The organism is Sphingobacterium sp. 18053 (assembly GCF_902706145.1).
In the GTDB taxonomy this organism is placed as follows: Bacteria; Bacteroidota; Bacteroidia; order Sphingobacteriales; family Sphingobacteriaceae; genus Sphingobacterium; species Sphingobacterium paramultivorum.
The window spans coordinates 115,344-173,014 of the sequence record NZ_CACSJW010000012.1 but is presented as its reverse complement, the minus strand read 5'-3'; the positions used below and the strand labels follow the sequence as shown (position 1 = coordinate 173,014).

The 57,671-nt window shown below is 40.3% G+C and carries 36 protein-coding genes (2 of these 36 cut by a window edge); 22 read left to right on the top strand and 14 right to left on the bottom strand.

All coding sequences use genetic code 11. From position 1 onward, the window contains the following. Positions 1–94, bottom strand: the beginning of a protein-coding gene (locus tag GVK91_RS25110) for a PLP-dependent aminotransferase family protein (protein WP_159731911.1). 1,340 nt of this gene lie to the left of the window's left edge; only the first 94 of its 1,434 coding nucleotides appear in the window; the start codon lies at positions 92–94; its stop codon lies beyond the left edge, outside the window. Between the two features lie 219 nt (positions 95–313). Between GVK91_RS25110 and GVK91_RS25105 the strand changes: the two genes are divergently transcribed. Then, the gene (locus GVK91_RS25105) at positions 314–1,471 is read left to right on the top strand and encodes an aspartate aminotransferase family protein (protein ID WP_159731908.1); all 1,158 of its coding nucleotides are present in this window, start codon (positions 314–316) and stop codon (positions 1,469–1,471) included. Positions 1,472–1,606: 135 nt separating this feature from the next. Next, a complete protein-coding gene (locus tag GVK91_RS25100; RefSeq protein WP_088160369.1) occupies positions 1,607–2,020 on the top strand; it encodes an NUDIX domain-containing protein in 414 nt (137 codons plus the stop codon). A 14-nt stretch (positions 2,021–2,034) separates the two neighbouring features. Here GVK91_RS25100 and GVK91_RS25095 read toward each other — a convergent pair whose 3' ends face one another. Together GVK91_RS25095 and GVK91_RS25090 are read right to left on the bottom strand one after the other, a co-directional pair. Continuing rightward, the gene (locus GVK91_RS25095; protein WP_153847911.1) at positions 2,035–2,562 is read right to left on the bottom strand and encodes a hypothetical protein; all 528 of its coding nucleotides are present in this window, start codon (positions 2,560–2,562) and stop codon (positions 2,035–2,037) included. A gap of 112 nt (positions 2,563–2,674) precedes the next feature. Further along, positions 2,675–5,848 (bottom strand): AsmA-like C-terminal region-containing protein, encoded by a 3,174-nt coding sequence (locus GVK91_RS25090; RefSeq protein ID WP_159731906.1) that lies wholly within the window; start codon positions 5,846–5,848, stop codon positions 2,675–2,677. A gap of 129 nt (positions 5,849–5,977) precedes the next feature. On the opposite strand from GVK91_RS25090, the gene GVK91_RS25085 reads away from it, so the two are divergent. The 7 genes from GVK91_RS25085 (at position 5,978) to GVK91_RS25055 (ending at position 20,718) form a co-directional block, all read left to right on the top strand. Further along, positions 5,978–7,372 (top strand): sensor histidine kinase, encoded by a 1,395-nt coding sequence (locus tag GVK91_RS25085; RefSeq protein ID WP_153847913.1) that lies wholly within the window; start codon positions 5,978–5,980, stop codon positions 7,370–7,372. A gap of 382 nt (positions 7,373–7,754) precedes the next feature. Then, positions 7,755–10,358 carry a zinc-dependent metalloprotease gene (locus tag GVK91_RS25080; protein WP_194932929.1) on the top strand — a complete coding sequence of 868 codons (2,604 nt, stop codon included), beginning with the start codon at positions 7,755–7,757 and terminating at the stop codon, positions 10,356–10,358. 19 nt (positions 10,359–10,377) lie between these two features. Further along, positions 10,378–13,716, top strand: a complete 3,339-nt coding sequence (locus tag GVK91_RS25075) for a SusC/RagA family TonB-linked outer membrane protein (protein ID WP_153847914.1) — start codon at positions 10,378–10,380, stop codon at positions 13,714–13,716. A gap of 20 nt (positions 13,717–13,736) precedes the next feature. Continuing rightward, a complete protein-coding gene (locus GVK91_RS25070; RefSeq protein ID WP_159731904.1) occupies positions 13,737–15,056 on the top strand; it encodes a RagB/SusD family nutrient uptake outer membrane protein in 1,320 nt (439 codons plus the stop codon). A gap of 74 nt (positions 15,057–15,130) precedes the next feature. Beyond that, positions 15,131–15,856 carry a LytTR family DNA-binding domain-containing protein gene (locus tag GVK91_RS25065; protein WP_153847916.1) on the top strand — a complete coding sequence of 242 codons (726 nt, stop codon included), beginning with the start codon at positions 15,131–15,133 and terminating at the stop codon, positions 15,854–15,856. A gap of 230 nt (positions 15,857–16,086) precedes the next feature. Then, positions 16,087–19,197, top strand: a complete 3,111-nt coding sequence (locus GVK91_RS25060; protein WP_159731902.1) for a TonB-dependent receptor — start codon at positions 16,087–16,089, stop codon at positions 19,195–19,197. Between the two features lie 36 nt (positions 19,198–19,233). Then, positions 19,234–20,718: a RagB/SusD family nutrient uptake outer membrane protein gene (locus GVK91_RS25055; protein ID WP_159731900.1), complete on the top strand. Its 1,485-nt coding sequence runs from the start codon at positions 19,234–19,236 to the stop codon at positions 20,716–20,718. A gap of 340 nt (positions 20,719–21,058) precedes the next feature. On the opposite strand, the gene GVK91_RS25050 is transcribed toward GVK91_RS25055, so the two are convergent. Together GVK91_RS25050 and GVK91_RS25045 are read right to left on the bottom strand one after the other, a co-directional pair. Further along, complete coding sequence (locus GVK91_RS25050; protein WP_159731898.1) at positions 21,059–22,240, bottom strand: PepSY domain-containing protein; 1,182 nt, start codon at positions 22,238–22,240, stop codon at positions 21,059–21,061. A gap of 1 nt (position 22,241) precedes the next feature. Continuing rightward, the gene (locus tag GVK91_RS25045; protein ID WP_159731896.1) at positions 22,242–24,572 is read right to left on the bottom strand and encodes a TonB-dependent receptor; all 2,331 of its coding nucleotides are present in this window, start codon (positions 24,570–24,572) and stop codon (positions 22,242–22,244) included. Positions 24,573–24,861: 289 nt separating this feature from the next. On the opposite strand from GVK91_RS25045, the gene GVK91_RS25040 reads away from it, so the two are divergent. Further along, complete coding sequence (locus GVK91_RS25040; RefSeq protein ID WP_159731894.1) at positions 24,862–25,737, top strand: glycerophosphodiester phosphodiesterase family protein; 876 nt, start codon at positions 24,862–24,864, stop codon at positions 25,735–25,737. A gap of 10 nt (positions 25,738–25,747) precedes the next feature. Here the strand turns inward: GVK91_RS25040 and GVK91_RS25035 are convergent, their stop codons facing one another. The 3 genes from GVK91_RS25035 to GVK91_RS25025 all read right to left on the bottom strand — a co-directional run bounded on the left by GVK91_RS25035 (position 25,748) and on the right by GVK91_RS25025 (position 30,911). After that, complete coding sequence (locus GVK91_RS25035; RefSeq protein ID WP_159731892.1) at positions 25,748–26,173, bottom strand: tetratricopeptide repeat protein; 426 nt, start codon at positions 26,171–26,173, stop codon at positions 25,748–25,750. Positions 26,174–26,273: 100 nt separating this feature from the next. Next, the gene (locus GVK91_RS25030) at positions 26,274–27,713 is read right to left on the bottom strand and encodes a SusD/RagB family nutrient-binding outer membrane lipoprotein (protein WP_159731890.1); all 1,440 of its coding nucleotides are present in this window, start codon (positions 27,711–27,713) and stop codon (positions 26,274–26,276) included. Positions 27,714–27,791: 78 nt separating this feature from the next. Further along, positions 27,792–30,911 carry a SusC/RagA family TonB-linked outer membrane protein gene (locus GVK91_RS25025; RefSeq protein WP_200845698.1) on the bottom strand — a complete coding sequence of 1,040 codons (3,120 nt, stop codon included), beginning with the start codon at positions 30,909–30,911 and terminating at the stop codon, positions 27,792–27,794. Between the two features lie 425 nt (positions 30,912–31,336). Between GVK91_RS25025 and GVK91_RS25020 the strand changes: the two genes are divergently transcribed. After that, the gene (locus GVK91_RS25020; RefSeq protein ID WP_159731888.1) at positions 31,337–31,948 is read left to right on the top strand and encodes a zinc-ribbon domain-containing protein; all 612 of its coding nucleotides are present in this window, start codon (positions 31,337–31,339) and stop codon (positions 31,946–31,948) included. A gap of 48 nt (positions 31,949–31,996) precedes the next feature. Here the strand turns inward: GVK91_RS25020 and GVK91_RS25015 are convergent, their stop codons facing one another. Both GVK91_RS25015 and GVK91_RS25010 read right to left on the bottom strand, forming a co-directional pair. After that, positions 31,997–34,684 carry a carboxypeptidase-like regulatory domain-containing protein gene (locus GVK91_RS25015; protein ID WP_159731886.1) on the bottom strand — a complete coding sequence of 896 codons (2,688 nt, stop codon included), beginning with the start codon at positions 34,682–34,684 and terminating at the stop codon, positions 31,997–31,999. Between the two features lie 292 nt (positions 34,685–34,976). Then, complete coding sequence (locus GVK91_RS25010; protein ID WP_159731884.1) at positions 34,977–36,509, bottom strand: sulfatase; 1,533 nt, start codon at positions 36,507–36,509, stop codon at positions 34,977–34,979. Between the two features lie 228 nt (positions 36,510–36,737). Here GVK91_RS25010 and GVK91_RS25005 point away from each other — a divergent pair, with 228 nt between their 5' ends. Next, a complete protein-coding gene (locus GVK91_RS25005; protein WP_159731882.1) occupies positions 36,738–37,910 on the top strand; it encodes a glycoside hydrolase family 27 protein in 1,173 nt (390 codons plus the stop codon). Between the two features lie 119 nt (positions 37,911–38,029). Here GVK91_RS25005 and GVK91_RS25000 read toward each other — a convergent pair whose 3' ends face one another. Beyond that, on the bottom strand, positions 38,030–38,758 hold the full coding sequence (locus tag GVK91_RS25000) for a FadR/GntR family transcriptional regulator (protein ID WP_120335314.1): 729 nt from the start codon (positions 38,756–38,758) through the stop codon (positions 38,030–38,032). Positions 38,759–38,905: 147 nt separating this feature from the next. Here GVK91_RS25000 and GVK91_RS24995 point away from each other — a divergent pair, with 147 nt between their 5' ends. The 10 genes from GVK91_RS24995 to GVK91_RS24950 all read left to right on the top strand — a co-directional run bounded on the left by GVK91_RS24995 (position 38,906) and on the right by GVK91_RS24950 (position 55,301). Next, a complete protein-coding gene (locus tag GVK91_RS24995; RefSeq protein ID WP_235032991.1) occupies positions 38,906–42,205 on the top strand; it encodes a TonB-dependent receptor in 3,300 nt (1,099 codons plus the stop codon). A gap of 18 nt (positions 42,206–42,223) precedes the next feature. Continuing rightward, positions 42,224–43,759, top strand: a complete 1,536-nt coding sequence (gene nanU / locus GVK91_RS24990) for a SusD family outer membrane lipoprotein NanU (protein WP_159731880.1) — start codon at positions 42,224–42,226, stop codon at positions 43,757–43,759. Between the two features lie 41 nt (positions 43,760–43,800). Further along, entirely contained in the window at positions 43,801–44,721 is a 921-nt protein-coding gene (locus tag GVK91_RS24985) for a dihydrodipicolinate synthase family protein (protein ID WP_159731878.1), read from the top strand. An 89-nt stretch (positions 44,722–44,810) separates the two neighbouring features. After that, positions 44,811–45,950 (top strand): hypothetical protein, encoded by a 1,140-nt coding sequence (locus GVK91_RS24980; RefSeq protein WP_159731876.1) that lies wholly within the window; start codon positions 44,811–44,813, stop codon positions 45,948–45,950. A 51-nt stretch (positions 45,951–46,001) separates the two neighbouring features. Beyond that, positions 46,002–47,237 (top strand): MFS transporter, encoded by a 1,236-nt coding sequence (locus GVK91_RS24975; RefSeq protein ID WP_153846514.1) that lies wholly within the window; start codon positions 46,002–46,004, stop codon positions 47,235–47,237. A gap of 34 nt (positions 47,238–47,271) precedes the next feature. Further along, the gene (locus GVK91_RS24970; protein ID WP_159731874.1) at positions 47,272–49,377 is read left to right on the top strand and encodes a GDSL-type esterase/lipase family protein; all 2,106 of its coding nucleotides are present in this window, start codon (positions 47,272–47,274) and stop codon (positions 49,375–49,377) included. Between the two features lie 51 nt (positions 49,378–49,428). Next, positions 49,429–50,649, top strand: coding sequence for an AGE family epimerase/isomerase (locus GVK91_RS24965; protein WP_159731872.1), 1,221 nt, complete (start codon positions 49,429–49,431; stop codon positions 50,647–50,649). Between the two features lies 1 nt (position 50,650). Then, complete coding sequence (locus GVK91_RS24960; protein WP_159731870.1) at positions 50,651–52,633, top strand: family 20 glycosylhydrolase; 1,983 nt, start codon at positions 50,651–50,653, stop codon at positions 52,631–52,633. A gap of 72 nt (positions 52,634–52,705) precedes the next feature. Further along, positions 52,706–53,863 (top strand): exo-alpha-sialidase, encoded by a 1,158-nt coding sequence (locus tag GVK91_RS24955; protein ID WP_159731868.1) that lies wholly within the window; start codon positions 52,706–52,708, stop codon positions 53,861–53,863. A gap of 169 nt (positions 53,864–54,032) precedes the next feature. Then, the gene (locus GVK91_RS24950; RefSeq protein ID WP_159731866.1) at positions 54,033–55,301 is read left to right on the top strand and encodes a family 16 glycosylhydrolase; all 1,269 of its coding nucleotides are present in this window, start codon (positions 54,033–54,035) and stop codon (positions 55,299–55,301) included. Between the two features lie 178 nt (positions 55,302–55,479). On the opposite strand, the gene GVK91_RS24945 is transcribed toward GVK91_RS24950, so the two are convergent. The 3 genes in view from GVK91_RS24945 to GVK91_RS24935 are tightly spaced (at most 49 nt apart) and all read right to left on the bottom strand, a layout consistent with a single transcriptional unit that may run on beyond the window. Continuing rightward, positions 55,480–56,799, bottom strand: coding sequence for a serine hydrolase (locus tag GVK91_RS24945; RefSeq protein WP_159731864.1), 1,320 nt, complete (start codon positions 56,797–56,799; stop codon positions 55,480–55,482). Continuing rightward, positions 56,796–57,353, bottom strand: coding sequence for a hypothetical protein (locus GVK91_RS24940; protein WP_159731862.1), 558 nt, complete (start codon positions 57,351–57,353; stop codon positions 56,796–56,798). The genes GVK91_RS24945 and GVK91_RS24940 overlap by 4 nt, the downstream gene beginning before the upstream one ends. 49 nt (positions 57,354–57,402) lie before the next feature. After that, positions 57,403–57,671 carry the 3' portion of a PadR family transcriptional regulator gene (locus GVK91_RS24935; protein ID WP_159731860.1) on the bottom strand. Its footprint extends 76 nt past the window's final position, so only the last 269 of its 345 coding nucleotides appear in the window; its start codon lies off the right edge, out of view; its stop codon occupies positions 57,403–57,405.

Below are 57,671 nucleotides of genomic sequence, written 5' to 3'. Positions count from 1 at the left end.
GAATATCAGCAGCAATGTTATCCGCTATTTGGATGTAAATCGCTTTTGAAGAGGATCTGTCAATATCTATCGTTAAATTCCAAGGTCTAAGCATGAGGCTGTTGTATCGGGTAATTGTTCAAATATACAATTGTTCTGCAGGATTAAAATACATTCGATAGATGGCGCATGAGCAGTGCTGCGCTATTCTATTTAAGATGAGTTATTTTGTTTATTGCCTGTGTCGGCTGGACTAGTAATAAATAACCATCTTGGACTAGGAATGAAAGGGGATTTAAGTGGATTTTTGAGTTTTACTAATTCTAAGTCATTCATGAAACCATTTCCCGTTTTTGAGAAAGTTGATATTGCGATCGAACGAGCCCTTGGTTGCTTTGTCTATGATAAACAGCAGCAGGCCTATCTAGATCTCTATGGTGGTCATGCCGTTATTTCTGTTGGGCATAGTCATCCGCATGTTGTTGAGCAAACTATACAACAGATGAACAAGATCGGATTTTATTCAAATGCAGTTACAAACGATCTTCAGGATCGTTTGGCCGAACGCTTAGGCAGTGCCTGTGGTTATCCGACGTATGCTATTTTTTACAGTAATTCGGGAGCTGAAGCAAATGAAAATGCACTGAAGTTAGCTTCGTTCCATACGGGAAGGAGGAAAGTATTGGCGATGTCCAATGCGTTTCATGGGAGAACCTCAGCTGCGGTTGCGGCAACGGATATCCAGTCAATTCGTGCACCATTGAATGAAAGTGAACAATTTGTCTTTACACCTTTCAATGAGATCTCCAGTTTGAAAAAACAATTGGAAACGGAAGAATATTGTGCGGTCATTATTGAACCTATTCAAGGTGTCGGGGGAATTCATCGGGCAAGTACTAGTTTCTTACAGGAAGTAAGAGCAATTTGCACGAAAACTGGGACCATGCTTATTTTGGATGAAATTCAATGCGGGTATGGGCGCACGGGACTTTTCTTTGCACATCAGCATGCTGGGATAGAAGCCGATCTAATTACGGTGGCCAAAGGGATTGCAAATGGGCTGCCGATGGGGGCAACAATTATTTCGCCTAAGATAAAGCCGGTCATAGGGCAATTGGGTACTACTTTTGGTGGTAGTCATGTGATCTGCGCGGCAGCTCTGGCTGTACTTGATGTAATTCAAAAGGAGCAATTGATTGATAATGCCGCAGCTGTAGGTGAATTTTTGTTGACAGAATTAAGAAAAATTCATGGCGTGAGTGAAGTTAGGGGGCAAGGTTTGATGATTGGCGTAGAGTTTGAAAACGATATTCGACATCTGCGGGATGTACTTCTGTTTTCTGAAAAGATTTTTACAGGATATGCAGGACGCTATACCCTCCGTCTATTACCGCCGCTGTGTTTTACCATAAATCATGCGGAGACTTTTTTGAAGAGCCTACGGAAGCTTGTGCTCAAAGAGAAACTAGCCTATGATGTTTCGGGATATTGATTAGCCTCTCTATTGATTTTGTGCAAAGTTTTAATGAAGGATTCTCCAAATTAGCTGTCGCGCTTTGATAAATGTCGTAAAAGAAGTAATTTCACATCTAGCGTATTTAATCAGTAATAGCTTATAATACATTTCATGACAACAACAAAATGTTTGCCTACAGCGGGTTTAGTGAGTATTAAGGAAGATAAATTATTATTAGCGTATAGCAACAATAGAAAGGCATGGTATCTGCCGGGTGGAAAGATTGATGCGGGGGAGGAAGCTCTGCAGTCCCTTCGTCGCGAGATTTTAGAGGAGCTAAATATCAATCTGGATCCGGATAAAATATCCTATTATTGCCATGTTACAGCCCCGGCATACGGGCTTGTGCCGGAGGTTATCATGGAACAAGATTGTTTTCTGTATCCATTAACAGAGCAGATCGAACCCAGTAATGAGATTGGCGCCGTTCGTTATTTTTCACACCAAGAGTACCAGGAAGAACCTATCCAGGTCATTGGCGTTTTGCATGTGTTTGACAAGTTGAAGGCTGACGGATTGATTTAAAAACCCTGTCGCTACTAGATTCCGTAGCCTTCATTGAGACAGCTTATACCTTTTGTGTCTTTTAAAGGAATAATTTTCTGGCTTTTGGTATCCATGCGCCATGCCTTGACGATTTTGTCGAAATATTCTTTGCTTTCATCGACCCGGCTAATGGCTATAATTTCACTGTTTGGTTTGTCACCTTGCTTGCAGTTGCATAAGCTGAGCTGCTCGTTGGACTTCAGTTTTTGGATATTGATGGTATCCAAAATCTTGTATTTGACTTTACCTTTGCTATCATCGGGTAACAATTCCTCTAAAATACAAACACCATTTTTGGCATTTGTAAAATAGCCGGCAGCAAAGCGATAGTCCCCATGTGCATTCTTGTCGGTTTCAATAAGTGCGCCAGTTGCGTAGGTATAAGATTTTAATTCAGCAATTTCATTGATCTCACGGAATACTTTCCCATATAAGGGATTTTTCTGGTCGTTAACGGTATTGAAACTGGACCAACTGCAGATGGATAGAACCGCAATGGGTATAATTAGTATGTATCTCATAGTTTTCAACAATTAAAAACGTTATTAAGTTAACAAATATTTCTGTTAACTTAATAACGTTTTTAATTCAGCACTATTGTGTCGACTGAATTTACTAAAACTAATTGAGCGTTTACTTAGCCTGTGTTTCTTGCACTTTTTGAGATTCTTTATATACTTTACTGTCCTCGTCATCCATGTCCATGTCGAGATCCTCTTCTTTGTATTTTCCCATTTTTAAGTGAAAGTTATCTGGAGTGCCCGTAATTCGCATAGGTATCCCAAAGATTCCAAAAGGAGGTAAGCCCAGTCTAAAACCTAGGTTCATACGTCCGTCTAAGGTCACTTGACCTTCAAAGCGAGGCCTGAATCCCATCATTCTCATTTTCGTGCGTTCGATGGTCATCACATTATTTTTGATATGGGATTTAATAACAACTTTTTTTACTTCGCCATCCTTCAATTTTTCTTTGGAAGTAGATTGACTAATTCCATTGAGTAATTTGAAGCCTCTGAACTTAATCTGATTTAGCGTTAAGGATCCCTCGCCGACGATAGAAGGCATTACTGGTTGCATATTGCCATTCAATAGGCCACCCAATTTGTAATCCAACGAAACAAGACCATAAGCATTTTTGGCAGAGCTAACCATTTCTCTGAACATCGGTATCTCTTTGTAAGCGCGTTGAATATCAAAGCTGTCGGCTTTCACAGCATAATCAAAACTTGCTCTACGTGGATTTATGGGACGGTAACTTCCGTTCATATCTACTTTCAGTCCCGCGAGTTCAAAGTTTGTCTTATTCAGTGTCATCTTACCTTCTTTTACCTGTAGGTCCCCTTTGAAATCTTTGATATTCATTTTGTTATATGATATGGCGTTGACAAGCCCTAAGACCTGAACGTCCAAATTTTTGGGGAGAAGAACCACACCGCTTTCGGAGGAGCTTGCTGTTGTAGACGAACTAGGGGCGGCAAAAACCATAAAATCATCCACATTGATTTTCTTGCTGCTGAGTGTAAATTGACCTTTTAGCGGTGCTTGACTACTTGTTGCATAATTAATAATATTGTTGAGGTATCCTTTGATGGAAATATTATTCTTAGCATAGGCAACCAGGAATTTATCGAAATTCATTTTCTCCTGATTAAAACTGAAGTTCCCACTTCTAATTGCAATAGGCTGTGGAAGCATGTCGGACTGAACTTGGATATTTCCAATACTTAACCGGCCGCTATTTTGGAGTCGGTTATAATGACCATTGGTGGCATCGCTCTGTAAGCCTTTTAAACTGAAATCTGTATAGATAAAGCCATCGACATTGGTGCCATCCAATGCAAAGAGTTTATAAATAGGGCCGAGATTGAGCTTACCCTTGGACTGTATGTTGTATTTAATGTTATTGAAGTTCTTGAGGTCTGCATTCAAGAAAAAAGGTTCACCTGCAAATGTAAATGATACCGGTAGAATTTTGATATTCAGATCTCGAAGTGAACCTTTTTCGCTATTGACAAAAGCTTCGACCTGAATATTTTCCATCGGGATAGGATAATCATTTGACTTGATTAACCCATTCTTCATCACGATGGACGTATTGGTTTCGGGAAAAATGTTTCGTTTGAGATCCACATAACCTTTTGCTATGAGGTTGACATCCACCAATCCCGCCAATTCGACTTGTTTAATTGGGTAGAAATTTTTGATATCTGCTAAATTAAATGATGCCTTTAAATCCGAATTGACTGCAATTTTATTAAAATCTGTTATTGAAATAAATCCTTTTATATAGTTGTTAAGTGCCTGAACAGAAATGTCATGGATTGCTATTGATGCACTTTTTAACTGGCCATCGGGATCCTTTGCTTCCAGACGATAAGCAATTTTGTCCAATCCTTGTGGGAGGTTAGCCAATTTGAATTTACCATCTACGAGTGTATTTTTGATATCAAAAGTAGGAATGGATGCGACGTATTCCTGTTCGCGTTTTTGAAGTCCTACCTTACGAATAGCTTTGGCGTATGTTCCGTCGATTTTCGCGTCAAGATTCCATTTCCCACCGAAAGAAAAATCGGGAAACTGTAGCGAGGCATGGAGTTTATCGAGATTAAGATCACTTTTTATGTTGGCATGCACGGTTACAGGGTGTAGTCCAGCTATTTTACCCTGTGCATTGAAAAAGCCTGAAGCAACTTTAAAGTCAAATTGTTTAAGATCAATTTGTAGCGAGTCTGGATTCAGTGCCGGCAAGTCTATCCGTAATTTTGCGTTCCAGTCTGTTAGCGGATTGGTGGATTGTTTATACGCGAGAAAGCCATTGTTGACCATGAGCCCAAGTGAAAGATTAGGCATTTTGTTGTTGTCGACAATATAATCACCTTCTAGATTAACAAAAACCTCAGATGTACCTTTCACGGAGAGGTCCTTGATCCAAGAAGCGTAGCTATTTGGGACTAATGAAAGTAATTCGGCCAGGGTACTTTCCTGTGATTTTAATTTAAAATCAAGGTGATATCCATGGGATATAAATGACAGGAGCCCTCTGAATCGAACCGGTAGCTGGTTAATCTTGATATCGTTTCGTTCAAATACGAATGACAAGTTGTTGGTATTGATACGTGTAAGTAAATTGGCATCAATTGATTTTCGGTCCACATATAGTTCGTTGTCAAAAGAGAAGGAGAAAGATGCAATTTTTGCCCGTGTATTTAAGTCAAATATATTTGACATGAGATCCCCTTTGCCTTCATATTCCAAATCCTTTGCTTCTATCTTAAGCGGAATAGAGCGGTCTTCGTAATGTAGATTGGTTTTTTCCAGTTTAATCAGTTGGAAGGCTAAAGCACTGCTTTCGGAATTGTCTTGTGTTTTTGTGGAATCAGCGGGGCTAGATTTATAAATATTGTAATTGGCATTACCCAGGGAGTCTACCAGGATGTTGATCTTTCCGCTGTTCACGATAAATTTATCGATGACAATTTTGGATTTGAGCAGGCTCATCAAATCCACACCAAAACTTACTTTCTTTGCGGCAATTAGTGTATCGTTCTTAAAAGGTTCGGCACCTTTTAATAAGACATCATCCATCGACGCTGTCAGCAGTGGAAACTGGTCAAAGAAGGTTAATCTCACTTTAGCGTAGTTTAACTCGCCCTTGATATGTTCGTTTACCAGTGATTTGACCTTGCTATTGACTTCATTTTCGAATATATAAGGGATGGATAATATGCTGATAACGAGTAAGACTATGATGCTTGCAAAAACGATAGCGATACGTTTCACAACCTTTATAAATGTAGCTTTTGACACTTTGTAATTTTTTGTGGTTACAAAAGTCAGAAAATTATTATTAATCTCAGTTATATGATGCATTTATTTTGAAAAGAGCTTGGATTATGTCGTTTTTCATTGACAAAAGGCTGGGTTAGAGCCTTTCTTATGAACTTGTTTGCTAAAGCTTTGAAAATTTTGATGTATTTTTGCGCCGTGAAATTTCGATTTAAAAATGCCGAACAGAAAAATAGTATTATCCTGATTGTCTGTTTGTTGTTGTTGCTGCTGGTAGGAGGGGGATTGCTCGGTGTTATCCATCATAAAGTTGATCGTCTTAAGAAAAGAATATTGATCGATTTTGCGGATGAGAATATGTTTCTTGTCAAAAAGCAATTGGAATTGCTACAGCAGGATCTGTACCTTTCTGAAAAAAAAATATTGGAACAACCCACTTTTGATCCAAAGGAAAGTGGTGATTCCTTATTGGTCATTATCCCGGTTGGTCAACCTGATTATATGAGCCATAGGATGCTAACATTGTTACGGACACGAACAATAAATCATCGGTTATATCATATCTATATGGATATCGAAAAGCTGAATGCTTATTTTGCAAAGCTCAATTTCGGAAGGCGGGCTTATTTTGAGATCTATGATGACCGCGGCATCTGTGTGTATTCTCCCGATAATCGAAAGTGGGGAAAGAGAAATACTGCCGCTGTGTCAAAACAGGGGCAAATTGTTCAGTCAGATTTTCTGCAGCTGGACGTGATGGTTAATTCCTATCCCTGTAACATTCTGTTTGTTGGTGGCGAAATCAAGGTGTATGTTCTCTTGTTGAGTATCGAAGAGGAAATTCAGGAATTGTTGACCTATAGTATCTTGCTCGGTGTAGGGTTGATGTTGGTGGCGATGGTATTGATCTATTTTAATGTTATGGAGCGACGCAAGATTCAGCAATTGAAATTGCTGGCCCTGAAGCAGGAAAATGAATATACGCAGATGCGTCTTGTACAATTGCGACAACAGATCAATCCACATTTTCTCTTCAATACATTTGGGTCGCTTCAGTACCTGATCGGAAAAGACGATGAACTGGCTAAGTCTTTTATTGGAAAGATGACCAAGGTTTATCGTAAAATGTTGCGTACAGATGAGGCAGAATGGTCTACACTAGGGGAGGAACTGGAATTGGCCAAAGCCTATTTCTTTTTGCAGCAGGTGCGGTTCGGCGCGGCATTGCAGGATATGGATATAAATATTCCAAGAGAATTATTAGAACAGAAAATTCCACGTTTGGGTTTGCAAATGCTGATTGAGAATGCGATAAAGCATACACGCATTTCGAAAGAGAATCCGCTTACTATTCGTTTAATCTATATACCCGAAACCAACCTGCTGGAGGTTAGCAACAACTGGCAGCCCAGACAGGGAGCAGAGCTTGAAGGTGAGGGGTACGGGCTCAATTATTTGTCATCCATCTATAGTTACTATGCCATGGCAGGTTTTCATTTCGGGATAGCGTCGGGGCAATTTATTGTGCGATTACCACTCGCATAATGCTGTATATGAATAATGAAATTGGAGGTGTCTGCGTATTCATGTTTTTATAGTGCGTGTTCATCACTCTGAACTACGTGTTCATCCCTTTATGTATTATTCTGTACAATATTTTTAACAAATTTGGCTCTTAATCCAGCGGTTTTAGTTTGTGATTAGCCTAATCTTATCCCATAAAATGCCAAGGTCTTTATAAAGTGCAACTTATGATTGACCTCCATGGAATAGATGCAATTACTTTCTGATTCAAAATCCGGAGCTAAAACAGGCTTAGGATCAACAATGGATTTTCGGTTGATGTTACGTCGTCACCAGTGAAAAACAAATAGAATGCCACGAGCTCATTTATGCCTTTGAAAGCGAGCTCAAAAATAATTATTTGATGAAAAACACTTATACTAAGCTAGCCATTGGTCTTTTATTTTCGGCGGGTCTAATGCAATCTTGTTCATTATTGCAAACAGTAGGTTTAAGAAAAAAAGAGACGGTTACTTCTGCCAAAGATTCTACGGCCAAGAAAGATTCTACAGCTGCATACGACAAATTGTTGAAAGATGCGCGTGTGGATAGCGGAATGTTTACTGTGATCCGTAAAGAAAACAACTACTACTTTGAAATTCCATTGAAAAAGATGGGGCAAGATATATTGTTGATCCAAAAGCTATCTTCTGTTCCGTTGGCCTTGAATGAGGCTGGGGTAAACAAAGGGATGAATTATGAAAATAAGGTCATTCGTTTTACCCATCGTAAGGAGAAAAAAGAAGTGTGGGTTTCGGAGATTAAACCGCAGGTCGAAGTACCTAAGGGTGATGCGATTGCGGCTTCAGTTTATGATAACTACCGTCCTTCTTATATCGAATCTTTTAAGATTGAAAGCTATTCAAAAGATTCAAGTGCCGTGGTGATCAAAGTCAATAAAGTATTTGACGGTTCAGAAAAAAGCTTTACGGATGTGTTTACGTCTTTGGGTTTGGGAACTTCACCTAAAACGAGTATATCTACCGTTGAAGACATTAAATCCTATGCGAATAATATCGTTGTGAAGTCTGTATTCTCTACCAAGGTGACTGAAGGTAATGAATCTGTACCGGTTTCTTTAGAAATTACAAGTAACCTTTACGAATTGCCTGAAAATCCTATGGTTGCGCGGTTTGCAGATCCAAGAGTAGGTTTCTTTACTTCACCACGTTGGTATTTTAATGATAAACAACAGGAACTGGATAAGAAAAATCTGGTCAATCGCTGGCGCTTAGAGCCGCGTGACGAAGATAAAGCGCGGTATCTGAAAGGGGAGTTGGTCGAACCAAAGAAACCGATTGTCTTTTATTTAGATCCGGCGACACCAAAACAGTGGCGACAAGCCATCATCGATGGAGTTCATGATTGGCAGGTTGCCTTTGAAGCTGCTGGTTTCAAAAATGCAATTCTGGCCAAACAACAGCCGGATAGTGTCAAATTTGATCCCGATGATGCCAATGTATCCTCGATCGTTTATGCAGCATCTGCTCAGGCTAACGCCATGGGACCTTCAGTGGTCGATCCGCGCTCGGGGGAGATCCTTGAAGCCGATGTGATCTGGTGGCACAACGTCATGACGATTTTAAATAGCTGGATGCGTATACAAACAGGTATAGTAGATACATCGGTACGATCCAATGTGTTTTCGGATGAAAAAATGGCACATGCCATTCGCTTTGTTTCTTCCCATGAAATTGGCCATACTTTGGGTCTTATGCATAACATGGGCTCCTCGGCAAGTTTTCCTGTTGATTCATTGCGTAGCAAAAGCTTCACCGCCAAAATGGGGGGGACTGCTCCTTCAATTATGGATTACGCTCGTTTCAATTATGTGGCACAACCCGAAGATGGTGTGGAACAGATTACTCCCGTGATCGGTGCTTACGACAAGTATGCCATTGGCTGGGCTTACCGTTGGTATGGCAAAACGCAACCTTGGGATGAAATTCCTTTGTTGAGAAAGGAAATTGACAGCCATGTACATGATCCTATTTACCATTACGGTGAACAGCAAGATTCTAAAAATATCGTTGATCCGCGGGCTCAATCGGAAGATCTTGGTGACGACGCGATGAAAGCTGGTGAATATGGCATGCTGAATCTGCGTCGTATGATGCCTAATATTATCAACTGGACCACTAATGTAGGTGATGATTACTACCGTGCCGGTAAATTATATATGGGTGTAGTCGGACAATGGTACGCGTATGCTGACCATGTCTTAAATAATATCGGGGGTATATACCTGGAAAATGCTGTTTTGGGCGATCAAAAAGATGCCTATAGTCCAGTACCAAAAGACAAACAAGTGCGTGCTTTGGAATATCTCAAGAAGAATGTTTTTTACATGCCCGAGTGGTTGTTCGTCCCAGAGCTGATGGCAAAAACTTTTCCATTGAAAGATTCTCCAATAGGACCATTTGAGTATGCTCCTTATAACCTACAACGTGAGTTTCAGTATGCCATGTTGTATAAACTGGTCAACGATGAACGTTTGCTGCGTATGGTTGAGATGGAAAATCTTTTTGGAAGTAGAAAAGCATGGAGTGCACCTGAGTTTCTAACTTCTGTACGTCAGACGATCTTTGCTAAAACCATCAGTGGACAATCGTTGGACCTTAAAACACGGATGCTACAACAAAACTATGTGGATGTTCTGATGGTATCTACCAATAAATCCATGGAGAAATTAAATGCGAAGAAGCTGGCAGGCATTGAGCAACTGGTTGAAGCGACACAACCTGATCTATGTTTACATCCACAACATGCATCCTCTTCACAAGCTGGACTTCGGAATGTACATGTCACTGGCATGATACGTACTTCCGATATGTTGACCTATAAACGTGCTGAACTATATGAGATTTACCAGTTGTTGAAACAAAAGCAGCGGACAGGTGACGCGACTACAAAATCGCATTACATGGATCTTTTACTACGTATTGCAAATACCTTAGAATTAAACTAATATATTAACATCTACCAAAATGAATAAGTTTTTAATACCGTTGACCTTCATGTGTGTGCACGTTGCGCATGCGCAGGAATCCAGGGAACTGAAAGGAAAGGTTTTGGATGCGGTCACGTTAAAACCGGTCGTGGGGGCGACGGTTGTCGTTGAAAGTTCGGCAGTAGCAGAAGATATCGGTGTACCTAATCAGGTGCAGCAGTCGGCATTGGGTTCATTGACCGATGCGGCTGGTGAATTTCGCTTAAAAGTGCCTAGTAATTTAAAATATGTAACGATTAGCTATGTCGGGTACCAGCGTATTCAGGTGCCGGTATTCCAGGATCATAAAACAATCTTGCTGCAGCCAAGTGGTGAATCCTTGGATGAGGTGATCGTAACAGGTTATACGGATATCAAAAAGCGTAAGAATACGACGGCTTACAATAAAATCAATGTAGCAGACATCAAACAGACGGGGGTTGCATCGATCGATGAAATGCTTGCTGGTCAGGTAGCAGGTTTGCAGTTGAGCAATTTTAATGGTGGACCAAATAGTGCACCACAGATCCGTATCCGTGGTACAGTATCACTGAATGGTACACAGGATCCACTATGGGTTATTGACGGATTGCCAATTGAAGGGGCAGAACTACCCAATCGAATTGATAAAGACAATTTGAATAGTCTGAACAATCTTCCGATTGCGGGTATCAATCCCGATGATATCGCCGATATTACCGTTTTAAAAGATGCTGCAGCGACTTCAATCTATGGTGCACGGGCGGCAAATGGCGTGATTGTGATTACCACAAAAAGGGGGAAATCTGGGCCTGCAAAATTGCAGGTGTCAGCAAACACCTTTGTGACGCAACGCCCGGACTTCAGTAACCTCAACCTGATGGATGCCAATGAAAAAGTGGACTTTGAACTATTGATGGCCGACCGAACCGATTTAAATTATCGTACGGATAAGGGGGCGGTTATGCGTATCCTAAACAAAGCAAATGCATTGGATGCTTACCGTTCGGGTGGTTTAGCCGCTTTGTCACCAGAAGTGCAGCAGTCGATAAGTCAATTGCGCGCACAACAGACGGATTGGGGGAAAGAATTATACCGTCAGGCGGTCAACCAGCAGTATTCAGCATCAATTTCAGGCGGTAATGACGGACATCGCTATTATTTGTCCAGTGGTTTTTATGATGAAAAAGGAGCTACAAAAGGAGCTGATCTTCGCCGTTATTCGCTTACCTTAAACAACGACTTTACAATCAACGATCGATTTAAGGCCGGTATTAATTTATTAGGATCGGTTTCAAATAGACAAAATCCAATCCAAGATGATGATGCCTTTACCAATCCCAGCAATTATATGCGTTTGGTTAACCCTTATTTGGCGGTCCGTGACCAGTTCGGTAAATACAATTATGATCCGGATATTGAAGGTTATGAAAAAGATACCTATATTCCTTTCAACGCTATAGAAGAAAGGGAAAATACCAAATATACATTAACGAATAAAGCGCTGAAAGCGATCGGTTATCTGGAATATACCATCCTACCTCAATTATCATTACGCTCCGAATTTGGTTTGCAGTTTGATGAAAATAGTATGGAGAAGTTTGCAGATCAGGAAAGTTATAACACCCGTAAACTGCGGGCTGCGACGCGCTATTATGACTCTGTGACTAAAACATATAAATATTTCTTGCCTACTGGAGGTAAGATCGAAAATTCCAATAACAGTATTTTCCAATATAACTGGAAAACATACTTAAAGTATAACAAAACTTGGAATGACAGACATGAGTTGGAATTGATGGGGGGAACCGAGTTGCGTCGAAGCACAAATAAAGCGGTATCAACCAGAGGATTTGGTTACAATCCGGCGACTTTGACTACCCAGAGCATTGTTTTTCCAAATAGTAACTATCAAACAGATTCAAGATTTCTTCAGTACAAAAAGGGATTTATTGAGAACTCATATGCGTCATTTTATGGGAATGCAACTTATACCTTTGACCGTAAGTACAACGTCAATGGTAGCATTCGTTATGATGGATCGAATATGTTTGGGGTAGATCCACAATATCGTTTCTTACCGATTTGGTCTATTTCTGGATCATGGAATGTGCTAGAAGAAGAGTTTATCAAAGGAAAAACGGCCTTGTCTGATCTTCGTGTACGTGCTTCTTACGGTATCCAAGGGAATGTGGATCGCAATACCTATCCTTTTATCGTAGGTAAATATGGTAATACAACGCTTCTTCCGGGTAACACGGAAGGATCTGTGGTCGTTGACATGCCTGCAAATGATAAACTACGTTGGGAACGTACGCAATCCTATAATGCCGGAATTGATTTGGGCGTATGGAAAAATCGATTAAACATTACTGTCGACTATTATAACAGAAAAAGCACGGATCTTATCGCATATAGTGCGTTGCCTTTGGAAAATGGTTTTCAGAATGTTCAGGTTAATTGGGCGTCAGCACGTAATCAAGGTGTAGAATTAACCATATCCAGCCGTCAGATTCAGACAGATAAGTTTTCTTGGTCAACGGATTTCAATATTGCACACAACAATAATAAATTACTAAAAGTAATCAACAATCCAACGGCCTACGCCCCAGAAACCCAGGCTGGTCGACCAATTAACGGTCTTTATGTATTGGAGACTGCAGGTTTGGACAAAGATGGCGTGATGCAGTTTAGAAATCAGGATGGTTCTGTTGCGAGCATGGAAGAGTTTTATGGCCTTTACGATCCTTGGGCAGATTTCTTACCAGGATACACCTCCCAAACTGACATGTCAGCGGCAACGTATCGCTCCAAGTTTAAATATGCCGGCAGTAAAGATCCTAAATTCATTGGAGGGATGACCAACCGTTTCCGTTATGGACAATTCGATTTGGCCATCTCCGCGGTATTCAATTTAGAACGCTGGGCGAGCCGTACGCCAACTTACAATCCTGCTAAAGTTGATCGTGGACAAAATTACACCAAGGATCTGTTGATGGCGTTACAGGGTAAAACAGCCTTGCCAGCCTTGGGCAGTATAAGTTCCGAATTGAATGAGCGTTGGATGGCTTATGCTTGGATGGAAAGTAACGATCCGATTAATTCGTTTAAACAGTATGATATCTGGGCGAAAAAAATGAGCTATGTCCGCATCAATAGCATTCGTTTAGGCTACACTTTACCGGTTGCAATAAGCAAAAAAATTGGCACAAGTAATCTAAGAGTAAATGTTGAAGGGCGTAATTTATTTGTTTTCGGAACAAATTACGATGGGTATTTTGATCCTGAAACTTATGGTGATTATTATGCGCAGCCAATTAGCAAATCTTTTGCTTTTGGTCTTTCTGCAAGTTTTTAATTCTTTTAATTGATTCATAAATGAAAAAGATAATTTATTTTGGAATGATCATGGCCGCTAGTGCATTGGCTTCCTGCAATAAATATTTAGATATACAACCGGTAGGGACCATTATCCCCAGCTCGGAAAGTGATTTTAGAGGACTGATTACAAGCAGTTATCTAGGCTTTCCAGCGCATAAGTCCTATTTGTCTTTGCGTACAGATGAACTATTGTTGGATGAAAGTTCGACCGATGCTGCTAGAACCAAAGATATCTATCTTTGGAACGATCAAAATCCTGATCCGACAACAATCGCTTATCCCTATTTGGCATTTTACAACAGTATTTTTTATGCCAACCAGGTCATCAGTACCATTGATGAAAAATTAGGAAGTAGTGCCACGGTAGATCAGATTAAAGGCGAAGCTTACCTAATGCGTGCCTATGCTCATTTTGAGTTGTTAAATCTTTACAGCGAGGTCTATTCAGGAAGTAATGCAGGGCTTCGGGGTGTTCCTTTATCGACAAAGATTGACCTGGAACAACGTTTTGTTCCCGCGACCATTGGAGAATCCTATGTACAGATCCTAGCTGACATGGAAAAAGGGACAGCTTTACTGACTGTGGATGATCAGGCAAAAGGAGTTAATTATCGCTTTAGCAAACGCGCTGCTTTTGCCATGGCCTCACGCGTTCATTTATATCGCGGTGAGTGGCAGGAAGCAATTGATGCCGCTAAAAAATCTTTGGCTATAAATGACAAGCTGGTTGATCTGAATGTTGCTGGAAGTCTACTTCCGAATGATTTTGAATCGGCAGAGATGATTATGGCTTTGGAAAAAGTATCTGTTCCTGGCGTACGTACAAGTTCCTTTATTTCACCGGCCTTGTTAGACAGTTATTCTGCAGGCGATTTAAGAAAAGGCCGTTACTTCCAAAAAAGTGGTGGTGATTATGTATCTCTCAAAGGTGGTGAAAATCGTTTTAACGTGAGTTTTAGAAATGCTGATCTTTATTTGACGATGGCCGAATGTTATGTTCGTCTGGGAAATACTGCAGAGGCATTAAAATATCTGTCTGCTTTAAAGAAAAATAGATTCACAGCAGATGCCTATGCCAAAGAAACTAAGGTTGACGCAGGTTTGTCAACAGCACAGTTACTGGATGCGGTTTTACTGGAGCGTAAGCGTGAACTGGCGCTAGAGGGATTACGTTGGTATGATCTAAAACGGACGACACGCCCTGCGATCACGCACAGTAGTTTCGGTAGAACGGTAACCCTGCAGCAGAACGATCCTCGTTATGTGATACGCTATCCACAGGAAGCAATCAATAATAATCCCGATCTGTTAAAATAATCGATTTTTTTAAAATCCTATATATATTAATCCATTTTCTTTTTAGGAAATGGATTTTTTATTACATTCAACCCATGGGATGGAAAATACTGATTGTCGAAGACGAAGACTGGGCTTTTGTAGGCTTAAAGGAGATGTTGACTGCGCTCTATGGAGAAAGTGAACTGATCTTTACCAATGCAAAAGAGGTTCAGGAAGCGGTGATGACGATCAATAGAAATCAATTCGATCTGATTTTTATGGATATCCACCTGATGGATGGGCTGAGCTTTGAAATTTTTAAGCAGGTATCTATCGATGTGCCGCTGATTTTTACGACTGCTTACGAACAATATGCATTGGAAGCCTTCCAAAATAAAGGTTATGCCTATCTGTTAAAACCTTTCGACAGCGACGAGTTGGCTGAGGTCATGAAACGTATCGAACCGCTACTGCCCAAAGTAGAACCTCGGCTCAAACAGCGTTTTCTAGTGAAATATGGTAATTTTTTAAAGTCGCTGGCCATTGCTGATATTGCTTATTTTATGGCAGAAGACAAAGAGCTGTATGCTGTAGAAAAAGGATCTGGAATTGCATATATTATTGAAGATACCATCACTCATCTCGTTACACAGGTAGATCCAACAGTTTTTTTCCAGATCAATCGTAAATTTCTTGTTCGAATAGATGCGATTCAATCCATGTTAAAAATTAGTCGGAATAGAATCAAATTAGAGTTAATACCCTCAACTCCAGCGGGAATTGTAGTCATTGTTAGTGAGGAACGATCTCCGAAGTTTCAAAAATGGCTTGATCAATAATAGTGAGTTAGCTTACTAAATAACTTTTAAAAGCTTAGTTTTTAATTTTAAATATTTCATTTATAGTGTTTTGTGTTTTTATATAACAAAATCTATTAATTCAATAGATTTTGTTATATATTTGCATTCCAATAAAAACTACTTATTCGGTAGATTTTATTGGAATGCAAGGAGCCACTGTGTTTTTTGTATTTAATCACACTTAACTTATTTAGTAAAGCATTCTTACGATGTACGCAAAACTTAAATACATTCCTATTGCTGCGATAGCATTATCAGGTGTCAATATGAACAGGTTGTATGCTCAGCAGCGGGCTATACAAGGAAAAGTTGTTGATGCCAATACCGGTCACCTACTTCCTGGAGTAAATGTTCGCATTTCGGGGCAAAATCAAGGAACCTTAACGAATTCAAAAGGAGAGTTTACAATCAATGTCACAGGTGACGTATTACCTGTATTGGAATTTTCCTTTGTAGGTTATGAATCTCAACAGCTAAAACCAACAAGTACAAACTTAACATTATCCTTGAAACCCTCCAGTACAGATCTGGAAGAGGTGGTGGTCGTGGCTTACGGTACTGCCAAACGTACAAACATAACGGGATCGGTCAGTACGGTGAGCAGCAAAGCTATTGAAAATAGACAGGTATCAAATATTACGAAGGCCTTGGAGGGACAGGTATCGGGCTTACAGTCTGTAGCGTCCTCGGGACAGCCAGGTACGGAAGCAGCCATCCGTATTAGGGGTATCGGCTCCATTAATGCCTCCAGTTCACCTCTGATCGTGTTGGATGGTAGTCCTTATGCCGGGGATATTAACTCCATCAATCCGAATGACATTCAGTCTATCTCTGTTTTAAAAGATGCAGCATCAAGTGCACTTTACGGCTCCAGAGGGGCGAATGGTGTGATTATTATTACAACTAAGTCCGGTGTGTCTTCCGACAACACCAAGATTAATCTCAATTTTACACAGGGCTATTCAACCCGTGCAGTTCGTGACTATGATCAGGTATCGACCGATGAATATTTTCAGCTCTATTGGGAAGCTTTGAGAAACAAAAACCTGTCAAATGGCCTTACAGCAGAGCAAGCGGCGTCCAACGCAAGTAAGACTGTATTGACAGATTTAAATATCAATCCGTATGGCAGTCAATACCCGCAGCCGGTCGGAGTAGACGGTAAGTTGGTTGCCGGCGCGAAGACACTATGGGATGATCCATGGACCGACGTATTGCAACGTACGGGAGTGCGTACACAAGCAGACCTAGGGTTTAGCGGTGGTAGTGCCAAAAGCACTTATTATATTTCGGGTGGTTATCTGAACGATCAGGGAATAGCGATTGAATCTGGATTTAAACGGTACAACCTACGTGCAAATCTTGACAGCAAAGTGAAATCCTGGTTAAATGTCGGTCTCAATATAGGTGGTAGCAGTACACAACAAAAATATCCGCAGTCTGAGGACAGCAATACGGCAAACATTATAAATTTTACGAGGCTGGTGCCATCTTTTTATCCATACTATGAGCGCAATGCAGATGGTTCATTTGTGCTTGATGGAGCCGGAAATAAGATTTACGATTTTGGAGAATATCGTCCAAGTGGTGCAACACCGCGTAATAATTTAGCTGCTTCTCTTCCTTTGGACAGAAATGATATCCGTCGGGAAAATCTATCTGCCCGGACTTATCTGGAAGTGTTGTTTTCCAAAAATTTAAAATTTAAGTCGACATATAATGTTGATTATATCAACGGGAATACACACGACTATACCAATCCCTTGCTGGGAGACGGTGTGAATACGGGCGGGTATGTTTATCGTTCAAATGTGCGTACAGTAGCACAGACCTGGAACAATCTATTGACTTATGAGAAGCAGTTTGGCTTACATTACCTCAATGTATTGGCCGGCCAGGAATACTATGATTTTAACAGTAGTAATATCAACGGTAGCAGACAGCAATTTGTGCTCCCTTACTTTGATGAACCTGCTGCTGCATCACAACTCAATAACTTCACGGGATCAAGTGCTGGGTATAGGCTATTGAGTTTCTTGGGAAGAGCGGAGTATAACTATGATAACAAGTACTATTTATCGACTTCGTTACGTACCGATGGTTCGTCGCGCTTTTCGCCAGCAAAACGTTGGGGAACATTCTGGTCTGTGGGTGGATCATGGAAGCTGAAACAGGAAGAATTTTTGAAGGATAACACAACAATTAATCAGCTGACGGTAAGAGCAAGTTATGGTGGACAAGGAAACGATAATTTAGGTACCTATTATGCTTATAAAGGACTTTATACCATTGCAAATAGTTTGGGTAAAGGCGGAACGTATACCGGTAGGTTGGCTACGCCAGATCTAAAATGGGAGTCGAACCTCAATTTGAACGTAGGTGTCGATGTATCTGCATTTGAAAACCGGGTTTCATTGAGTGTGGAGTACTTTAACCGTCGGAGTAAGGATTTGCTGTTTACCATGCCGATGGCTTATTCAACAGGCTATACGGGCTATGATGCAAATATTGGTGCGCTGAAAAATACAGGTGTCGACGTGGATATTCGTACTGTCCCGGTTCGAAATGAAAATTTTAAATGGAATTTAGACGTCAATCTTTCACATTACAAAAACAAGATTACAGCTTTGCCAAAAGATAACAAACCGATCATTACAGGGAATAAACTCTTGCGTGTAGGCGGAAGTATCTATGATTTTTATCTGCCGGAATGGGCTGGAGTAAATCCAGATAACGGTCTCCCACAATGGTATACCGCTGATAAGGACGGTAATAAAACAGGTGAAAAAACTTCGGAATACAGTAAGGCCGGTAATTTTATTGCCGGGACTTCATTGCCAGACCTTGTCGGTGGGGTTCAGAACAGTTTCACTTACAAAAATTTTGATTTGTCTGCTTTGTTGAGTTTTAGTTTGGGTGGACAGATATTAGATAACGATTATATTCAGCTTATGCATAGCGGTAATAATCCAGGACGTGCTTGGTCCAAGGAGATCCTCGAGCGTTGGACGCCCGAGCATACGCAGACCGATGTGCCTAAATTGACTACCGATAACTTGAATTGGACCTCTTCGTCCACACGTTTTCTTTACAGTGGCACTTATGCACGCCTTAAAAATGTGAGTTTGGGCTATAGATTACCTTCGGATTTATTGAAGAGGATAGGTGTAGAAAAACTTCGTGTCTTTGCAACTGCCGAAAATCTATTGACATTTTATGGTCATCAAGGAATGGATCCAGAGCAGACGGTGAATGGAGCGACTTATTTTCGCTATCCGGCAATGCGAACAATCTCTGGTGGTATTCAGCTTGTTTTTTAATGCCTTATTGTTAATCTGAGAATTTAAATGAAAATCATGAAACTAAAAATTGTATATATCATATTGGCGCTCTCCCTAGTGAATGCATCATGTAAGGATGCGCTTGAGCTGGATCCAACCACTTCTGTGCCGGAAGGTGAGGTGTTTAAAAATACCGACAATGTTGCTACGGTGATAAACGGTACCTGGAAGTATTTAAATGACACCTATTTTACTTATGCCAATCCTGGTTATACGGCGGTAATGCGTACAAGTGATGCAATGGGAAGTGATGTTGCGGTGACGACCAAATACGGTTATCGCGATGCATACGCATTTACCGAATTAACAAACAATCGTTCTAATCGCGTTAATTCTTTTTGGATAATGCTGTATAAAGTGATCGATAATATGAATAATGTGATCGCGAAAGTAGATGGAGCTGAGGGATCTGTCGAAACCAAGAATGTATTGAAAGGAAGAGCGAAAGCATTGCGCGCTTTTTCCTATCTAAACCTGGCGACTTTTTATCAATTCAGTTATCTGAAAGACAAAAATGCCAAGTCTATTCCGATCTATACCGAACCCAGTACATTGTCGACAGAAGGAAAATCAAGGTCAACACAGGCAGAAGTGTATGAACTTATATCGAAAGATCTCAAAGACAGTGAAAGCTTGTTGGCTTCTGCTGGCAGAGCGGATAAATACGAAATCAATGCGGATGTCGTGTATGGTCTGCTTGCGAGAACCTATTTGCAGGTAGGCGAATGGAAGCTAGCCGCGGAATATGCTGAAAAAGCAGCTCAGAAGTATAATTTAATGACTCCGTCAGATTATCAGGCCGGTTTTAATGATCTTGGAAATAGTGAGTGGATTTGGGGACATCAGCAGACTAACGAGCAAAATGTGGCAAGTTATACATTTCATTATTTGGATGTGTCGTCAGCTGGATCTTATTACTATAGTTTTATGGCCGATCCTTATTTTAAAGATTTATTCGATGCCAGTGATGTGCGTTACGCTTTATTTGAATGGGATAATTTACCCGGTCGGGAAGGTTTCTTACGGTATAAGAAGTTTAAGTTTAAGTCCAATTTAATTGGAGATATTGTATACATGCGTGCTTCTGAAATGGTTTTGATAGCGGCTGAAGGTTATGCAAGAGCTGGTGAAAAGGATAAAGCGGTAGCAGCGCTGAATAAATTACGGACGGCTAGAAACGCTAAGCTGTTTTCAGGAAATGATAATGGACAATTAATTGCTTCCATTCTTATTGAAAGACGCAAGGAACTTTGGGGTGAAGGATTTGCTTTGTCGGATATTCTTCGGACTCAGGGAAAGGTTGTGCGTAAATCCTATCTTGATGCTGAGGGAAAACCTATTCAAGTAGAAATTGTAGGTGCAGACGGTAAGCCTAAGCTGGTTAATGGTCAAGGGCACCGGGTTATTAAATTTCCTAATGGTTCTAATTTTGTAGAAAACAGTCCTTATTATTTGTTTGCTATACCATACGAAGAGACGGTGCGAAATCCGAATCTTTAGTATGTTTTTGTTGGTTTATTATTGAAGAAATCTGGTGCACTTCTGTGTATCGGATTTTCTTTTTTTCTCGCACGGCCTTCTTTTTTGGTTGTGTGCTTTGCTTCCTTCTGTTGAAGAATGCTTCCTTTTTTTAGTGTTGCTCTGTTTGCGCTGCTTGGCGTTGGGATCTTCTCGTTTTAAAGATTGTCGTCTTTTTGTCTTGTATGTTGTTTTTTTCAGATGGTGTATCGCATTCCTAAAAATTGCACAAGAGATGGTGTCGGTAAATAGGGGGAAGGTTAGTTTTCCACATTATGTTAATAACGCTGTTGAAAACCTGTTTAAAAGAAAAATACAGTTATTAACAGTACTTATTAACATTATGTTGATAACCTTTCTTTTTCTTCTTTTTGCTTTTGTTCATCCAGATGATATATCCTGTGATGGGCAAGGAAGCACAAAAGAGACTAGCTAGGCAAGCGATAATTTTTGTTGTGAATCCACCGATGCCACCGGTATGAATATCATAGTTAAGTGCACCGAGCTTATCCCCATACTGCAATTCGTTGCTGGATTTGACTGCTGTAAGACTGTTTTCTTCTTTATTATAATAAAGCCAATCAAATACACCGCTTCGTTTTTCATGATGTCTCACCTGTATATCCATTGCTGTTTCGGTTTCTTTTTTTAGTCGGATCGACATCATTTCAACATCTGGATAATTTGTCAAGGCATACCGCAGCGCATTGTCCTGAAATTTCTTTTCCACAGCGGGCAAGGGTATAGGGGAGCTGTGTGTGGAAGGAGTTGTTGGCGACTGCAATAAATTGAATGTTGCGATATAGGTCTTTTTGAAATCCGGAAAAGCAAAAGCGAGTCCCGTAATGGCAAAAATCAATCCGATAAATAAACTGTAAAATCCGATGACATTGTGGAGGTCGTGGTTCAGTCGTTTCCATTTTACTTTGGTATCTAACCAAAAACTGCGCTTGAGATTCTTGCCCTTCCATTTTTTTGGCCACCAAAGAACAATGCCACTAAGTAAGATAAGGACAAAAATGGCCGTTGACCAGGCGACGATAGGATGGCCATATTGCTTGCCCAAGAGGAGGTTTAGGTGAAGCTGAAGCACCAGTTGAAAGAATTCTGTTTTTGAATTTTCTACTTGCTGTACTTGACCAGTATATGGATTGATGAAAACGCGTTTGTAATAGCGGTAATAATTCCAATGGCCAAATGCTTTTTCATCCGTTTTTATGGCACGAAATACCCAGGTACGATTCTTCGAAGGATAGAGATCAACCCGCGTGATTTTTTGATTTTTTTTGAGGCTTTTCTGTGCGCTGTAAAGAAGTGTGCTTAATGGTAGTGGAGTTTTTGAGTGGTTGGTTGTATCGGAGATAAAATATTTTTCAGGATAAGCCCAGAGTTTGAGCTCATCCTGAAAGGTGTATATGCTGCCCGTCAGGCTTAGGATGAATACCACAACTCCGGTGATGATTCCGAGCCATTTATGCAACCAAAGAATGACAGTTTTAAACATATTAGAATTTGTAGTTGATGTTAAAAGAGGCCAGCATACCTTGTCCTTTGACGTATTCCTCATTTAAGGCACGATATTGACTGACAACAGGGTAATAGTTTTTATTGAATAAGTTTTCTACTCCCATGCCGATAGACCATTGTTTGTTTACCTGGTAGTTTCCGTTTAAGTTAAATAGGTCAACGGTCTTAACGGGGCCTTCGCTGTTTTTGTATACGCCTTTATCGTTTGGAAGAAAGCGATCCCGGGATCCGGTATGCACCCAAAAAAGCTGAAAGGTTAAGGGTTTGATCGGGGTATAGTAGATGTATCCCGTTGCTTTGTCTGGCGAGATACGTGAGCCATTGAGGTAGGATTTTGATCCATCGTCTTTTTTTGATTTTCCTTCCACATAGGCATAGGTTCCACCGATGGTCAATTGAGGTGAAATATTAGCGCTTAATGCAATTTCGTACCCATACACATCTTCTGGAAGGCGCTGTGGCATCAGGTAACCACCAATGTCCACTAGTTCAACGCCCATTTTGGAAGTACTGTAGTAATAAGATGCTGATAGCTGGAAAATGCTGTAATTGCTTGAGAATCCGATTTCGTAATTATTGGTGATAATAGGATCAGTTTTTAGGCTATCTAGATCGTTATCTGTTGCCCGACGCACAATACGGCCGAGTTCATTGATCGCGAAACCTTGTGAGAAACTAACGAAGGGATTAAAGATCGCGAATTTGTTGTAACGCAAACCTGCATTGAAGGTCGCTCCTTTGTAGGGGATATCGCCTCCTTTTACGGCAATACTTCCTTCGTTGTTGGGGCCTGTAGCAATGGTATTGAAATCCTTTATTTTGACTGTTGCATTTTCATAGCGCACACCGCCTTTAAAGATTAAATTTTCTAGGAAATCAATTTTTACTTGGGCGTATGGAGCAACGTTTAACATGTTCATATAGGGAATATAGACCCTGCCGTCGGTCAGATTTTGATCTGTTACATCATTTAGTAAATCTACACCGTAGGTGATATCTGCATTTGAACCCAATACCTGAAAAGGTGTGTTTAAGTTAACACGTAAGCCTTTTTTCTCCGAATTGATCTGTGTTTGTCCCGGGCCATACCATGCAGAAGCTTTCTCGACATAACGGTTCATGGATCGAAATGTATTGTAGTATGCAGAAGCAGTTAAAGATGTCGACGCGAATAGATTACTTTTAGTATAGGTCAACATGGCATTGTGGTTATATGGAGTTCCAGCAGGTTTACCTGGATCTTCGCCTTTCACGCCTATCGTTGGCGTTTGACCATATACACCTGTTTGGCTGATGTATCTATTGTGTTGGTTACTTCGGTAGAAGTTGTACACCGCTGTGATATTGGAGCTACTATCAATACGGTAGCCAGCTTTTAGGAATGCGTTATATTGATAGGTGTTTGAAAGACCATCAGTCTGACCAAGGGGGATACCGTCACCATCTCGTTGCAGACCAACATAATCGGCGGATCCACTGACGGTATAATTCCATTTATTTTTTTGTCCGTATAAGGTTTGTCCTATGCGATAGCCCATAGTACCGGCGCTATGAACTGGATTGAATGTAGTTCTAACACTTGTGATCCCTTGTATCGGAGCTGCGTCTTTCGATGGATTGCGTGTAATGTAGTTGATAATACCGCCTGCGGAGCCATTTCCATAGATGGATGTAGCACCTTTGATAACCTCAACCCGTTCGATGACACTCGGGTCAATGGTCCGAAGATCGCGTTGTCCATTCATCAAAGGCGTTGATTGTGGAATACCGTCGATCAAAACAAGCACAGATCTCCCACGAAGTGTTTGTCCGGAATTTGTCGCTTTATTGGTCGATGTTCCAAGACCGGGAACGGTATTCCCTAAAATTGTTGAAAGATTGGTGCTGATTTGGCTTTGGGCCTCAATTTCTTTTGTGGTCAAGATCGTTACTGAAGAAGGGACAGTGGAGATGCTTTCCGGCTTACGTCCTGCTGTTACGATAATCTCATCTAACACTTGGGTAGAATTAAGCTGAACTGACAATGGACGTTGAACGGTATCTAAATTGACCATTTTTTCAACCGTTGAAAAGCCTGTGTATGATACCCGCAATTGAATCGGATTATTCGAAGGTCTTTTGGCAAAAATGAATTGTCCAAGTTGATTAGAATAGCCGACGCTTTTTCCGTCAACTTTGATATTCGCTTGGCTTAATGGTTTATTGTCTTTGTCTTTTACGATAAGGGATAATTCTTGTGCATGTAGCTGAGCACTTAATAGCAAAAGAATTCCACTGCTGAACATCATATATCGTGTTCTGTTTTTCATGGTAATTTATTTAGATCAAATATAAATTAATGCGCAAATATAGTTTATTTTATAGTTGTGCCAACAGCTATATTATATTTTTTTTTGATTTTTAGAGGTGGTATACAGTGATTTTCAGGAGGATTTGATATTGCAGTAAAAGTTTGATTCCTTAAGTTTATGTTTATATGTGGATTGGTGGTTGATATGAATTGAATGTTTTGTTAACGATTTATTGATCTTGGTTGATTAATTTAGGCTGTTATTTTTTGTGGCTCAAGCTTATATATTTGAACGTAATTATAAATTAATGAGTAGAACATTTTTCGCTTTTTTTCTTTTTGTTTCGTCGTACTCAGTAGTCGTCGGACAAAAAATCCATGCACTTGAATTTGCTTCTCCAAAGGCGATGCGTGATTATTTTACCTATGCTAAAGATAAAAAAATTGTAAGTGGTCATCGGGGAACGATGGAGGCTGGACTTCCTGAAAATTCGATTGCGGCATTTGAAGCCGTATTACGAAAGACACCGGCCATTTTTGAAATAGATCCGCGTTATACCCAGGATAGTGTTGCTATTTTGATGCACGATTCGACATTGGATAGAACCACAAATGGAAAAGGAAAAGTATCTGACTATACTTGGGATGAATTGCGTAAGCTGAAATTAAAGGATCAGGCTGGAAATATTACCCGGTATGGTATTAACACACTTGAAGAAGTCATTCAATGGGCAAAAGGTAAAACCATTCTTAACTTAGATAAGAAAGACTTGCCTTTGGCGGCTACAGCAGCAGTTCTCAAAAAATACAATGCCTACAGTTGGGTGTGGGTTACGGTACATAATACTGAACAGGCAGCGTTTTATTTGGCGCAGAATCCAGAACAGTATATGTCCATGCATATCAAAGATCAGGCTGCATTGGAAAAATTTAAATCCTCTGGATTACCCTACGACCGTATGATTGTCTATATTGGGCCAGAACTGAGAGATTCCAATCAGGCGATGTATCAATTCTTCAACAACAAAGGTGTGATGTGCATGATTTCAGCGGCGTCTACCTACGATAAGTTGAAGACAAAGGCAGAACGCGCCGAAAAGTATAGGGCCATATTTGCGGAAGGAGCCTCCATTCTTGAGTCGGATCTCCCTATGGAAGTTGGTGAAGTAATCGGTTCGTTTTGACGTATTATTATCAATCCAAATCGATATTGTCATCTAAAAATTTAAGATACTTAGGCGATTCATCTTCGAAAATATCTCTTCCTTCCATCATATAGGCGCGGAGAAGATATTCCTGGGCAGATTCGCTATTATTGTCTTCCAAATAGCACTGTCCTAAGCGCAGCATGATAAAAGGGTTTTCGTAGGCATTTTCGATAATGTTCTGTTTTGCCTTTTCAAAATGGGAGAGGGCATTGCCAAAATCGTCCAGTAAGAAAAAGGCATCTCCTATGGAAGCTTCGAGCCAAAGACTTTCCGCATGAACATGTTGTGGACTAGGGACTAGATCAAGTGCTTCGGTCCACACCCGGATCGCCGCCTGATAGTTGCCTTCATCACATTGGATGTTTCCTTCCTCGCTAAGTTGGTCTATTCTGTCTAATGTTTGATCGTCCATAACATTTTATTCTTTAGAGTGCTATACGAAGATAAGAAATCTACAGAAAAAAGCGGAAAAATAACTTCTTCCGCTCTTTGATATAATTTTTATCGGTGTTTTACTCTACATCAAACCACAGTTTGGTTAACAATGTATTGCTGCCCTGGTGCTTAATTGCTTCTTGGTAATTAGTTCCATTCACCGATTGTTCCGTTCCGGGATATAAAAAGCGTAATGGGATTTTTCCACCCAAAGCACCTTGTTTTGCAGGTGTTAACTTAGGATAATCCAATCTGCGCCATTCGGCAAATGCTTCCAAACCTTGGCCATATAAAGCAATCCATTTTTGTTCACCAATAGACTTTTTATAGTTATTGGGGTTGAAAATTACTGACGATTGTCTAAGGTAGGCTTCGATTAAATTATTACTGACTTTATATTGCTCAAAAGATGCACGAATGGCCTTTTGGTAGAGATCTGCGGCATCACCCGTAATAAATCCTCTGCTTACGGCCTCGGAAAGATCAAAAAGAACCTCCGAATAACTTAAGATCACTGCAGGTGCTTTTGGTTCGCGGAAATATTTTCCTGGTCGGGATGTAAGATCAAAACCAATACTGCTAGCTTCACTTGAAGTGAGACCATTTGGCAGACCAATATATTGCTCCGTAGTTGGTTTATCCGTTATATCAGCGTAGATTGGCAAACGCGGATCGTTTAATTCGAAAAGCTTATCGACCATCGTTTTACTCACTCGATAATCCTCTCTTGCTTCAAAAGAAGCACTGACGGGATTGCGATAAGGAGCATCGCGGTAGATCAGCTGAGCGATTTCATCATTGGAGCTAATGTAACCACTTCCTTCTGCTGCGATTTCCTGCAATGTAGTTTTGGCTAGATCCGGTAGGCGGTCAGCAATACGTAATGCAAAGCGCAATCTTAGTGAATTCGCAAAACGTTTCCATTTAATGATTTTATTCTCATAAATAATATCACCCTGGATAGCCTCACCATTAGCTTTCAATAAACTTTGCGCGTTTTTGAGATCGTTCAATAGGCCTTTATATACATTCTCCTGTGTATCGTAACGAGGGGTCAAATAAGCATCAATATCTCCTGTTTCAGTATAAGGAATATCTCCATAGGCATCTGTAAGTAAAGAAAATACCCATGACTGCAAGATAAGTGCTACGCCTTTGTAGTTGTCATTGCCGCTATTTGCTGCTAATTTTTGCGTGATCTTTAATTGGCTGATGCTCTTTGAGTACCAGGTTGACCATCCTTCTGTGAAATCATTGTTTGTGAAAATATAGCGGTCGGGATCCGTGTATTGGATCCTAGCCCAATGTTGTACAAATAACAGACTGGAAGCAAGATTATTGCTTACGCCCCAGTAGCTGTCGGCTGTTGTTTTAATCGCGCTTGTGAGAAGGTAGGCAGGTTGAGGATTTTCTGCCTCATTCTGATTTTGATTGACTTTTGCTAATTCATCTTTACAGGACGTGGTTAGGCCCAGTAAGAGAACAAGTCCTGTTATATATTTGCTGTTTATTTTCATGCTCAAAATAATTATTTGTTCTTCAATTGTTCGCTAGTAAGAAATCGAGCTGCCTTAGGCATTGATGATTTCAGTTGCTTAAAACTTAAGATTTAAATTGAAGCCAAAGCTTCTTGTGGTCGGTAACTGTAAACTTTCCAAACCTTGTGCATTGCCTGTATTAAAGGCTGTCTCTGGATCAATATTGGGTGCATTCTTATGGATAATCCACAGGTTTCGAGCTACTAAAGAGAATGAAGCTCCCTGAAAGCCGATTTTGGAAATCCAATGATTTGGCAATTGGTAACCTAGTTTTACCTCGCGCAATTTAACATAAGAAGCATCGAAGACATTTGCTTCATTGGTTCTATATAGCGTTTTATAATATTGTTGTGCCGATACAACTTTGGTATTTTCTGAACCGTCTGCATTTACGCCATCTACGATAATACCATCATCATAAGTTGTCCCGTTAACTGTATAGCTCAATCCGCCATGCTCAGCATCTCTTCCGGGGAGAGTAGAGGCCAATACGCCAGTTCCTCTACCGGTCGCATTCGTACCCGAGTATAGTTTGCCCCCATGCTTGATGTCTATCAAAAAGCTTAAATCAAAGTTTTTGTAACGGAATTGATTTGTAATACCGCCCAACCAGTCTGGTGTGAATTTGCCAAAATAGTGATTCACTGGGTCAGTAGCAGGTGTTCCGTCGGCGTTCACGATAAGGCGACCCGATTCATTCCGTAAGAAGCCAGTTCCGTAAAGAGTTCCATAGGGTCTTCCGACTGCAGCCAAAACTTGCACGGTTCCTGATGATCCGATCGTATAACTTTGTAATAATCCGTCATTGTCTAATTCTACAACTTTACTTTTATTTGTCGCGAAGTTAACATTGATATCCCATTGGAAATTCTGTTTTTTCACCGGTGTAACCCCTAATTGAATTTCAAGCCCCTTATTGTTGATCTTTCCGGCGTTCATGAGTTTCTTCTTATAACCTGTCGATGGACTCACATCGACGGCTAAAATCTGGTTGATACTATTGATGTCGTATAAACTTAAATCTAATCGCACTCTGTTTTTTAGGAATGCCAGTTCGGTACCTAGTTCAGTTGAGGTGGTTGTTTCGGGTTTTAGGTCTGGGTTTTTCTTGATGTCATTGACTGATAATTGTGGGTTGTCTCCGTATGGAGCACTAAATAGATAAGAATCAATTAAACTAAAAGGGTCTGTATCTTTACCTACTTTGGACCAACCTCCCCGTAATTTCCAGAAAGACAATATATCGCTTTGAATAGGGAATGCATCTGTCAGTACGATACTTGCGTTTGCCGATGGATAGAAATACGAAAGATTGTCAACAGGCAAAGTAGAAGACCAGTCGTTTCGAGCTGTTAGATTCAAAAAAGCATAATTTTTGTAACCTAATTGTGCCGATGAAAAAATACTGTAAGCTTTCAATGGGCTGTATTCACCTGTTGAAATCAAGGCATCTCTAGAGTTTGCTAATGTATATACTTCAGGAACAGCTAAACGGGGAGCCTTTTGGTTGTTGCGTTGTCGCGATTGGCTACGTATATTGCTTCCCGCCAATATATCTAATGTAAAGTCTGTTGAAAGTGGTCTATTGTAATTTAATGTAAATTCTGTGTTATTTTCATTTACTGTGTAAGCATCTTCTTCATAGGAACCGTAGGGTGTACCATTAGTGCCATAAGCAACCCGTATTTTTCGGCGATCGGTGTAATAATCGTTACCCGTACGGAAGTTGGCTGTCAAAAACTCATTGATCTTGTAATTTAAACCAACATTTCCAAAAATTCGGTCACGTTGTTGCTGTACCGTATTTTCCTCTGCGATGAAGTATGGATTGCTATAATAACTATTGTTCCAATTGACTAAGTTACCATTTTCATCCCGATAATTTTTTAGACGGGAAACATCGACCTGTCTGCCAAACCAAGTAAATTGGAGCATATAGCCGTTCGAGCGGAAGCCCCCTACACCTGGTAAATTACCTGAGTTTGTACGTACATAATTTGCATTTGCCGTAAGTGTCAGATCTTCCGTGATTTTATAACGTGTGTTAATATTGAAGTTATTTTTTTCAATCGAAGAATTTGGGATAATTCCTGTTTGATTACTATTGTTATAAGAAAAACGATAATCAACTTTATCTGTGGCATCAGCAATAGATATTCCATTGTTTAATGTTCTACCAGTTCCAAAAAAGCTGCGTACGTTATCTGGATGAGGAAGGAAAGGAACGGCTTCACCATGTGAATAAAATTGTGGGATGAGTCTGCCGTCCATTTTTGGGCCCCAGCTTTCATCCACACCGTCGTTGATACCGCCGCCCTTGCCATCTACATAGCTGAATTTTCCATCGGCACCTTGTCCAAAAACATTTTGATAATCGGGTAAAACGGCAAGTCGTTCGATTGTATTATTTGAATTGATGTTTATTCCCAGTCCTTTACGTTTTTTTCCAGATTTTGTCGTAATCAAAATTACCCCGGCAGCAGCCCTTGAACCATATAACGCGGCCGCATTAGGTCCTTTTAGTACGCTTATTGATTCTATATCTTCACTGTTGATATCAGAGATTGCATTGGCATAATCACGGTTACCACTCGTACCCAACTGGGAATTATCAACTGGGGTTCCATCAATCACAAATAAAGGCTGATTGTTTCCGGCAATTGAAGTTTCTCCCCGGATAATGATTCGGGAAGACCCCATATTACCTTGACTATTTGTTACCTGAACACCGGCAACTTTTCCGGCTAAGGAGTTTACGAGATTACTTTCTTTAGCTTCGGAGAGATCTTTTCCCTTTAGTTCCTGAATAGAATATCCCAAGGTCTTTTTTTCTTTCGAAATATTCAATGCAGTGACCACTACTTCGTCCAATAACGCTGTTGAAGGTAAAAGTTGGACTGTAGTCAGCCCTGTAGGATTGGTTTGAACAGTCTTAGTTTCAAAGCCAATATATTGAATGCTGATGTTAAGTGAGCTTCCGGTCGAAGGGAACTCAAATAGTCCATTTGCATCTGTCTGAACCTGTTTTTTACTGTTTGTTTCGGTAACTGTAGCCCCTTGAATAGGATTGTTATTGTTGTCGACTACCTTTCCTTTTATAGTGGTTTGTGCGTATAGTGCGCCAGTACTAAAACAAAGCGCGGCCATTACGACAAAATTTATGTTGTTTTTTGCCATACTAATTATAATAGTGAGTTTATTGTTTGAGTTGGGTTATAGGAGATATTTGAAATTTACCTGTAAAAACATCCCCTTAGGACATTCGTTTTTTAAGGATATTATCTGTATGCTGTTTCATGTGTTAAAAAATGTTAATGCAAATATATAAAATCTACCTGATAACTATACTTTGTTTTTTTGTTTTTTGTAATTTTTGAGTCAGAATGATGAGATGCCATCGTTATAGGAAAGGAGTAGCTGAGTCATCAAGTTTTTTTTCCGGAACACCTTCTTGTTTTCTTTGCAATATGTTGCCTGTCAGAATATTGATTGGTAGGTGCGAATCGTAAACGACAACGCACGGATTGTAAATCCTCGTATTTTCGAATAAGAAAGGGCAATGTTCTTGTGTCTCCATGATAGTAAATTAAAACGTTAACACGATGATTATTTTTGGCACAAGAACAAAAGTTTTAGCTAATAAATCGCAATCGGCAATCGGAAACTGCGATTATTGTGGCACAGTTCAATCCCTTTTTGCATATAGGCAAATTAAATATTTCCATGTTTTTTGGATACCCATATTTCCCTATAGTTCGGAGGTCATTACCATTTGCAATCATTGCAAAAAGTTGAGTTACCAACGTGAAATCAACCCACAAACACTTCAGGCCATATCTTCGGGAGCTATCCGTAAAACACCTTTTGGATATTTTGCGGGCTTAGTTCTGATTGGGCTTTTTGTATCTGCTATTGTTATAGCAGGAATTTACGGTGCAAAAAAGAAGGAAAAATACCTGAAAGATCCAAAGGTTGGTGATGTGTATGAGGTTTCCTATACAAAAGATGGAAAAACGATGCGTACGCTTTATCGTATCGCCAATTTAACGACCGACTCTGTTACCTTTGACCTAAACGATTATGAAGCGGATAGCCGAAAGGGGCTACGCAAATTGCGCGAGCAACATGCAGACAGCTATTCTGAAAAGCAACGTTTATCGCGTGCCGAACTTGAAGAAATGAAAAGTAAGATATCGAATATTGAAAGATTGTAATGATTATTTTTATTGTTGTTATGAACAAGCTTCAGCTCTTTACCGGATCTATTTCTTTGTTTTGATAATATTAAATTTATGGATATAGCCCAACATAAAATATTGTTTCAATGTAAGTGAATTCCCAAAATATGTTACGTTGCCTTGACTGCCCCAATAATTTTGGGTATTCTGATTCAATATATCAAAGCCGGTCAATTTTAGCTGTGAATTATTTTTAAAGGTATAATAGACTGACGCATTTAAGATATGGTAGTTTTTTCTGCCGCTTAATCCGCTGGCCCGGTTATCTAAGGAGTATGTTGATTCCAGCGAAAATCCGTGGATTGGATTAATATTCAATCCTGCACCAATTTTACGGATTGAATAAGTTGATTCAATAAAGTCGGTGTTATCTTTTACCGAATTTATGTTCTTGTTCCAAGAATAGGTATACTGTGGTGATATCGTCACTAGGTTTTTCCATGTCGCGGAAAATTGTTGGCTGGCATTGATCCCTATATTGGTTCCTTTATTATCAACATCATTGATGGAACTATAATTTTCATAGGTATAGAAATTGTTGTTTTGCGATAGATAGAATGACCAATTTTTACTGGCTTTTAGGTTGTATCTCAGGTAAGTATAGGCACTATAGTTATATTTTGAGCTAGCGAGAAACATCTGGGTGGTCATTTGTCCTGTATTGTTGTTTCGCCAGCTACGGGACCCGATGCTGTTATTGACATAATTGATATTTCCATTTACATTAAACTGCAATTTCGAGGTATACTTATAGTATGATATACTGACATTCTGTTTTTCGATATTGTTGAATATAAAGGATGTCTTTCGTGTATATAACGGATTTAAATCCAAGACGAGCTGTTGAATTCCATAGAGCTCGGGGGACTCGAGATCTTTATACCAGCCGAGGTTTAGATCTTTATAACGGATATTAATATTGGGCAACCAGTAGCCTAAAGATGATTTCTCGACAGAGTTGATTTTAAGTAAATCAAAATGATTTGCCTTTACTTGATAGGCTGTTCCAAATTTTACGTTAAAATCTTTGGTCGGTCTCCAGTAAAATATAATACCGGTAATATAATCCTGGTATTTGTAACGATAGCTATTTTCATAAGGAGCTGCATGCATTTCTCCAGTGCTGTCGCGGTTGATATATACACTTTCTTGTGGCCCTTGGCGGTTAGTAACATAGGTGAAGTAGTAGTCAAAGTTTAGTTTTTTAATTATTTTATTATAATAGGCTGCACTGAAATATAGGTTGTTGGAATTATTTTGTGTTCGGTTTTTATACCATAAACTAGTCCGCGGCTTAGCTGTATCATATATATTGGTATTTTGAAAAGAGGTGTCGGTTTTTTCATTTGTATTGATGGAAATCGTATTTCTAAAAGATACGATATGATTTTTATTGAGTTGCTTTTCGATATAGAATCCATGTGAATAGTTCAGGGTATTTCCCTTATTCCCGCCCGTACCTGTTGCGTCATTTAGTTTTTTGAGGTCCGTATAGGAACGGTTCATTCCGAAGGTTGAATTGTTTTTTGAATTGATACCCAAATTCGGTGTAAATTCAAAATAGGCTGTTGTATCCATGCGATGTCGGAGGAGGGTTTTGAGATTATGCCCTACAGATTTCTCCTGTTGCTGGTAATCGGATGCTGAATATTGTTTTTCCTGATCGTATAAAGAGATTTGATTGCCGGTATTTTGATTTTCGGCTTTATTATATTTCAGCATGTACATGATGTTCAACTTGGTCTTCTTTCCCCAGTCATTGTTGAGATTAAAGCCCAAGCCAATATCGTTGGCCTTACCTGAATAGTTCCTACCTCCAAAATTATCAAATCCATAGTTTTCGGCACGTCCAAGTCCAGCTTCTTGGTTCAATTCATTGTAATCAAAACTTTGGCGGTTAATGTTATTTCCGAAACCGAGGAAACTCAGCTGTAGTGTGTCCTTAAATGTATTGAATAAACCACCGGCCTCATACCTGCTCCTTGTACCTGCACTACCATAAAGTTTACCAAAACTGGCCTTGAGAAAATCTTTCTTAAATTTTAGGTTAATCGTAATCGGCAGTTTATCTTCGTCTTCGTTATCTTTTTTTGTTTCGCCCTTATCACGGTACACCTGTACTGTTTTGATAAGAGAAGCATCCAAATTTCGTGTGGCAATACGTACATCACTCGAAAAGAAATCCTTGTCGTTTACTTTTACTTTTGAAACCTCTTTCCCTTGATAGTAAATAGAGCCATCCATATTTACTTGCAGACCAGGTAGTTCTTTGAGCAATTCCTCTACGTTGGCGTTGGGACGAGTTTTGAAGAAGTTGGTGTTATATTCTAACGTATCTTTATTCATCAGTACGGGGGGAACAATATTGACGACTACTTCATCGAGGCTTTTCGAGTCGAGCTTTAAGTGAGCGAAATCATAATTTTCTCCGTTAGGTATAGTAAATTCCTTACGAAAAGGATTTGCATTGACATGTGAAATAAAAAGCGTTAATGCGGTCCCTGTGGGAATTTTAACAAATTCAAATTTACCTTTTGTGTCGGTAAGGAGGTAGGAAACTACGGAAGAGTCTTTTGAATTGAGAATCGTTACAGTTGCTTTTTCTAATGGTTCCGCATTTTGAGAAAATACTGTCCCGAGAACTTTTCCCTTCGATTGACCTAGAGCTATATTTGTAGTGAGTAATAAAATTAAAAATAAGTAAATTTTCATAAAATTAAGTACGTATATCTTGGCTATATTGGTGATTAAAATGATTTTATGTAAACCATTTTAACACTATATTAAAGAAATGAAAATTATACTATAAATGAAAATTTATTTATAAGACAATCGATTGCGGATTCTATTTATCGCAATTTTTTTAAGAGTATGTGTCTGCAAAACAACCTATTTACAATGAGTCTATTGGACTTAACTATATGGACAGTATTTCAATAAACATTTCGAAGAAATGTATAGCAATAAAACGAGGGTATCCAGTAGATCAGATACCCTCATAGTATTATTGGTCGATGTTGATTTTGTAAATAGCTTCTGCTTCTTTGTCATCAAATTGGCGCATTTGTGTGATCAGTTTCTTTTTCATCAGTTTGACGACGCTTTGATAGGCAGGATCTTTGTAGACATTATGGAGTTCATTGGGGTCCTTTTGAAGGTCAAAGAGTTCCCAATTTTCGATCCGTTTATAATAGCGGATCAATTTATGACGATCATCACGAACACCAAAATGGGGGCTCACGGCATGTTCTCCATTTTCAAAATAATGATAAAATAGATCTTTTCGATGTTCCTCTTTGTTATTTTTCAGGACATGTACAAAAGATTCACCTTGCATGTCTTTCGGTTTTTTGATAGCAGCTAACTCCAATAACGTGGGAGCGATATCAGCGTTGACAATTTTGGCGTTTATGGTTGAGTTTGCACGTAATAGGGCTGGGTACCGCATGACCATTGGGGTACGAAAAGATTCCTCATACATCCAACGTTTGTCGAACCAACCATGCTCACCCATATAAAAACCTTGGTCTGAAAGATAGATTACAATTGTATTTTCACTGAGTGATTTTTGATCCAGATAATCTAGTACTTTTCCTATATTGCGGTCCATAGATTGGGCAGTATTGAGATAATCAATCATATAACGCCTGAACTTCCATTCTGCAAGTTGCTTGCCCGTCAAATTACCTTGCTTTAGTTGTTCATAAATGGGCTGGTAATAGGCGATATAGCTATCCTTTTGAGCTTGGTCCATCCGCTTGAAGTTACCGTCGGCCATCATTTCTTCCAACGAATTGAACATTTTGAGATCGTAGCCCATTTTCATGTCCTTGTCAATGGACATTTCCTGCAATGCTGCTGCCGACCTACTTTGGTAATTGTCGTAGAAAGTAGCGGGTAAGGTGAAATTTACAGTATCGTAGGTGCCGAAGTCCTTTGGATCTGGCATCCAGGTACGGTGTGTGGCTTTATGACCGATGACTAGACAAAATGGCTTATCAGCGTCTACCGTATCGAGCCAATCAATAGCTTTTTCGGTTACGATATCAGATACATATCCTTCAGTGCGTTTGCGACCCTCTTTGCTGATAAAATCTGGATTAAAATAGGTTCCCTGCCCAACAAGAATGTCATAATAGTTGAAACCCTGCAGTTTGTCTCCTAAGTGAATTTTACCCACCCAAGCGGTATTGTAACCTACGTTTTGGAGCTGTTTTACAAAAAGATCCTGACTAAAGTCGAATTCAGAAGTTTCATTGTCTTTGAATCCATTTTTATGGCTGTATTTACCCGTTAATAATGTCGCTCTGGATGGCCCGCAGATGGAATTGTTGACGAAGGCATTTTTAAATAGCGCACCCTGAGCAGCGATGCGGTCTATTTGTGGTGTTTTCCCATATTTCGAACCATAGGCACCAATTGCTTGATAGGCATGATCATCGGAAATAATGATGATGATATTAGGCTTTTTTTGTGCAGAAGCATTTTTATAGAGAAGTGTTGCGATTACGGCAAATAAAAAGATCCTGAGTTTCATTGTGTTTTTGGTTTAAATTGAATGTATCAAGCTTTTTTAAGCTATGCTATTTGAAAATAGTGTAAATTTCACGATGGTGATAACGCTGACTAAGATAATGATTATTATGTATTACATAAAATAATTAAGTGATTGAATTTACTTTTTCATATCATTGTCTCTATGTATTTTTGAAGCGGATTAAAATGAAAATAAAAGGGAGATAAGATCTTTTTTTATACTACAATTATGGGATTTAAGTTATTATTTAAGGGTATACTTTTAGGAGCTTTAGTAGGTGCTTGGAGTCTAAAAGCGTTGTGTCAAGAGGCAAAATCGCCAATAATGGGTTGGAGCAGCTGGAATAGCTTTCGGATCCATATTGATGAAAAGTTGATTCGGGAGCAGGCAGATGCCATGGTCGCGACTGGCTTGTACGATGCGGGATACAGTTATATCAATGTGGATGACGGGTATTTCGGGGGGCGTGACCAAGCGGGAAAACTTTACGAAGACCGTTCAAAATTTCCTGGTGGAATGCGGACGCTAGCTGATTACATTCATTCCAAGGGTTTAAAAGCTGGATTGTATTCGGAAGGTGGAAAAAATACCTGTGGTTCTATCTGGGACAAAGATCTAAAAGGCATCGGGGTAGGAATGTATGGCCATGAAGACCAAGATGCACAGTTATTTTTTAAAGAGTGGAATTTTGATTTCATCAAAGTGGATTGGTGTGGTGGATTGGAAATGAAACTGGATGATCGCGAGCAATATACAAAGATTATAACAGCAGTGAGGAAGGTTCGTCGAGATGTAGGCTTTAATCTTTGCCGCTGGCAATTTCCCGGGGAATGGGCAATTAAACAAGTGGATTCGTGGCGTATTTCACAAGATATACAACCAAATTTTGCTTCAGTGTTGCATATTATTGATCTCAATCGTAATCTTTATCCTTATAGCTCTCCAGGTCATTATAACGATATGGATATGCTTCAAGTGGGCAATGGAATGACTCATGAAGAAGATAAAACACATTTTTCAATGTGGTGTATGTTAAATTCACCCTTGATGGCCGGAAATGATCTGCGTAAAATTTCAAAAGAGACACTCGCTATATTGACGAACAAAGAAATGATCGCGCTTAATCAGGATAAGGCTTTTAAGCAAGCACAAGCTGTGTTTAAAGCGGGTGAGGTAGAAGTATGGAAAAAAGACCTGGCAGATCCAAAGCGTAAAGCACTTGCAATACTTAATAGATCAGACAAGGAAACGATGTTTAAACTGGATACTAAAGCGCTGAATTTGTCTCCAAAAAATCGCGTCAGAGATTTATGGCTTCATCGCGATGAAGGAAACCTTGGTAAGAATACAAAATTCATTCTTCCTCCACACGGAATCATTGTACTGTTGCTGTCTGAATAACAAAGTGTCAAACTGTACGATAACCAAATAAAAGGATCAAGTGGAGACCCTTTAAAGAAAAAGCCCAATCATATGATTGGGCTTTTTTATAGTGTTATGAATCGATCTCGTAAAAGGGATTATCCAACAGATTTCTTATATAAAAATAGTCGCTGATAATGATTGTCAAGATGCTTGCGCATGGCATTTCGAAAAACCTCGGCATTGCCCACCTTTAATATATCAACTAGGCCTCGGTGTGAGATGAAGCTTTTCGATGAACTGGGACTAGTTAGTAAGCCGCTGCTATGGACATATTGAAAAACAGGTAACAGCATGTTCTGGAAGTCTTTGAGAATTGTATTTCCTGTGATTTCATAGAGCTTACCGTGAAAGGCAATTTCAGTTTCAATGTCGAAAATTGTATTATCGGCATCTATAGGTTCCTTAGCAACGATCGCTTCCAGCTCCTCAATGTCTTTTTCCTGTATATGTTCAAAAAGGATATCCGCCATACCCACCTCCAGTACCATGCGCATTTCAAAAAGATCCTGTAAGGTCTTGTTTTCCATGATAGTAGGATAAAGTGATTTGCGTAGGGGTTTTATAAGATCTGGACTTGTTAAAACAGCTCCGCGATGTTTTTTTGATTCGATCAATCCAACCATACGCAACCGCAACATGGCTTCGCGAACTACTGTACGACTTACACCAAGGGTTTCGGCCAATTCAATTTCCTTAGGTAAAGCATCTCCAACCTTTAAGCCTTGATTGACAAAAAGATTGATGATTTCTTTTTCCGCACGATCTACTAGTGAAGAGGTATCAATTGTATTAAGATGTTCTATCAGCGAAGAATTCGGTTCCATATATATTACATATAACGCATTAGGCGCATTAAGACAAAGATAATTAATAAAAGTGATTAATATGTTATACATAATTTGATTAAAATTTGTTTTTTACATTTTGTTATTTATATATTTGTATATATGTAATACTTAATACAAATCAATATGTATTCAAACCTAAAATTACGAACCCTTCTCACCCTATCCGTTTTGATGGGTAATATGCTCTTAGCGCAGGCGCAAGATCATGCGGTGCGGGGAAAAATTACCGATGCAAAGACAGGGGAATTGCTAGGCAATGTGACTGTAAAAATCAAAGGATCCAACCAATCTTTGCAGACAAATACCGATGGGACTTTCTCAATCAGTACTAATCCCAATACTATTTTAGTGATCACGTCTACAGGGTATAGACCATATGAAGTAAAAGTTGGGCAATTAAATCAACTGGATATCAAACTCGAGTCCAAGGTTGAGCAAATGGATGAAGTTGTGGTGGTGGGATATGGAACACAAAATAGGAGAAATGTAACCGGATCTATCGCTAAAGTGGACAAAACTGTTTTGCAAAATACGCCCCGTTCTAATGTTGCTACAGCATTACAGGGAACTGTGCCTGGATTGCAGGTGGTGAACAAATCAGGTACCCCCGGAGCAGCGCCCATGTTGAAATTGCGCGGTGGAGCATCAATAAAGAGTTCTAGCCCACCATTGGTGGTGATAGACGGTGTTATTCGTGAGATGAATGATGTGAGTTCGGATAATATTGAATCCATCGAACTTCTAAAAGATGCTTCTGCAACGGCAATATATGGTGCTCGTGCAAATAATGGCGTGGTTTTGATCACAACGAAAACCGGTAAATCAGGACAGTCAAATATATCTTATAAATTCACAGGAGGGTTCAACCAACGCCGTGAGGGGTATCGTTACATGAATGCTGGGGATTACATTTATTATACGCGCTTGGGTTATTTAAATGCCGGTAAAACGATTGAGACAGCTAATGGTTCCAGAGGACTGGGATTATTGACTGATAATGCAAATTTATCTTCGTTCGATATTCGTCGTTACACATCTGACTTGGATCCATTACTAGCTAAAGGGTGGCAACTTGTAGATGATCCGTATGGTGGTCAGATAATTTATAAAGATCATTCGGGTGAAGTTGAGAATATCTTATTTCGAAATACCTATACAAAGGATCATTATGTGAATGTATCGGGCGGTAACGAGCGAGGAAAATATTTCGCTGCATTTGATGCATATGATGAGGATGGAATCATTGTAGGCTCCAACTATAAAAGATATACTGCAGATCTAAATGGTTCATATAAGCTGAAACCGAATCTGGAGGTAGCAACCTCGGTTAATTTGTCAACTGCTTCTCAATATGGCGTTGGCGGATCTGAAGTAAGTGCATTATATCGGAATTTGGCTATTTGGCCTACATTCAATCCCTGGGTTGATGAGGCGAAGACGAGGCCCAATCCAGGCAACGGCATCAATGATGGGAATCCATTGTATTGGTTGAGCCGTATGGAGAGAAATAATGAAACGAATCGCATTGTCGTAAATGGTTCCCTAAAATGGGATATTATTCCTGGTCTATACCTCAAAGTCTCGGGAAATGCCTATATGAAAGAGGTATTGAATGAGTTCTTCCAAAAATCGACCCAAACCTATGCTAATGTGTTTTCTAACCCTGAAACAATAGGCAGTACTTCAAGAGATGCTTATCGCAATATAAATCGCGATTTCCAAACACAGTTCAACGGTATTTTAAATTATACCAAGACATTTGGTGAGAAGCATAATCTGAACGCTATGCTTGGTGCGGAATATTTTAACACGAAAACAGATTATATGCAGGTGTATGGGAAGAATGCGCCTACAGATGATATACCGACCGTCAATGCTTCGACAGTTTTTGTGGCTGGAAATAACACATCTTCAAAATCTGAATATAGAATTATTTCGTCCATGGGACGTTTGGCTTATGATTATGATGGGAAATATCTGTTGAATGCCGTATATCGTTTGGATGGTGTATCGAGCTTAGCAGATGGTCATCGTTGGGGATTTTTTCCAGGTCTTTCTGCAGGGTGGAATGTTCATCAAGAAACATTTTTTAAGGATACCAAGTTTGTGGAATATATTTCAACTTTGAAGCCTAGACTGAGTTACGGAGAAAACGGAAATATAAATGGATTAGGCAGATATGAGGTCCAGGGAACTTATTCTTTGCAAACCAATTATAATGGGACAGCTGGATACCTTAATACACAGCCTGTAAATGGAAATCTGGTTTGGGAAACGAGTAAAACTACTGGTGTAGGTTTAGATTTAGGTTTATGGAAAGACCGCGTAACCTTATTATTCGATTATTACAATAGAAAAACTAAAAACCTTTTAACAGATCTGACTCTGCCTAGTTATATCGGCTTCTCGTCTATAAATACCAACTTAGGAACTTTACAAAATAAAGGCTTGGAGTTTGGTTTACAAGCTCGCGTGCTTAGAAATCCCGATGGTATTAGTTTGAATATTGGCGCCAATGCTGCATTTGTTAAAAATAAAATACTGGAGCTGCCGAATAATGGAAACGAAAATAATCGTCAAGGTGGCCTACAGGTCTATGATCCAACATCGGGTCAAGTTAAATGGGTAGGTGGATATCAGGAGGGGCAATCGCTGGGCGATATCTACGCATATAAACAAGTATCAATATTTAAAGATGATGCTGAGGTAAGTTCAATTGCCGGAAACCGTACGGATAATATTGCCGGAATTACTGGGCCTAATCTTCCTGTTGGAAAAAATGGAAGAATTACTCCTGGAGATGTCAATTGGCTGGATGTCGATGGAAATGATATTATCGATTCACGTGATCAAGTGTATATCGGCAATATTAATCCAAAATGGACGGGCGGATTTACAACGAATTTAAGTTATAAGAATCTGAGCCTTTTTTCAAACTGGGAGTTTGCTCTGGGACATAAGATTTACAATGATCTTGTTGCAAGAACATTGGGTAATTATCAGGGCACATTCAATTATATTGAGCTGCAAAAGCAAGCTTGGTCACCGACCAACACTATAACAGACATTCCAAAGGTTTATTTTGCGGATCAGGTTGGTGGTTCCAAACAGAATTATACACGTGGAAACAATGCCAATGCGGTATTGAACAGTAACAATTCGAGGTTTTATGAAAAAGGAGATTATTTGGCACTCCGTGAGCTGACTCTCTCGTACGACATGCCCAAATCATTGCTCGAAAAATCGCGGGTATTTTCGCATGCACGAATTTATTTTACCGGATCTAATCTTTTTTACATCACAAAATTCTCGGGGCCATCACCTGAGCCGCCAGTAGATGGGAATAATTTGGTTACAGGTATATATTTAGGTACTTATCCCACACCAAGATCTTATGTCCTAGGTGTTCAACTATCCTTTTAATCTTAAAAATTGAAAACGATGAAAATCAATATAAAAACCTTGAGCTTGGCAACGGTATTGGGACTAGGCCTCTTAAGTTCCTGCAATAAAAATCTAGAGTTAAATCCAGTGAGTACAATTAGCGATGGGAATTACTGGAAGACAGCCGATCAGTTTGATTCATTTGTGAGTGGTCTACACGCAAGATTTCGGAATCATGAGCGCGCATTTGTACTTCTGGGTGAATACCAGGGGGAGGTCTTTGGCAATGATCCCGGAACGACATCGTCTTTTACAGGGGAAGCTCCGCAAGGGTTGGAAAGAATGTGGAATCATAATTTGGATCTTGATAATCCGGGGCTGAGCAATTTCGGCGCTTTTTACGAAAACATCAATCAGATAAATTTGTTGATCAGCAAACTTAATACGACTGATATTGTGACCGCTCAAAATAAAGGTTACTATTTTGGGATTGCTTATGGAATGCGTGCATTCTACTATTTTCAGTTGTATCGTTCCTGGGGAGATGTTGTCCTGCAAACAGAGCCTGTTGGAAATATTGATATCACCAACCTTGCTAAAGCCGCTTCTCCAGCTTCGGATGTTTTAGGACTTGTAACTTCGGATTTAGAAAGCTCTTTGACATCTTTTGGAGCAGATTACTCCGTGAAGAATACAAAATCGTATTGGTCAAAATCAGCAACATTAATGCTTAAAGCAGAAGTGAATCTTTGGAATGCACATCGAGGCGGAGGTAAGGATGCTGCTTTAACAGCCAAAAATGCTTTATCGGAAATAAAATCAAATCTTACCTTGTCTCTGCAATCAGATTTTTCTGGTCTATTTTCTATTAGCAATCGCGGTAATAGTGAAATGATTTTTGTAGCGCGTCATCAATTAAATGAAGCGACTTTAGGTTTTATATCCGATTTCGTTCCACAATCTGGTCTTATCGCAAATTATTATGACTCACTTTCCAACAGAAAATTCACCGTAACTGCTGAAAACTATGGTGGAATATTACGTGCACCGACTCGTATCCGTTCGTATCGGGACTACAATGATTTGGATCAACGTAAAAACACATCTATTCAAGCGGCCTATTCAAAAGATGCAACAGGAAAATTCAATATGGCCGGTTGTTTCCTGAAAAAATATCAAGGTGAACAAAATGCTGGATCTCGGGCATTTACGAATGATTTTCCAATCTATCGTTATGCAGATTTACTCTTGCTGTTAGCTGAAGCTAAAGTGCTACTAGGTGAAAGCCCCAAAGAAGAAATCAATTTGGTTCGAGCAAGAGCTTTTGGAAGTAATTACAACGAAGGTACTTTTGGTTTTCCAAATCAGAAGATAGACAGCGATCCGATGGAAGCAATTTTAAAAGAACGCAAATTAGAATTTATTGGCGAGGGGAAATATTGGTATGATTTGAGAAGAATGGGCGATAGCTTTGTTTATAAGTATACATCATTACCGGTAGCAGAATCATTTCGCCTTTTATGGCCAATAAATAGGGATGCGTTGACAAATAACCGGCTATTGGTTCAAACGAAAGGTTATACCTCGTTTTAGTTACATTTTAAAAAAATAATATAATATTAAATACACAGATCATGCTAGACCAAAAAATCTCAGGATTAATTGCAGCGCCATTTACTCCTTTCGATGAAAACGGAGAATTGAATCTTGAGCTGATTCCGCAATACTATGCGATGTTAAAGCGCAACCGGGTAACGGGTGCCTTTATTTGTGGCTCTACCGGAGAAGGGGTGTCGTTGACTTTTGAGGAAAAAGTTGCGGTGATGACAGCTTGGGCCAGATTAACAAAAGAGGATAATGCATTTACACTCATGATGCTTCTGGGCGGAACGAATATCAAAGAATGCCAACAATTGGCTAGGCTGGCCGAGCAAGCAGGGGTAGATGTTGTTTCATTTACTTCACCATCTTATTTCAAACCTGCCAATGTGGATCAATTGGCAAAATGTTGTGTCGAAATTGCTAGTGCAGCCCCGAATACGGCTTTCTATTATTATCATATCCCGGTATTGACTGGTGGAAATTTCCAGATGATCGACCTGCTGAAGCAGATTGATGGCATTATACCCAATTTTAAGGGAATCAAATATACGCACGAAGATTTTATGGATTTTCTAAGCTGCTTGAATTATGCAGATCGCAAGTATGATATGTTATGGGGAAGAGATGAGAATATGCTGTCCGCTTTGGTATTGGGTAACAAAGGAGCTGTCGGCAGTACCTATAACTACGCTGCACCTTTATATCTTGAGCTTATTGAGGCTTATGATCGGGGAGATCTTGAAAAAGCTAATGCTTTGCAGCAGCAATCTATCGATATGATCACATTGTTAGGGAAGTATGGTGGTATTTCAGTCGGGAAATCGTATATGAAATTGATTGGCCTTGACTGCGGAACATTTAGACTGCCCGTGAAAAATATGTCGGCAGACCAATTTGAACTCTTTAAGAGTGATGTGAACAAACTTAATTTTCAGAAGTTTTGTGCACAGTAAAATAGATCTCCCTCTCGAGATGAGTATCATGTGTGCTTACATTGAGAGGGAGATTACAAGGTAGACTGTAGGTTCGAGAATAAATAGATATGACAAAACAACATTGGATGGGAGTTATCGTGGGAATACTGTTTACAGGTGCTGTTCATGCACAGGTTGGTCGATTGGAATGGCATAAAGGCATTACGTTGCCAGCTATGCAAGATGGAAAGGCGCATATTGGTATGGCAGGACCAATAGCTGGTGTCACAGGCAATTGTTTCCTGGTTGCCGGCGGAGCGAATTTTCCACATTTACCACCTTGGAAAGGTGGGGCGAAAGAGATCCAAAAAGATGTTTTTATTTACGGAAAAAAAGAGGGACGACTGAGTTTAATAGCCCAGGATAGTCTTCCTATGGCGGTTGCTTATGCAGCCAGCCTGAGTCTACCTGATGGATTGCTGGTTATCGGTGGAGAGACTCCTGATGGAAAAACAGCCGTTTGTAGACTGATTAAATATGATGGCTCTACCAAGAAAATTACGGTGTCAGACTTTCCGAATCTCCCATTTCCGTTGGCTAATATGGGAGCGGTAGTTCATGGAAATAAACTTTTCATTGCCGGTGGTGAAATGCCTGATGCTGTATCGGATCAAGTGTTGAAATTGGATCTAGCGCATCTTGAAAAAGGATGGGTTTGTGTTGGAAAATTACCCTATGCAGTCTCCCATTTGCAATTGTTGTCTGATAGTCAAAATGGCCTGTATCTACTTGGTGGAAGAAAGGCTCATCCAGAGAGCCCTTCAACGTTATATCATGAACTGTGGTGCTCAGCCGATGATGGTAGTACTTGGTCCAAACAGGCGGACATTCCTTTTCCTGCTGCGGCAGGAACAGCTTGTGTATTGCCCGACCAAGGAATATGGTTGCTGAGTGCGGATCGGGGCAATACCTTCCATCAGGTGGAAGCGCTAATCTTTGATGCTAAAAAGGAAACAAATCCATCGCAGCGACAGAAATTGATTGATACCAAGAATAAATTGCAAATCAATCATCCCGGTTTCGGCAGAGCAGTATGGCGTTATGATCTGAAATCGGGGAAATGGAAGCGGATGGGGGATCTGCCCGCGAATGGACCTGTAACCACGACAGCCGTTGTTTGGGGCGACATGATCATCTTGCCCAGTGGCGAAATTAAGGCGGGCGTTCGTACTCCGGAGATTTTAGTAGCCACATTTTCTAAGAAATAGGATTGAAAAAATAAGATATAAAAAACTCAATATAACCCTGATAAACTTGAAATGATCTCTTCTTTACGACATAAATCTTTTTACCCATGGCTCGTTGTAGCCCTCCTTTGGGGGGTAGCCCTGCTGAATTATATGGATCGACAGATGCTATCAACTATGCGTGAAGCCATGCAGGTCGATATTCCACAGCTGCAGCGTGCCGAGACTTTTGGTGTATTGATGGCCGTTTTTCTTTACATCTATGGTATCATGAGTCCTATAGCCGGTATCGTTGCCGATCGCAGCAATAGAAAATGGCTGATTGTAGGCAGTCTTTTTGTTTGGTCGGCCGTAACGTATGGCATGGGGATGGCACACGATTACGCAACGCTATTGGCTTTACGGGCAATTATGGGATTTAGTGAAGCATTGTATATCCCAACAGCTCTTTCGCTGATCGCCGATTACCATACCGGAAAAAATCGATCGTTAGCCATTGGGCTACATATGACAGGGCTCTATACAGGTCAGGCCTTGGGCGGTTTTGGTGCCACATTGGCCGCTTCAAAAGGATGGCATACCGCTTTTCATTGGTTTGGAATTATCGGAATATGTTATGCGGTCCTATTAGCGATCTTGCTTGTGGAAAAAAAACATGAGCCATCCCTTGAGGAGCCTGCTTCGGAAGGGCGATTGTCTCTTCCCAAAAGTTTACTGCTGCTATTTTCCAATGTGGCGTTTTGGATTCTATTATTTTATTTTGCGGCTCCAAGCTTACCCGGCTGGGCCATCAAAAATTGGTTGCCAACCTTGTTTGCCGATAGCCTGAATATTCCAATGGCCAAAGCTGGTCCATTGTCTACCATCACAATCGCGATCTCATCCTTTATTGGGGTTATTGTCGGCGGAATACTGAGTGACAAATGGGTACAAAAAAATATCCGTGGCCGCATCTATACCAGTGCAATTGGGCTTGGACTAACCATACCAGCTTTATTGTTTTTAGGATTAGGTCAGACTTTACCTGCGGTGGTCGGAGCCGCAGTCTGTTTTGGAATTGGCTTTGGCATATTCGATGCCAACAATATGCCTATCCTATGTCAGGTTGTTCCTAAAAAATTGCGCGCAACCGCTTATGGTTTTATGAATATGGTGGGCGTGTTTGCTGGAGCCGTTATCACGCAATGGTTAGGGAAATTTAAAGATGAAGGTCATTTTGGTTTAGGCTTTGCATTATTAGGGGGCGCCGTACTATTGGCGTTACTCTTGCAACTCCTGTTTCTCAAACCTAAAACAACGGAGAAGTAATCGCTTTTATATCCTGAATGAATAGATGATGAAAATGAAATCCTTAATTAGCACGCTGCATACCTATATTTCAAAAAAAGTAGGCCTACTTTTAGGTTTGATTGTCTCTATCTCCATTTCAGTGGGACAACCCCGCACAAAAGTAGCTTGTATAGGTAATTCCGTAACCTTTGGTTATGGGCTCGGCAATCCTGCTCAGGATTCTTATCCGAGCCAGCTTCAAGCGTTGCTGGGCCAGCGGTTTGAAGTGAGGAATTTTGGCCATTCAGGGGCTACACTTTTACGTAAGGGGCATAGACCTTATTATAAAACGGAAGAATACAGGAAAGCCTTGGATTATAAACCTGATGTTGCCATTATACACCTGGGACTCAATGATACTGATCCGAGAAACTGGCCAAATTATAAGAACTCCTTTGCATCAGATTACGCGACTCTGATTGACTCCATACGATCCGTTAATCCCAAAGTACAAATTTACATCTGTCGATTGACTCCTATTTTTAGTGGTCATCCGCGCTTCTTATCCGGGACACGCGATTGGTACGATCAAATTCAGGCGCTTATACCGCAGATAGCAAAAAATAACCAAGTGGGACTGATCGATCTGAACAGCCCACTGCGGTATCGGATTGATCTTTTTGACGATTACTTGCATCCGAATAAGCAAGGAGCTGCATTGATTGCTGAGCAGGTCGCGCATGTACTGATCCCTGTTCTCCAAGATTTGCAAGTGGCCGAAACCATCGGTTCGGATATGGTGCTCCAGCGTAATTGGGAAAATAGCATCTATGGTAAAGGTACTGCCGCCGATGAGATCACTGTTGCATTTAATAAGAAAAACTATAAGACCCAAGTCAATCCCGAAGGCTCCTGGGCAATAAAGTTGCCTAAAATGGAAGCCGGAGGACCTTATGAGATAACAGTGCGTTCGGGCAAGCAGAAAATAGTGTTGAAAAATATTCTTTTTGGCGATGCATACCTTGCTTCGGGGCAATCAAATATGGCTTTTCAACTTCGTGGAGCCATAAAGGGCGAAGAGCTGATCAACGATGCACCACACTTAAAGAATGTGCGCCTTTTTAAATGCCGCAACCTTGTGGAGACCAATGCTGTTGCATGGGATACCGCGACCTTAAGGAAAGTAAACGATTTGGACTATTTCAGGGGTGCCTGGCGGCAAGCTACCGGGGCGGAGGCCGCACAATTCTCAGCTGTTGCTTATTCATTTGCCCAGCAGATCGCCAGCGAACAGCATATTCCCATTGGCATTATTGATCTATCGGTAGGTGGGTCTAATACCGAATCATGGATTGATCGAAAATCATTGGAATACGACGATCTGCTTGCCTCTTATATTCACAACTGGCAAAAATCAGATTTCCTGCAGGATTTCTGTCGTGAGCGCGCCAGTCAAAATCTAGCAGTTTCAAAGGTAAAAAATCAACGCCATCCGTATCAACCAGCTTACAATTTTGAAGCGGGTGTCAGCAAATGGTTGAACACAGGATTGAAAGGTATACTGTGGTATCAAGGTGAGAGCAATGCGCATAATATAGAACTTCACGAACGTCTTTTTAAAACATTGGTTTCTTCCTGGCGGAAGAGTTTTCACCAAGATCTACCTTTTTTCTTTGTTCAGCTCACAAGTATAGATAGACCTTCATGGGGTGATTTTAGAAACTCACAACGCTTACTGGAGAAAGCCAATGCTGGTACATACATGGCCGTAACGATCGATGTAGGTGATTCTTTAGATGTACATCCCCGTGAAAAGATTGTGGTAGGTCGACGGTTGGCAAATTTAGTGCGTAAACATGTGTATGGTGTGGAATTGAATGCAGATCATCCTAATCTGGTCAGGTATGCGCTTCGCGATGATAAGTTGTTATTGACATTTGATCATTGTATAAAATTAATAACCCCGGGGAATGCGCCTGTGAAAGGTTTTCAGGTAATGGACAATAAGGGGGAAATTTCTGATGTAAATGCAAATATCCTATCGGGCAATATCGTCGAAATCGTTAAGCCGAATTTCCAAATCACCAAAATACTGTATGGATATGAACCTTTTAGCCGGGCAAATCTTCAAAATGAAATTGGAACGCCAGTGTCCACTTTTGATTTGACGATCAACTAAACATAAGACGATCAGATAAATAGAAATAAATTGACACAAAAACTAGAACAGATGAAACAGACAAGTATAAAAGATACCGCAAATATAATAGACACTGATTACTTGAAGGAGTTGGAAGCTTTTTATCGTGATCAGCTTTTAAAAGACACTGTACCATTTTGGTTTCCACGATCGATTGACCATGAATGTGGCGGCTACCTATTTATGCGTGATCATGATGGGGCTTTGATTGATACAGATAAAGCCGTGTGGATACAGGGAAGGGCATGCTGGTTGCTGGCCACACTTTACAATACAGTTGAGCAAAAAGAAGAATGGCTGGAAGGGGCCCGGATAGGCTATGAATTTTTGAAGAAACATTGTTTTGATGCAAACGGCAAAATGTATTTTCATGTAGACCGCATAGGTAACCCAATTCGTATGCGTCGTTATTTCTTTTCGGAGACTTTTGCGGCAATCGCCTTTGCAGCCTATGCAAAAGCGACGGGAGATGCCGGTATTGCTGTGGAAGCACGTGAGCTGTTTGGAATTTGTCTGGCTTATGCACAGGGAGAAAGATTGGTGGAACCAAAGTACCAACAGACCAGGCCAATGAAAGGGATCGGTGTGCCGATGATTATGATCAATACCGCACAGCAAATTCGCGAAACAATTGGAGATCCACGCTGTGATTTCGTTATCAGTGATTTTATCGCGCAGATTGAACGTGATTTTGTAAAAGATGACATACGTTGTGTGATGGAACAAGTTGGTCCTGAAGGTGAAATTGTTGATCATATTGACGGGCGCACACTCAATCCCGGACATGCCATCGAAGGAGCTTGGTTTATCTTGCATGAAGCGAAATATCGGGCGAACGATCCGCATCTGATTGACCTGGGCTGTCGCATGTTGGATTATATGTGGGAGCGCGGCTGGGATACAGAATATGGTGGTATACTATATTTTCGAGATGTCTATGGAAAGCCGGTACAAGAATATTGGCAAGATATGAAGTTTTGGTGGCCACAGAATGAAACGATTATAGCAACATTACTCGCTTACCTAATGACGGGAAATGAGAAATATAAAAGTTGGCATCAGCAGATCAATCAGTATGCCTATGATCATTTTCATGATAAAATCAATGGTGAGTGGTATGGGTATTTGCATCGTGATGGGAAGATTGCGCAAACGGCAAAAGGTAATTTATTTAAAGGACCTTTCCATCTCCCTCGTCAAGAGTGGTATTGTATGCAAATACTACAGGAATTTAACACGATTAAGGGATAACATGATGCGACAAACTGTAGCGACAACTAAGTTCATCCAAAGGCTGATGATGATTGTCATGATGATCTCTCCGCTATATGGTATGTCCGAAAAAATCAGACCTTTGCTTCCCATGCCGCAGTCTGTTACCTGGAAAACTGGGTATTACCAGGTCAAACATATTGTGTGTGTACGCACCAAAGGAGAAGTGTCAACTACAGATAGACAGACTTTGACAGCACTGCTAAGCGATTGGGATGTAAGGCGGATAGACTTCGATAGCAAAGAAAATATAGCTATAACGATTAGTTGCAATAAAGAAATGAAACTTCCCTCGTCTTCTTTGGAAGGCTATCGCATCGTTATAGATAAAAGGGGAGTAAACATTGAAGCCCGAGCGGGTAAAGGGGTTTTCTATGCCCTGCAAACTTTGCGTCAACTGGGAGGCAGCGATGGTAAGTTGCCGTATTGCGACATTACAGATTATCCATCTTTTCGTTGGCGTGGCTACTTGGTAGACGTGGGAAGAAATTTTCAGTCTATGCAGGTGTTGAAGCAGCAGATCGATCAGATGGGGCGCTATAAATTGAATGTCTTTCACTTTCATTTCACCGAGGATATTGCATGGCGACTGATCAGTAAAAAATATCCCGGTTTGACCGACTCGGCAAATATGGAGCGTTGGAAGGGAAAGTATTATACAGTCGACGATATGCAGCAGCTGATCCGGTATTGTCGTGATCGCCATATTCAGCTCGTACCCGAAATTGATATGCCGGGGCATTCCGCAGCATTTCGCCGTTATTTTAAAACCGATATGCAGAGCGATAGCGGCATAGCGATCATTAAAGAACTGGTGAAGGAATTTGCGACCACCTATCCCGGATTACCTTATCTGCATATTGGCGGGGATGAGGTGAAAATTCACAATCAAGCATTTTTGCCGATGATGACAAAATGGACGGAGGATTTAGATCTAAAAACCATCGGCTGGGAGCCTGGTGGTAATTTGCAGCCACACACAATCCGCCAGCTTTGGATGGGTGGGCCACAGGCTATTACCAATGACTCACCTTTTGAAGTGATTGACTCACAGCATTTGTATATCAATCATATGGATCCTTTGGAAACAGTGACGACCTTGTTCTATAGGGAATTGGGTGGTCAATCGTCAGAAAATGAAAAGTTAATGGGTGCGACGTTATGTTCCTGGCCCGATCGTGCAGTCCATCATGAGCGCGATGTATTCCATCAGAACGCAGTTTACCCTGCTTTGCTAACTTTTGCGGAACGAAGCTGGCGAGGAGGAGGAGATTTTGAATGGCGTAGTAATATCAAAACGGATGTAAAGGGATTAACGCAATTTGCTGAATTTGAAAAGCGTTTGCTCCGACATAAAAGATTGTATTTTAAAGATCTTATTTTTCCGTATTACGCACAAAGTGGGCAAAAATGGATGTTGTATGGGCCTGTGGAAAATAAAGGTGATCTGAGCATGGTCTTAAAAAATGAAGCGACAGGAAAATTTACCGCTTTAAAAAAGATCGGTGAGTTTTATGGTGGAACTATCGTTTTACGCCATTGGTGGGCTGATGTGGTAAAAGGGGCTATTGATCGGCCGCTTGAAAACAGCACCGTATATGCTGTGAGCAAAGTATGGAGTGAAAAAGGGGGAAACCAAAGTTTTTGGATCGGTTTTAACGACCTCTCCCGTTCATATGCCAGTGATTCACCAAATTTGGGAACCTGGGACGATAGAATGAGCAAGATTTGGGTAAACGGACGTGAAGTGCTTCCGCCGAATTGGCAACATGCTGGCCAAAAAGGAAATTTGGAGCTCCTATTGGTTGATGAAGGTTACAGCTACCGAAGTCCAAGCATTGTTCTGCTGGAGAAAGGCTGGAATACAGTTGTGGTGAAACTTCCTGTGGGGAAATTAAAAGGGAAAGATTGGCAAAATCCACTAAAATGGATGTTTACCTGCCTGCCGATTGAAAGGGAGTAATAAATAACCGATCGCATTGTATTAACACAGATGAATTTTTTAAATAGAAGTAACAATAAAACTTATATAGATATGAAGAAATTAGGGACAATGTTGGTATTTGCACTGTTGGCAGGAATTTGTCACGCTCAGGAAGTGAATGTATTTGTTTCAGGAGAAGATGGCTATAAAAGCTACCGCATACCTGCTATTGTAAAGGATAAAAGCGGACAGTTAATTGCTTTTGCAGAAGGTAGGGTGGATCATGCTGGCGATTTTGGTAATGTAGATATTGTTTATAAAACCAGTAAGGATAATGGAAAAACTTGGGGGGCATTGCAAGTTGCTGTTGACAAAGATAATTTGCAGGTCGGAAATCCAGCTCCGGTAGTGGATCTATTGGATCCCGCATATCCTAAAGGACGCCTGTTTCTTTTTTATAATACGGGTAATAATCATGAGGGAGAAGTCCGCAAAGGAAATGGTTTGCGAGAATGTTGGTCAATTAGTTCGACCGACGGTGGTAAGACGTGGTCTAATCCAGAAAACATAACGCTTGAGACGCATCGTCCCAATCAACCATCCGTAAATGCACAATATATTTTTAAGGAAGACTGGCGGACTTATGCAAATACGCCCGGACATGCTTTACAATTTGATTCGGGCAAATATAAAGGACGTATTTATATTCCGGCTAACCATTCTGAAGGAAACCCGAAAGAAAATGGCAAGGACTATTTTGCGCATTCGTATTACTCGGACGATCATGGAAAGACATTCAAGATAGGATCAAGTGTGAAATTTGAAGGATCAAATGAAACAATGGCCGCACAGATCTCTAACACAGGGCTGTATATGAATTCCCGTAATCAACAAGGTAATATAAAATCGAGGATTGTATCCTATTCCGGTGATGGTGGTGTCAATTGGGATACAACCTATTATGATAAAAATCTGCCCGATCCGGTCAACCAGGGTTCAGTGCTTTCCTGGCAAAAGAAAGGAAAATATATATTGGCTGTGTGTAATGCTGCATCAACCAATAGAAGAGACAATCTAACCGTTCGATTAAGTAATGATCAGGGCAAAACATGGTATTTTAATCAGGTTGTGGCCAAAGCGCCGGAGGGTGTGAAAGGGGATTATGCTGCTTATTCCGATTTAGTACTTTTAAATAAAAATAATCTCGGCGTTTTATTTGAAAAAGAAAATTACAGCAAAATTGTCTTTTTGCCCGTAAATTTTAAATGATCGGGCACATCGTATTATCGAAATAATCCGCATTTTCTTTCATTTCTTCCTTTTGGTTAAAGCAGGAAGGAATGAAAGAAAAAAATGAATCTTCGATTATTATCCGGCTTGCTCCACAAGCTGTTAAATAACGATATAAACTTAAATAAAACCAATAATCCAAAACTAAATGAGAAAAACCAAATTTTGGCTGGTGTTGAGCCTAATCGCAACCAGCCTGTCTATTTTTGCCTGCAAAAAAGACTCGACAACAACAAAAACTCCGATTCCGGAAGTAAGTAAGGCGAAGGCCTCGACTAAGCTATTCAATGCAACTACTGTAGCGACAACAGATTACGAATTGATCTGGTCGGATGAGTTTAATAGTAGTGGGGGATTTGATTCCACAAAATGGTCTTATGCTGACAGGGGCACTGTCGCATGGAATAAGTATATGACCTCCTTGCCGGCTTATGCATCCCAAGATGGGAGCAATCTCGTATTGCGTATGGATAATGCTGTTGTGGCCGGAGATCCTGTTGCCTATCATGCTGGGGGAGTTAAGTCGATGGGAAAATTTAGTATGACTTATGGAAAAGTTGAAGTGAGGGCCAAATTTACGCAAGGAAGAGGTTCATGGCCTGCTATTTGGATGATGCCCGAACCTGCTACAGCGTATGGCGGCTGGCCTGGCTGTGGTGAAATTGACATTATGGAGCATGTCAACAACGAAAGTGTAATGTACCATACGATCCATAATGGCTCAGTTACCAATGCAAATGGTGGGAGCACAGCATCGAAATCTGCCACCTATAATACGACAGATTACAACTTATATACAATGATCTGGAGTCCAAACGACATTCGATTTTACGTCAACAATGTATTGCAGTATACCTACGCAAGAGTTTCCGGTGGGGGAACGCAGCAGTGGCCATTTGACGTCCCTTTTTATCTGATTCTAAATCAGGCCGGTGGAGCTGGATGGCCAGGGGCGATCACAAATGCTGACTTGCCCTTTAATATGCAGGTAGATTATGTACGTGTGTATAAACTGCCTTTATTTAGTAATGGCGATTTCGAAAATGGTGTCATCTATCCATGGACAACATGGGGCGGTGGTTCATCGGTCGTTTCTACCGATGCCCGGACAGGAACCAAATGCATCCGCGAAACAGGCGGAGAGACATCCATTGAACAATACCTGACCGGTTTAACGCCGAATACCACCTATCGGTTCGGTGGCTACGCCAAAGTGTCTGCAGCTGGCCAGTCGGTCAGTATCGGTGTCAAAAATTATGGGGGAACTGCTGTTGATGCGACTATAGGTACAACCACCTACTCCAATAATTCGGTTACTTTTACAACTGGAACCAATAATACCACTGCTACGGTCTATTTCTATAAACCATTGAGCGGTACGGTGTATGGTGATGATTTCTATTTGGAAAAATTGTAAAACACCGTAGTTGAAAGAGCAGCGGTTGAACTAAACCGCTGCTCTTTTAGCGATACTGCGTGATGACGGGGCATCGGTCCTCAGTGAGGATGTCGATATCACTACCGAAGGAAAAATGGAAGATAGTGCCGAATAAAGGCCATGAATCTTCGCTTTAATATTTAAGCGCAGTGTCTCCTTATTTCTTCAAAATAAGAGTATGTCCATTTTGATAGAGTGTCATTTTATTTTCACTACGTTCGAAAACTATTTTTACACCAAATTGTGGTTGGACCAGCGTGTTTCTATCCTTGGGTTTCAGCTGAAATGAAGGTTGACCAACGACCTGTCCAAACACCTTGTTGCCCTCTCTTGTAATATTTATCTGAATAGGAGGTTGCTCGCTTTTGTATTCGCCGACGAGACTTGAAATTTCTTCCTCTGTCAATTGTATTTCCGAAAGATCAGGAAGTGGAAAAGGTTTTTTATAAAGCTCGCCAAGGCTGAATTTTAGAATTTCATTATTATTATAATTGTTGGCATTACTAATAAGTGCGACGTTATAATTGCCGTCATCAAAATGACCAGCTACGGAGGAGTATCCATCTATACCACCTGTGTGGCCAAACCCTATATGTTCATAGAATGGCAATTGGAATAAGCCCAGTCCATAACCCTGATCTATTTTTTTCATCTCTTCCAGGCTTGCAGCATTGATTATTTTATGGCTAAATAAACCATTGAAAAATTTGTCCAGATCTGCTGGAGTTGACCAAACTGCTCCGGCACCAAGCGGAACAGAATTGTCCGTGTGTGGTTCAAGGCTCCATTCTTGCGTGTAACGATAGGATTCGCTAACATCCCTGCTGTTATTTTGTGGACGGCCAAATGTGGTCTGTTCCAACTTTAATGGTCGACAGATATATTCTTTCAATAGAGCAGCATAGTCTTTTTTCCATACTTTTTCCAGGATATAAGTAAGTAGAATATAGTTTGAATTACTGTATTCATGTTTGCTTCCGGGGGTAAATTCAGCTCCGCCTTTGACCATGCGTTCAACAAGTTCCTGCTCAGTTTGGGGTTTAGTGTTCCATGTCAAATAATCTTTGTCGTCCGTGACGCTATGAACTCCGCTGCTATGATTTAACAATTGACGAACGGTAATCTTTTCGGCGTTTGGAATGCTCTTAAAGTATGTTGCTAATGTCTGGTTTAACTGGAGTTTTCCGAGTTCTATCGTTTTTAAAACAAGTGTTGCGGTGAAAGTTTTGGAGATCGAGCCAATCCCATACCGTGTATCTATGGTCGCTTTCTTTTTCTGTACCAGGTCTGCATATCCAATTGCCTTTTGATAGAGTAGTTGATCGCCCTTGCTGATCGCAATACTGCCCATCCAGACATTATTTTTATCCATGAGAGACATCAGGCTGTCCATGCGAACAGGATTGAATTCCTGGGCTTTGAGAGTGGGGCCCGTTAGCGTTGCTAAGAGGGGCAATAAGACTGTGGTTCTTTTCATAATTTATGGTGAATAGATTTTTTGAGTTTCAAAATTAACGTAGAGGAATAGTAAAGTCCACTGATGATAAATAGAAAGGCCGGAATGAAATAATTGCCCAATTGTTCGTAACGTAGGGCTTCTTCGTGCTGTAAAATAAGTTTGCCGAATATGAAAAACTTGTTGGGTGCATAGAAAAATCCGACTCCGTGAGGATCAATAAACTTGGCCACGACTAGAAAGACGGCGATGAGCATAAGGGTATAGATGATATAATAAATCATGTTTACGATCCCTTGTGTGAGCATGATAGGTACCCGTAATAAGGATACGGATTTACGAGGAGATTCTATTGACGGGGCAATGGACGTTGACAAAATCATTTCCTTGATAAAAGTCTGCGGTAACCCGAGTTTATCTAAGATTTCTTGGAGCTGACTAGGCAGGGCATTCTGGATTAATTGCGGAGGAAGCTGCTGTTGCAATGCCTCAAATATGTGGCTATTGATTTCACATAATATATCCTGTCTTTGCTCCAAGGCTAATTTTTTTACAAGAGCCGTTGCTGTTGACATGTAGTCTTGATATAGCCGGGCTGAGGATCTATTTGTAAAGGGTATCTGATTATAATGCATGCGTCAAAGTGGTTAAATGTTGGTTTAAGCTTGTCCAGTAGGTTCTCATTTCTAAGAAGGTACTTTGGCCTTCCTTTGTTATTTTGTAATATTTTCTTGGAATCCCAGTAGCCTGAGGCACCCAGTTCGATTCGACCAATCCTTCGTTTTTTAAACGGATCAATAAGGGGTATAAAGTTCCTTCAGCAATATCAATGGCCGTTTTCTTCTTGACCTCCTGGATAAGATCGTAGCCATAGTATTCCTGATCATAGGCAA

Bases quoted from the DNA above. Each gene is read 5' to 3' on its own strand.
- GVK91_RS25105 (WP_159731908.1), top strand. From the start codon at position 314: ATGAAACCATTTCCCGTTTTTGAGAAAGTTGATATTGCGATCGAACGA.
- GVK91_RS25100 (WP_088160369.1), top strand. From the start codon at position 1,607: ATGACAACAACAAAATGTTTGCCTACAGCGGGTTTAGTGAGTATTAAG.
- GVK91_RS25095 (WP_153847911.1), bottom strand. From the start codon at position 2,562: ATGAGATACATACTAATTATACCCATTGCGGTTCTATCCATCTGCAGT.
- GVK91_RS25085 (WP_153847913.1), top strand. From the start codon at position 5,978: ATGAACTTGTTTGCTAAAGCTTTGAAAATTTTGATGTATTTTTGCGCC.
- GVK91_RS25080 (WP_194932929.1), top strand. From the start codon at position 7,755: ATGAAAAACACTTATACTAAGCTAGCCATTGGTCTTTTATTTTCGGCG.
- GVK91_RS25075 (WP_153847914.1), top strand. From the start codon at position 10,378: ATGAATAAGTTTTTAATACCGTTGACCTTCATGTGTGTGCACGTTGCG.
- GVK91_RS25070 (WP_159731904.1), top strand. From the start codon at position 13,737: ATGAAAAAGATAATTTATTTTGGAATGATCATGGCCGCTAGTGCATTG.
- GVK91_RS25065 (WP_153847916.1), top strand. From the start codon at position 15,131: ATGGGATGGAAAATACTGATTGTCGAAGACGAAGACTGGGCTTTTGTA.
- GVK91_RS25060 (WP_159731902.1), top strand. From the start codon at position 16,087: ATGTACGCAAAACTTAAATACATTCCTATTGCTGCGATAGCATTATCA.
- GVK91_RS25055 (WP_159731900.1), top strand. From the start codon at position 19,234: ATGAAACTAAAAATTGTATATATCATATTGGCGCTCTCCCTAGTGAAT.
- GVK91_RS25050 (WP_159731898.1), bottom strand. From the start codon at position 22,240: ATGTTTAAAACTGTCATTCTTTGGTTGCATAAATGGCTCGGAATCATC.
- GVK91_RS25045 (WP_159731896.1), bottom strand. From the start codon at position 24,572: ATGAAAAACAGAACACGATATATGATGTTCAGCAGTGGAATTCTTTTG.
- GVK91_RS25040 (WP_159731894.1), top strand. From the start codon at position 24,862: ATGAGTAGAACATTTTTCGCTTTTTTTCTTTTTGTTTCGTCGTACTCA.
- GVK91_RS25035 (WP_159731892.1), bottom strand. From the start codon at position 26,173: ATGGACGATCAAACATTAGACAGAATAGACCAACTTAGCGAGGAAGGA.
- GVK91_RS25030 (WP_159731890.1), bottom strand. From the start codon at position 27,713: ATGAAAATAAACAGCAAATATATAACAGGACTTGTTCTCTTACTGGGC.
- GVK91_RS25025 (WP_200845698.1), bottom strand. From the start codon at position 30,911: ATGGCAAAAAACAACATAAATTTTGTCGTAATGGCCGCGCTTTGTTTT.
- GVK91_RS25020 (WP_159731888.1), top strand. From the start codon at position 31,337: ATGATTATTTTTGGCACAAGAACAAAAGTTTTAGCTAATAAATCGCAA.
- GVK91_RS25015 (WP_159731886.1), bottom strand. From the start codon at position 34,684: ATGAAAATTTACTTATTTTTAATTTTATTACTCACTACAAATATAGCT.
- GVK91_RS25010 (WP_159731884.1), bottom strand. From the start codon at position 36,509: ATGAAACTCAGGATCTTTTTATTTGCCGTAATCGCAACACTTCTCTAT.
- GVK91_RS25005 (WP_159731882.1), top strand. From the start codon at position 36,738: ATGGGATTTAAGTTATTATTTAAGGGTATACTTTTAGGAGCTTTAGTA.
- GVK91_RS25000 (WP_120335314.1), bottom strand. From the start codon at position 38,758: ATGGAACCGAATTCTTCGCTGATAGAACATCTTAATACAATTGATACC.
- GVK91_RS24995 (WP_235032991.1), top strand. From the start codon at position 38,906: ATGTATTCAAACCTAAAATTACGAACCCTTCTCACCCTATCCGTTTTG.
- nanU (WP_159731880.1), top strand. From the start codon at position 42,224: ATGAAAATCAATATAAAAACCTTGAGCTTGGCAACGGTATTGGGACTA.
- GVK91_RS24985 (WP_159731878.1), top strand. From the start codon at position 43,801: ATGCTAGACCAAAAAATCTCAGGATTAATTGCAGCGCCATTTACTCCT.
- GVK91_RS24980 (WP_159731876.1), top strand. From the start codon at position 44,811: ATGACAAAACAACATTGGATGGGAGTTATCGTGGGAATACTGTTTACA.
- GVK91_RS24975 (WP_153846514.1), top strand. From the start codon at position 46,002: ATGATCTCTTCTTTACGACATAAATCTTTTTACCCATGGCTCGTTGTA.
- GVK91_RS24970 (WP_159731874.1), top strand. From the start codon at position 47,272: ATGAAATCCTTAATTAGCACGCTGCATACCTATATTTCAAAAAAAGTA.
- GVK91_RS24965 (WP_159731872.1), top strand. From the start codon at position 49,429: ATGAAACAGACAAGTATAAAAGATACCGCAAATATAATAGACACTGAT.
- GVK91_RS24960 (WP_159731870.1), top strand. From the start codon at position 50,651: ATGATGCGACAAACTGTAGCGACAACTAAGTTCATCCAAAGGCTGATG.
- GVK91_RS24955 (WP_159731868.1), top strand. From the start codon at position 52,706: ATGAAGAAATTAGGGACAATGTTGGTATTTGCACTGTTGGCAGGAATT.
- GVK91_RS24950 (WP_159731866.1), top strand. From the start codon at position 54,033: ATGAGAAAAACCAAATTTTGGCTGGTGTTGAGCCTAATCGCAACCAGC.
- GVK91_RS24945 (WP_159731864.1), bottom strand. From the start codon at position 56,799: ATGAAAAGAACCACAGTCTTATTGCCCCTCTTAGCAACGCTAACGGGC.
- GVK91_RS24940 (WP_159731862.1), bottom strand. From the start codon at position 57,353: ATGTCAACAGCAACGGCTCTTGTAAAAAAATTAGCCTTGGAGCAAAGA.